The sequence below is a fragment of the Actinosynnema sp. NPDC004786 genome (assembly GCF_053601135.1).
Genome location: NZ_JBSGBG010000034.1, coordinates 57,672 through 102,875 on the forward strand (window position 1 = coordinate 57,672; position 45,204 = coordinate 102,875).

Below are 45,204 nucleotides of genomic sequence, written 5' to 3' on the forward strand. Positions count from 1 at the left end.
CGGGTGGTGCCGTCGCCCGCGTTCCAGCGGCCGGTGCTGGCCGTGGCGTCGTACATGTCGCCGCCGCCGCTGACCGACCAGCGCACGGGCCACTTCTTCGTGCCGTTCCCGCCGGACGGGTTCACCGCCGAGCAGACCACCCAGCGGCTGCGCACCAACTCCCGCGCCCAGCTGGCCACGATCGCGGTGCACGAGGCGTACCCCGGCCACCACTGGCACCTGTCGTGGCTGGCCGCGCAGGACCGGCCGGTGCGCAAGGTGTTCCGCACGCCGTACTTCTCCGAGGGCTGGGCGCTGTACGCGGAGAAGCTGCTCCGCGAGCACGGCTACTTCTCCGCCGAGGTCGTCGGCGACGCCGCCAAGGCCCGCGCGCAGGAGCTGTCGCACGTCGAGGCGCGCCTGTTCCGGGCGGCGCGGATGATCGTGGACACCGCGCTGCACTGCGGCGACATGAGCGTCGAGGAGGCCGAGGAGTTCATGAGCACGAAGGCGTCGCTGACGCCCGGCACGGCGGTCGGCGAGGTCAGCCGGTACTGCGCCTGGCCGACGCAGGCGCCGTCCTACCTGACCGGGGCGCTGGAGATCGAACGCATCCGCGCCGAGCACACCGGGTCGCTGCGCGAGTTCCACGACACCATCGCGGGCGCCGGCGCGCTGCCGCTCGGCCTGGCCCGCAAGGTGGCTCTCGGCAGGTGAGACACACCGCCACCGCGGCGGCGGCGGGCGGAACAGGCCAACCGCCGCGGCGGTTGGCGTACTGACGTACGGACATCGCTACAGGAGGAACGACACATGCCGAAGGCAGTGGTGGTGCGCGCAACCGGCGGGCCGGAAGCGCTGGAGTTCGGCGACGTGGACGCGAAGTCGCCGGGACCGGGCGAGTTGCTGGTGGACGTGGCCGCGGCCGGGGTGAACTTCATCGACTGCTACCACCGCGAGGGCCGCTACCCGCTGGAGACGCCGTTCGGGCTGGGCCTGGAGGGCGCCGGCCGGGTCGCCGCGGTCGGGCCGGACGTCACCGGCTGGGCCGTGGGCGACCGGGTGGCGTGGGCGCAGACCCTCGGCAGCTACGCGGAGCAGGCCGTGGTGCCCGTCCGGGACGCGGTGCCGGTGCCCGACGGCGTGGACGACGACACCGCGGGCGCGCTGCTGCTGCAAGGGCTCACCGCCCACTACCTGGTGACGTCCACCTACCCGGTGCAGGAGGGCGACGCGGTGCTCGTGCACGCCGCCGCGGGGGGCGTGGGACTGCTGCTGGTGCAGCTGGCCAAGGCGCGCGGCGCGCGGGTGATCGGCACGGTGTCCACCGAGGCCAAGGCGGCGCTGGCGCGGGAGGCGGGCGCGGACGAGGTGATCCGGTACGACCAGGTGGCCGACTTCGCGCCCGCGGTGCGGGAGCTGACCGGCGGCGAGGGCGTCGCGGTCGCCTACGACGGCGTGGGCAAGACCACCTTCGACGGCAGCCTGGCGAGCCTGCGGCGGCGCGGCACGCTGGCGTTGTTCGGCGCGTCCAGCGGCGCGGTGCCGCCGTTCGACCCGATGCGGCTCAACCAGGCGGGCTCGGTGTTCCTCACCCGGCCGTCGCTGGCCGCGCACGTGGCCACCCGCGAGGAGCTGGAGTGGCGGGCGGGCGAGCTGTTCGCGGCCGTCGCGGACGGCAAGCTCACCGTGCGGGTCGGCGGCCGCTACCCGCTGGCCGACGCCCGGCGGGCGCACGAGGACCTGGAAGGCCGCCGCACCACCGGCAAGCTGCTGCTCGTCCCGTGAGCGCACGGCCGGGAGGGCGCCGCCCTCCCGGCCGGACCGGGGTCAGCCCCCGACCTTGACCGCGTCCACGACGAAGATCAGCGTCTCGCCGGGCTTGATCTCGCCCTGCCCGTTCGGGTAGCCCTTGTCGGACGGCACGACCAGCAGCCGGCGACCGCCCTCCTTCAGGCCGATCAGGCCCTCGTTCCAGCCCTGGATCACGCTGGCCTGGCCGATGTTGCGCAGCACGAACGGCTGCCCGCTGTCCCACGACGCCTCACGGGTCCGCTGGTCGCGGAACGTCGCCAGCACGTAGTGCAGCTCGGCGGTGGAGCCGGGCGTGATCTCCGCGCCCGTGCCCGGAATCAGGTCCTCGACGACCAGCCCGTCCTGCGGCGTGCAGCCGGTCGGGACGGTGATCGTCGGCTTCTCCCCCGCCGCGCCCGTCACCTGGTACTGCGTCACCTCGCACGGCGGGCCGCTCGGCTCGGGCAGGTCGGCCTCTGTGGGCTGCTCGGCCTCGGGCTGGGCGGCGGTGGCGGACGGGGTGTTGGTCAGGGTGGACGGCCGGTCGCTAGCGGTGCACGCGGTCAGCGCCAGACCGGCGGACAACAGGGAGACGAGAGCCAGGGCCGTACGGCCGACAGTACGCATGGTTGCCGAGCTTAAGGTTCAGCACCGCGCGACGCGCCGCGGCCCCACCGGCAGGCCCAACGGCGGTCACCGTGCGCTGCTGTCGATCTACGAAGTAATCCGCAATTGTGCACTAATTACCGCTACCGCCGTTGCGTACTCGCGCGTACAGTGACTGCGCGCACTTGATCGTGTACCGAAAGCATTCGGCCGTTCGAGTGCCCACCAAGGAGGTGACATCGTGTCCGCGGAGCCGAAGGGCGTCCGCAGCAACCTGTTACAGGAATTGTTCTGGACCCGAACCGGTCTGCTCCTGCTGACCCTCGTGGTCACCTCGGGGATCAGCCTGGCCATTTCCAGCACAATGGATCAAGGTGCCCTGCGCACGTTCCTGGTGTCGGTCGGGACCGGCACGTTGATCTCGGCCGTGGTCGGGTTCGGGCAGACGTTGATCACGAGTTCGGCGGCGCAGCGGGCGCTGGTGACGCCGGTCGTCGAGGAGAGCCGCAAGGCGTTGCGCGACCTCGCCGCCGAGTACCGTGCCCTGGACCGCGAGTTCTTCCCCACCCACGTGTTCGAGCCGACCGCCCGCCCCGACCCGGTGTTCAACCAGGTGATGATGCAGGACCTGGAGCGCACCCGGCTGTACGTGTTCCGCGGCTTCTCCGGCCGGTACGCGGCGGGCCGGTTGCTGCTGTCGCAGTCGGAGTGCGAGCTCAGGGCCGTGCTGGCCGACCCGCGCGACGACGACGCGATCAGCGGGCGCGCCCGCTACCTGCTGCGCCACGAGGGCTCCGACGGCGACTACGACTCGATCGCGGCCGGGCTGCGCGAGGAGATCTCGATCGGCCTGGTGGGGCTGTTCGCGGCCCGCGGCCGGTGCTCGCGGATCGACCTGACGATCGTGTCCGACCCGCCGCTGGACCGGCTGGAGCTGTTCGACGACAGCGCGTGGCTCACCCTCTACAGCAACACCAGCGCGGGCGTGGTGCGCCTGTACCCGCGCACGGTGCGGTTCTCGGAGGGCTCCTTCGTCTACGGGATGGAACGCGCCGAGTTCCTGCGCATCAGCAATTCCAAGGCAGGGCTGCACGTCGTCATCACCCCGCGCACCGGTCGGGCGGACTTCCGCGCCCTGTTCGAGGAGATCACCGGCGCACCGCTCACCGAGGAGCGGTTCCGGGAACTCGAGGAGAAGTTCCACCGATTCCGCAAAGAATTCTCCGCCTTCGCCCAGTTGGGGAGCTGATAAGTCGTGCTGACCGAGTCCACCGGGTTCTCCGCGCTCGCGGAACTCGCCACGCTCATCGCCGTGGCCGACCCCCCTGTCGTCGACCACTGGGGACACGTCGAGAGGCGTTTCCGGGAGTGGGCGGGCCGGCCCGGGCTGCGGGAGAGGCTGCGCGGGCACCTGCGCGCCCTCTCCCCGCAGGAGGAGATGCGCATGGTGGCCAGATCGAGGGAGACGACGACCCACTACGCGTGGTGCCTGCGGGACGAGCCCGCGGAGCCGTTCACGTTCTGGCTGCACGAGTACAAGCCGCAGCGGGACTGGCGCCAGGGCTACGCCGACTCCATCCACAACCACCGCTACCACTTCTGCACCATCATCCTGTCGGGCGGCTACCTGCACGAGCGGTTCACCGCGCGGGTGGCCGACGACGGTCGGGCGATCCTGTCGACCACCCTGCTGCGCAGCGCCGAGGCCCACGAGGGTGCCTCGGGCACGATGCTCGCGCACGAGTTCCACCGCATCCCGAAGGCCGCGGACGACACCATGACGTTCCTGGTCAAGTCGCGGGCGGTCAGCCCGTGGAGCCTCAGCTACGACCCCGACACCCGCACCAGCCACCGGCACGTGCCGGTCGAGGCGAGGTTGGAGGAGCTGACGAACACGCTGTAACCGGCGCCGAGGACCGCCGCGCCCGCCTACCATCGGCCCACCCGGCACGGGAGGGTCCGATGAGCACTGTCACGGCGCGAGCGATCTCCGAGGTGGAGACCGAGGTCTGGCGGCTGTGCCGCGACCTCGCCGCGAAACTGCAGTTCCACGGCTGGCACCACGTCAGCTTCGTGCGCGACAAGGCCGTCCACTTCGCCCGGCGCAACGGCTCCGACGTGGCGCTGGTCGAGGTGGCCGCCCTGGTCCACGACGTGAACTACATGGTCCGGCGCAACTCGCTGCCGGTGGACGGCAAGCGGTTGCGGTTGGACATCCTGGCGCGCGCGGGCGTGCCGGACGACGTCGCGGCGCGAGTGGACGCCGTCGTCGAGGAGGCCGAGATGCGCACCCGCCACCGCGACATCTCGCCGGAGGCGCAGGCCCTGTCCGACGCGGACACGCTGTTCAAGGCCCTGCCGGTGACGCCGGTGGTGCTCGCGCCGAAGTACCTGGAGGAGAACGGCATCACGCTCAAGGAGCTGGCGCACAAGATCGTCGGCGAGCAGGCGGGCAAGCACGACGAGGGCTACTACTTCTACGACCCCGAGGCCGCCGCCACCTACTCCCGGTGGGCCACGGCGAACCTGGAGCTGTGGCAGTGCATCGTGGAGTCGCTGGACGACCCCGTGGTGAACGAACTGCTGTCGGCGGTGTCCTAGGCGGGCTTGTCCCAGACGACGAGGTCGAACACCACCTGCTTGTAGTCCTCGACCGACACCACGACGAGGCCGGCCCAGCGCCCCTCCGACGTCTGCACGCAGAAGGCCGAGCCTTCCTGCACCACCTCGGACTCGACGGCACCGTTCAACCCCGTCGCGGCCCGGCAGTCCGCGAGGGACGGCCGGGCCGTTTCGACTTTGACGATCTTGTCCGCGAACAGCCCCGAGATGTACTGCATGTCCGCCTTGGGCGAGTCGTACTTGGTCACCCCGCCGTTGTCGCCCCGGGAGTCGAAGTCGATGTAGTAGCCGGCAGTGAGTTCCACCCGGCCGGACCGGAACTCGGTGCCCGTCGATCCGGCCGGCACGGCGGCGGTGGTCGTCGTCTGCCCCGCCCCGGCGCCCGTCGTGGCGGCCGGGGTGTCGGAGGCGCCCGGCGACTCGCTCGTGGTCGTCGTGGTGGTGCCGGGCTGGGCGGTGCCCGCGGCGGGTCGCAGTTCGAGCCCGCCGAGCAGGCCGCCCGTGGCCGCGCCCACCACGGTCAGCAGCACCGGGACCACGAAGTGCTTGGTCAGCTGCTGGTCCGGCCGGCGGCCCCACCGGTAGAGCAGCCACACGCCGACCAGGGTGACCACGCCCGCCGCGATCAGGGACAACGGCACCTGGTCCTGGATGCCGCCGATCACCGACAGGAGCAGCGCCGCGACACCGGCCATGCCGCCGAAGACCTGCCAGCGGTCCACTGTCGCCTTGTCGAAGGACCCTCGACCGGGTGACGGCCCATCCCCCTGCACAGACATGCCGGTCAGGCTAGCTATCCGCAAATATGCGGAAAGTGCATCAAGTGCGGACCGCCGACCCGGCACGCGCATGAGACGTGGGTGGGCGCGGGCTCTACGCGAGGCCGCGCGTTACGACCTGCCGTGGACGGCGGTCTTCAGGCCGTGCTCGAGGTCGGACACGAAACTCCGCCAAGAGGGCACCTCCCGGATGGGGCCGTCGGGGTCCAGGCGCTCGAGCAGCTGGCGTCGATGCTGCGGGAAGCGCTCCTGGAACTTCGCCAGCTTCCTGCCGGTCAACCCCGAGGCGACACCCAGCACGTCCTTCAGGAGCTTCTTCGGGTCCGGCACGGACTCGACCCGGGAGGGACCGGGGAGGTCGAGCCTCGCCCGTCCCCGGGGATTGCCGGCCACCGTTCGGATCTCGCCCTCGTCGGTGAGGAGCCAGGCTTCCGTCATCCTGATCGGGATGACCGAGGCGAACAGCAGATCCGGGGCGGCATCGCGGAAGGCGGTCGCGATCTCCCGCAGCCTGGCCTCGCGCCCGTCCCGGTCGGCGTCCCGGTGCACGATCACGAGGTCGTACTTCCCGCCGATCGACAGTGACGTTCGCAGCTTCTCGGTCACCGATTTGCCGGGCGGGTTGGGGAGCCTCCCGAGATCGGGGTCCGTGATGGCGACCTCGATGCCGAGACGCGCCGCGCACATCTCCACCTGCGGCACGATTCCGCTGTCGCTCGTCCCCTCACCGAGGAAGAGAACGCTGAGGATCACCCGATCTCCATGCTCGTCTGCACCCCGGGCGGCGTGGTCAGGTAGGGCAGGACGTCGAGCTTCGTGACCGGTGTCTCGTCACCGTGCCTGGCCCGCCACGTGTTTTCCATCGGGCGCAGGCGCAGCGCGTGCGCCGGTGAGCCGTCGGCAGCCGTGCGGATGGCCGTGTCGGCGAACAGCAGGTCGTTCGGGTTGACGAGTTGCACGATCCCGGGTGAATGGGTGTTCACCACGACCTGGCGGAACGGGTTGTCCACTCCCGGTTCGACCGTGGGGTCGACCGCGAGATCTTCGACGAGACGGACCATCGCAGCCAGGTTGGCGGGATGGATTCCGTTCTCCGGCTCCTCCATGCAGATCAGTCCGACCACGGTCGGGTCTTCCAGGAGCACGCAGAGGGCGAGGAACCTCAGCGTGCCCTCCGACAGGCTCCGGGCGGGGAGTTCGAGACCGCTGGCTTCGCGGAGTTGGATCGTCAGCAATTCCCGTGCGTCGTCCTCCTGGACGCGCAGGCTGCGGACCCTCACGCCCGCGAGGTCGGCGAGCCGGCCGGTGACCCGGGCGTACACGCTTTCCGGATCCGTCGAGTCGTCGCTGAGCGCGACCCTGAACAAGGTGCCGGGCAGGTGACGCCCGTTGGCGTCCATGGCCCGCGGGTCGACGTAGCGGTCCGACGTCCGCAGCGCCGAGGGTTCGAGCGCGAGCCTGCGCCACGACTGCATCTCGCGACGGGCAGCGAGGATCGTCGGGTCGTCGGCGCTCGTCACGGTGCTGACCACGGTGGCCGGGGCGCGATAAGCCGCCGACGGCTTGGGTTGCCCGCGACTGCCGCCGTCCTGGTGGATGCGGATGACCGGCTGACCGCTTTCCATGATCGTGGAGATGAACGCCTTGCCGCTGCGGTGCCCCTTGAGGATCGACCTGCGGAATCGTCCGGCGTCGTGCGGGAACCTGAGGCGTTTGGGCGCGTCACCGAGGTTGATGTGCCGAAGGGACTCTTCGAGCAACATCAGGCGTCCGATTTTCTCCGACCCACTGGGCGCTTGGTAGCCGAGGGACAACTCGTAGCGCAGGAAGGTGATGGTGGGTTCGGCCGGTCGACCGAAGTCGTCCTCGACCTCGCTCGGCACGATCATCTCGGCCGCGAACCGGAGCCTCGGGTTGGCCGCCCCGTATCCGTTCCAGAACAGATCACGCGGGTCGCCTGTCCGCTCACCGTGGAGACCACGCACCGATTGAGCGGCATCGAGCAGCGAACGGTCCGCCAACAGACTCAGGAAGTGAATGGCGTCGAAGATGTTGGACTTACCGGTGCCGTTTTCCCCCGCGATGCACGTGAACGGTCCGAATTCGATTTTCGTGCCAACCAGGTTCTTGAACCCGTCGACCTCGAGCCTGGTGAGCATCTGCGGCCCTCCTGTGGTGGACTCGGCACATCCTCGCAATCGGTGGCACTTCGTGGCGGCACCCGGTGACACGCGCGTGTCGCACTCGGAGTCCGGAATCCGAGGACGCCGGCGTGCCGATCGCGGCGGGCCGGCGAACGGACGGCTGCCACGCCCGCGGGTCAGCCGAGTGGACCGGGTCGCGGGGCGTGGCGGGGCGCGAGCGTCAGAACGGCCAGCCCAGCACCGGCAGGCCGATGACGGCGTCCACGGCCAGGCCGCAGAACACGAGCATCAGGTACAGGTTCGACAGGTGGAAGAACTTCATGGTGTTCGTCGACCCGCCCCGCCGCACGACCGAGTGCAGCCGGTGCGCGAACACCACGAACCACGCGCCCGAGGCCGCCGCCACGACGACGTAGATCCACGACGTCACGGGGGCCAGCAGCAGCGTGCACGCGACCGTGACCCACGAGTAGATGACGATCTGCCGCGTCACCTGCTGCGCCGTCGCCACCACCGGCAGCATCGGCACGCCCGCCCGCGCGTAGTCCTCCTTGAACTTCATCGCGAGCGCCCACGTGTGCGGCGGCGTCCAGAAGAAGATCACGCCGAACATCACCAGCGCGGGCCACGCCACCGTGCCGGTCACCGAGGACCAGCCGATGATCACCGGCATGCAGCCGGCCATGCCGCCCCAGATGATGTTCTGCGAGGTCCGGCGCTTGAGCACCAGGGTGTAGACGAAGATGTAGAACAGGATCGTGGCCACCGCGAACACGGCCGAGATCAGGTTCGTGGTCAGCCACAGGAACCCGAACGACACCACGCCCAGCACGATGCCGAAGATCAGCGCGTTGCGCGGCGGGATGGCGTCCTTGGCCAGCGGCCGGGCGCTGGTGCGCTTCATCACCGAGTCGATGTCGGCGTCGACGTAGCAGTTCAGCGCGTTGGCGGAGCCCGCGGCCAGGGTGCCGCCCGCCAGGGTGCACGCGATCAGCCACAGCGGCGGCAGGCCGCGGGCGGCCAGGAGCATCGCCGGGATGGTGGTGATCAGCAGCAGCTCGATCACCCGGGGCTTGGTCAGCGCCACGTACGCGCCGACCACCTGCCGGGGCGACCGCGCCGGAGCCTCGGTGACGGCACTCATGGCGTCGCGCTCCTCAACAGGTCGGGGGATGCGCTGATGGTAACCACGCGTTCGCCGAGCAGCCCGTTCGGGTACTCCCTGGACGTCCGCGCCACACCTGTGCGTACACCCACAGAGCGTGAGTGGCACGTGTGTCCGCTGGTCGGACTAGGCTGGCCGGTGGACCTTGGTAGCCGCGGATCGGGCCTGACGGGATCGATTAAGTTCGACACCCGGCCGTCACAACCGCCGCCTAGTGAGTTTGGAGCTGGAAGTCAGTGTCCGTCACCGATGACATCGCCCGGTTGACCGAAGCCCACCTGCCCGAGGACTGGACCGACCTGGACAAGCGCGCGGTCGACACGGCGCGCGTCCTGGCCGCGGACGCCGTGCAGAAGGTCGGCAACGGCCACCCCGGCACCGCGATGAGCCTCGCGCCGCTCGCCTACACGCTGTTCCAGCGGGTCATGCGGCACGACCCGGCCGACGCCGACTGGATCGGCCGCGACCGGTTCGTGCTCAGCGCCGGCCACTCCAGCCTGACGCTCTACATCCAGCTCTTCCTCAACGGCTACGGCCTGGAGCTGGACGACCTCAAGGCGCTGCGGACCTGGGGCTCCAAGACCCCCGGCCACCCCGAGCACCGGCACACCAACGGCGTGGAGATCACCACCGGCCCGCTGGGCCAGGGCCTCGCCTCCGCCGTCGGCATGGCGATGGGCGCGCGCCGCGAGCGCGGCCTGTTCGACCCGGACGCCCCCGCCGGGGAGAGCCCGTTCGACCACCACATCTTCGTGATCGCCTCCGACGGCGACATCGAGGAGGGCGTCACGTCCGAGGCGTCGTCGCTGGCCGGCACCCAGAAGCTGGGCAACCTCACGGTCGTCTACGACGACAACAAGATCTCCATCGAGGACGACACCACGATCGCGCTGTCCGAGGACACCGCGAAGCGCTACGAGGCGTACGGCTGGCACGTGCAGGTCGTCGAGGGCGGCGAGAACGTCGTCGGCATCCTGCGGGCGCTGGAGAACGCCAAGGCGGAGACCGAGCGCCCGTCGTTCATCCTGCTGCGCACGGTCATCGGCTACCCGGCGCCCAACAAGCAGAACACCGGCGCGGCGCACGGCGCGGCCCTGGGCGCGGACGAGGTCGCCGAGGTCAAGCGCATCCTGGGCTTCGACCCGGAGCAGACCTTCGAGGTCGCCGACGAGGTGCTGGAGCACACCCGCGCGGTGATCAAGCGCGGCGAGGCCGCCAAGTCGGAGTGGCAGCGCTCGTTCGACGCGTGGGCCGAGGCGAACCCGGAGCGCAAGGCGCTGCTGGACCGCCTGGTCGCGGGCGAGCTGCCCGAGGGCTGGGCCGACGCGCTGCCGTCGTGGGACCCGGACCCGAAGGGCGTCGCGACCCGCAAGGCGTCCGGCGAGGTGCTGAACTCGCTGCGCGACGTGCTGCCGGAGCTGTGGGGCGGCTCGGCCGACCTCGCCGAGTCGAACAACACCACGATGAAGGGCGTCGACTCGTTCGGCCCGGAGTCGATCTCCACCAAGATGTGGAACGCCAACCCGTACGGCCGCACGCTGCACTTCGGCGTCCGCGAGCACGCCATGGGCTCGATCCTCAACGGCATCGCGCTGCACGGCCCGACCCGCCCGTACGGCGGCACGTTCCTGGTGTTCAGCGACTACATGCGGCCGGCGGTCCGGCTCGCCGCGCTGATGAAGTCCCCGGTGGTCTACGTGTGGACGCACGACTCCATCGGCCTCGGCGAGGACGGCCCGACGCACCAGCCGATCGAGCACCTGGCCGCGCTGCGCGCCATCCCGGGCCTGAGCGTGGTGCGCCCCGGCGACGCCAACGAGACCGCCGCGGCGTGGCGGGCGATCGTCTCCCAGCGCGGCATCGGCCCCATCGGCATCGCCCTGACCAGGCAGAACCTGCCGGTGCTGGAGGGCACCAAGGAGAAGGCGACCGAGGGCGTGGCGCGCGGCGGCTACGTGCTGGAGGGCGAGGGCGAGCCGGAGCTGATCCTCATCGCGACCGGCTCCGAGCTGCAGATCGCGGTCGAGGCCCGCAAGGTCCTCGAAACCGAGGGCGTGGCGGTCCGCGTGGTGTCCATGCCGAGCGTCGAGTGGTTCGACTCGCAGGACAAGGGCTACCAGGAGCAGGTGCTGCCGTCGTCGGTGAAGGCGCGCGTGGTGGTCGAGGCGGGCATCGCCCAGCCGTGGCACCGGTTCGCGGGCGACGCGGGCGAGATCGTCTCCATCGAGCACTTCGGCGCGTCGGCGGACTACCAGACGCTGTTCCGCGAGTTCGGGTTCACGACGGAGAACGTCGTCGCGGCGGCCCGCCGCTCGCTGGCCCGGACCAAGTAGAGACTCCAGGGAGTTGACGAGATGAGCACCAATCCGCTGGCCGCGCTCAGCGACGCGGGCGTGTCGATCTGGCTGGACGACCTGTCCCGAGAGCGGCTGAACACCGGCAACCTGGCCGGGCTGATCGCAGACCACCACGTGGTCGGCGTGACCACGAACCCGACGATCTTCGCCACGGCCCTGTCCAACGGCTCGGTCTACGACGAGCAGGTCCGCGAGCTGGCCGCGCGCGGCGCGGACACCGACGCCGCCGTGCGGGAGATCACCACCACGGACGTGCGCAACGCGTGCGACCTGTTCCGCGACCTCTACACCGCCACCGACGGCGTGGACGGCCGCGTGTCGATCGAGGTGGACCCGCGGCTGGCCAACGACACCGAGGCCACCGTGGCCGAGGCGCTGGACCTGGCCAAGGCCGTGGACCGGCCGAACCTGCTGGTGAAGATCCCGGCCACGCTGGAGGGCCTGCCCGCGATCACCCGCGTGCTCGCCGAGGGCGTCAGCGTGAACGTGACGCTGATCTTCTCCGTCGAGCGCTACCGCCAGGTGATGGAGGCGTTCCTCGCGGGCCTGGAGCAGGCCAAGGCGAACGGCCACGACCTGCGCGGCATCCACTCCGTGGCGTCGTTCTTCGTGTCCCGGGTGGACACCGAGATCGACAAGCGGCTGGACGCGCTGGGCACCCCGGCGGCGGCCGGGCTGCGCGGCGAGGCGGCCATCGCGAACGCGGTGCTGGCCTACGCGGCGTTCCAGGAGACGTTCCAGGGCCCCCGCTGGGAGGCGCTCGCCGCCGACGGCGCCCGCGCGCAGCGCCCGCTGTGGGCGTCCACCGGCGTGAAGGACCCGCAGTACTCCGACACCCGGTACGTGGACCAGCTCGTGGTGGCCGACACGGTCAACACGATGCCGGAGAAGACCCTGCACGCGGTCGCCGATCACGGCAAGATCGAGGGCGACACGGTGACCGGGCGCGCGGCGCGGGCGCAGGAGGTCTTCGACGGGCTGGTCGAGGTCGGCATCGACCTCGACGACGTGTTCGTCACGCTGGAGACCGAGGGCGTCGACAAGTTCAAGAAGTCGTGGGCCGAACTGCTCGACACGGTGACCGGACAGCTGACCCAGGCCAAGGGCTGAGGACGAGGACGAGGACGCACAAGATGACCGAGGTGATCTCCGTGGAGATCGTCCGCACGCCGAACCAGGAGCAGGTCGAGACCGTCGTCGGCGACCTGGTCCGCGATTCGGCGCCGAGCAGGCTCACGGCAGGCGACGCGACCCTGTGGGGCGCGGAGGCGGAGCCGGAGGCGTCGATCCGCCTGGCGTGGACGACGTTGCACGAGACGTCCCGCCCGCTGGTCGCGGAGATCACCGCGCTGCGCGACGAGCTGCTCGCCGAAGGCGTGGACCGGGTGGTCCTCGCCGGCATGGGCGGCTCGTCGCTCGCGCCCGAGGTGATCACGGGCACCGCCGGCGTGCCGCTGGTGGTGCTCGACACGACCGACCCCGGCCAGGTGGCCGAGGCCCTGTCGGGCGACCTGCGGCGCACGGTCGTGGTGGTGTCGTCCAAGTCGGGCGGCACCGTCGAGACCGACAGCCACCGGCGGATCTTCGAGGCCGCGTTCGCCGCCGCGGACATCGACGCGGCGTCCCGGATCGTCGTGGTGACCGACCCCGGCTCGCCGCTGGAGCAGGCGTCGCGCGAGGCGGGCTACCGCAAGGTGTTCCTCGCCGACCCGCACGTGGGCGGCCGCTACTCGGCGCTGACCGCGTTCGGCCTGGTCCCCTCCGGCCTGGCCGGGGCGGACATCGGCAAGCTGCTGGACGAGGCGGCCGCGGCCGCGCCGCTGGTGTCGGCCGACTCGCCGGACAACCCGGCGGTGGTGCTGGCCGCGACGTTCGCCGTGGCGCACGCGCACGGCGCGGAGAAGGTCGTGCTCGCCGACACCGGCTCCGGCATCGTGGGCTTCGGCGACTGGGCGGAGCAGCTCATCGCCGAGTCGACCGGCAAGAACGGCACCGGCCTGCTGCCCGTCGTGGTCGAGGACGCGGGCGCGCCCGGTTTCGTGGACGCGGGCTCCGACGCCACGACCGTCGCGATCGGACCGGCCACCGGCTCGTCCACGCTCGCGGTCGAGGGCTCGCTCGGCGCGCAGTTCCTGGTGTGGGAGTACGCGACCGCGCTCGTGGGCCGCGTGCTGGAGATCAACCCGTTCGACCAGCCCGACGTCGAGGCGGCGAAGAAGGCGGCCCGGTCCCTGTTGGACTCCCCCGCCGCGTCGTCGGCCGAACCGGCCTTCGTGGACGGTCCGGTCGAGGTCCACCCGAGCGAGGGCTGGCTGCCGGCGGACGTGAAGACGGTCGCCGAGGCGCTGCGCGCGCTGGTGGCCGCCGCGCCCGAGCACGGCTACCTGTCCGTGCAGGCGTACCTGGACCGGATCGACGACGCGTCGTTCGCCCTCGTCCGCCCGGAGTTGGCCCGCCGTTCACACCTGCAGACCACGTTCGGGTGGGGACCGCGGTTCCTGCACTCGACCGGCCAGTACCACAAGGGCGGCCACCAGAACGGCGTGTTCCTGCAGCTGACCGGGGCGTCCGGGACGGGCTTGGAGGTGCCGGGCCGGCCCTACGACCTCGGCACGTTGCAGTTGGCCCAGGCGCTGGGCGACGGCCAGGTGCTCGCCGAGCGCGGCCGCCCGGTGCTGCGGCTGCACCTGACCGACCGCGTCGCCGGGCTCGCGCAGCTCGTCGAGGCAATCCAGGAGGACGGTTCGTGATCGGACTCACGAGGTCACAATCCAGCACGGCGGTGTGCGCGCACCCGGCCGACGAGCGGGGCCAGGAGGTCCGATGAGCGCTCCCACCAGGCGCAACCCGCTGCGCGACCCCCGCGACAAGCGGCTGCCCCGCATCGCCGGGCCGTCCGGCCTGGTGATCTTCGGCGTGACCGGCGACCTGTCGCGCAAGAAGCTCATGCCCGCCATCTACGACCTGGCCAACCGCGGCCTGCTGCCGCCGGGCTTCGCGCTCGTCGGCTTCGCCCGCCGCGACTGGGCCGACCAGGACTTCATGCAGGTCGTGCACGACGCGGTGAAGGAGCACGCGCGCACGCCGTTCCGGCAGGCCGTGTGGGACCAGCTCGCCGAGGGCATCCGGTTCGTGCAGGGCACGTTCGACGACGACAGCGCGTTCGACGCGCTCGCCGCGACCCTGTCCGACCTGGACCGCGACCGCGGCACGGGCGGCAACCACGCGTTCTACCTGTCGGTGCCGCCCAGCGCGTTCACCACCGTGGTCAACCAGCTCAAGCGCGCCGGCCTGGCCACCCCGCCCACCGACAAGCCCGACCAGTGGCGGCGGGTGGTCATCGAGAAGCCGTTCGGCCACGACCTGACCAGCGCCAAGCAGCTCAACAAGACGGTGAACGACGTCTTCCCCGAGGAGTCGGTGTTCCGCATCGACCACTACCTCGGCAAGGAGACGGTGCAGAACATCCTGGCGCTGCGCTTCGCGAACCAGCTCTACGAGCCCATCTGGAACGCCAACTACGTCGACCACGTGCAGATCACCATGGCCGAGGACATCGGCCTGGGCGGTCGCGCGGGCTACTACGACGGCATCGGCGCGGCCCGCGACGTGATCCAGAACCACCTGCTCCAGCTGCTCGCGCTGACCGCGATGGAGGAGCCGGTGTCGTTCCGGCCGAGCGACCTGCGCGCGGAGAAGGTCAAGGTGCTCTCCGCGACCAAGGCGATCGGGCCGTTCGACGAGACCACCGCCCGCGGCCAGTACACCGGCGGCTGGCAGGGCGGCCAGAAGGTGCCCGGCCTGCTGGAGGAGGGCGGCTTCGCCAAGGACTCGGTCACCGAGACCTACGCGGCCATCACGTGCGAGGTGAACACCCGGCGGTGGGCGGGCGTGCCGTTCTACCTGCGCACCGGCAAGCGCCTGGGCCGCCGCGTCACCGAGGTGGCCGTGGTGTTCAAGCGCGCGCCGCACCTGCCGTTCGACGACACCGCCACCGAGGAGCTGGGGCAGAACGCCCTGGTCGTGCGGGTGCAGCCGGACGAGGGCGTGACCATGCGGTTCGGGTCCAAGGTGCCGGGCAACTCGATGGAGGTCCGGGACGTCACGATGGACTTCGGCTACGGCCACGCGTTCACCGAGTCGTCCCCCGAGGCCTACGAGCGGCTGCTGCTGGACGTGCTGCTCGGCGAGCCGTCGCTGTTCCCGAAGAACGACGAGGTGGAGCTGTCCTGGCAGATCCTCGACCCGGTCCTGAGGCACTGGGCCGCCACCGGCGCGCCCGAGAAGTACAAGGCAGGCACCTGGGGACCGGCGTCGGCGGACGAGATGCTGGCCCGCACCGGCAGGCACTGGAGGCGTCCGTGATCATCGACCTGCCCTCGACCACCACGTCGCAGGTCAACAGCAAGCTCGTGCAGCTGCGCGAGGAGGGCGGCGCGGTCACCCTCGGCCGGGTGCTGACCCTGGTCATCGTCACCGACGACGGCACCAAGACCGAGGACGCGGTGGACGCGGCCAACGACGCCAGCCGCGAGCACCCGTGCCGGGTGATCGTGGTGGCGCGCGGCGCGCGCAAGGCCGCGCCCCGGCTCGACGCGCAGATCCGCGTCGGCGGCGACGCGGGCGCGTCCGAGGTCATCGTGCTGCGCCTGTACGGCGAGCTGGCCAACGAGGGCGCTTCGTGCGTCGTGCCGCTGCTGCTGCCGGACACCCCGGTGGTGGCGTGGTGGCCGAACGAGGCGCCCGCCGTGCCCGCGGAGGACCCGATCGGGCAGCTCGCGCAGCGGCGGATCACCGACGCGGCGGCGGAGAAGAACCCGATCCGGGCGCTGGAGCAGCGCCGGACCGGCTACACGCCGGGCGACACGGACCTGGCGTGGACGCGGTTGACGCTGTGGCGGGCGATGCTCGCGTCGGCGTTCGACCTGCCGCCGCACGAGAAGGTCACCGAGGCCGAGGTGAGCGGGGAGAGCGACTCGCCGTCGACCGACCTGCTGGCCGCGTGGCTCGCCGGGTGCCTGAAGGTGCCGGTGAAGCGGGTCAAGGCCGCGCGCGGCGAGGGCATCGTGGACGTGCGGCTGGAGCGCCGGTCCGGTGTGGTGGAGCTGTCGCGCCCGGACGGGAAGGTCGGCACGCTGACCCAGCCCGGCCAGCCGGAGCGCCGGGTCGCGCTGCAGCGCCGCCAGGTGCGGGACTGCCTGGCCGAGGAGCTGCGCCGGCTCGACCCGGACGAGGTGTACGAGGCGGCGTTGCGGTCGCTGGGCAAGGTCGTGCGCGGTCGGACCGCGCCGAAGGCTGCCGCGGCGCGCAAGCCCGCACGGGCCGCGTCCGGCGCGGCGAAGGCGAAGGCCGACGGCGGTCGGGCCGACGGCGCGGTGGCCGTGAAGGCGGACGCCAAGCCGGCCACCGGGGCGGCCGCGGACGGCCGGGTGGACGAGAAGCCCGCGAAAGCGGCCGTGAAGGGCGCGGCCAAGGCGTCCTCGGGGTCCAAGGCGTCCGGCTCCTCGGGGTCCTCGGGGTCCTCGGGCAAGTCGTCGGCCAAGGCGTCGACGAAGGCCGCCCCGAAGGCGTCGACCAGGGCGAAGGCGGGTTCGTGAGCCGTCCGGAGGTGGTGGTGCACCGGGACGGCGGGCTGCTGGCCGCCGCCACGGCCGCCCGCCTGGTCACCGCGCTGGTCGACGCGCAGGCCGCGCGCGGGTGGGCGTCGCTGGTGCTGACCGGCGGCCGGACCGGCGCCGCGGTGCTGGAGCACCTGCGCGCCACGCCCGCGCGGGACGCGGTGGACTGGGAGCGGATCGACCTGTACTGGGGCGACGAGCGGTTCCTGCCCGCCGGGCACCCGGACCGCAACGAGACCCAGGCGCGGGAGGCATTGCTGGACCACGTGCCGGTGCCGGCGTCCCGCGTGCACGTCGTGGAGCCGTCCGACGGGCGGTTCGGCGACGACCCGGAGGCCGCCGCCGAGGCGTACGCCGAGGTGCTCGCCGCCGCCGCGCGCCCGGAGGACGGCGGCGCCGTGCCGACGTTCGACGTGTGCCTGCTCGGTGTCGGCGAGGAGGGGCACGTGGCGTCGGTCTTCCCCGAGTCGCCGGCCGTGCGCGAGCAGGACCGCGGCGTCGTCGCCGTGCGCGACTGCCCGAAGCCGCCGCCGACCCGGGTGAGCCTCACCCTGCCCGCGATCCGCGCCGCGCGGGAGGTGTGGCTGATGACGACCGGCGCCGCGAAGGCCGAAGCCGTCGCCCTGGGCCTGTCCGGCGCCGCCGAAGCCCAGCTGCCCGCCGCCGGCGCGCGTGGCCGGCAGCGCACCCTGTGGCTGCTCGACTCGGCCGCCGCCGCGCGGGTGCCGGACGCGCCCCGCGCCTGAACCGTTCCCGACCGCTGCCGCCGTCGCCCCGCCGGGCGCGGCGGCAGCCGTGTCCCGGCGTGATGTCGCGCACTCGCGGCCCGATTCCCCCCACGTTGTCCGCTGAGCGGACGTTCGCGCTCGCAATTTTGTGCGGCGCGGGACGTCCCGATCGGGTAATCACAGCATCTCGAAGGGTGATCGGGTCGAGCGAGCACGTCGGGGGCGGGAAGGCGGGTCATGCCAAGCGCGATGACAGCGCAGTACGGTGAGGACCGGCGGGTAGCTGACACAGGAGGTCGAACCCTGGCCGGCAACGCTGTCCAAGGGCTGCCGAGCGGTCGGGTCAACGGCGTTCCGACCGAACGGGTGCGGCGTGCTGCCTTCCTGGGCCGGCTCCGGGGCGTGCTGGAGCGGTTGCCGGTGCGGCACCGGCAGTGGGCGTTCGACACGGCGGCGGTCGGCATCGCCGCGCTCGACGTGTGGCTGCGGGTCGTGCCCGAGGCGGAGCGGTACAACTACGTGCTGTCGGCGATCTCCGTGGCCGCCGTGGCGTTCCGCCGCCGCTTCCCGTTCCTGGTGGTGCTGATCACCGTGCCGGGGTTCCTGGCGGGGTGGGCGCAGTTGGCGGCCATGATCGCGCTCGGCACGCTCGCGAGGCAGAGGCTGGGGTCGACGCAGACCTACGTCGGGGCCGGCCTGGTCTGGCTGAGCCGGTTCTTCCCGTGGCCGCCGGAGGAGTTCCTGGCGACGGACTGGAAGACGCACGTGCACAACGCGATCTACGGGTGCATCGTCGCCGGGATGCCGATCGCCATCGGGTTGTTGGCGCACGCGCGGGAGGAGTTGTCGGCGCGGATCGGCGAGCTGGCGGCGAGCCGGGAGCGGGAGCGGCTGCTGCACGCGCACGCCGTGCGGGCCGACGAGCGGGCCAGGCTGGCGCGGGAGATGCACGACGTCGTGTCGCACCAGGTGAGCCTGATCGCGATGCAGGCGGGGGCCCTCCGCGTCGCGGCGGCCGACCCGGACGCGCGGCAGGTGGCCGGGACGATCCGGATGCTGAGCACGAGGACGTTGGACGAGCTGCGGCAGCTGGTGAGCGTGCTGCGGACGACCAGCGGCGACGACTCGCCCCAGCCGCGGATCGAGGACCTGCCGCAACTCGTCGGCAGCGCGGGCGTGCCGGCGACGCTGACCGTGCGCGGGGCGGTGGACGATCTGCCCGCCCCGGTGTCCGGTGCGGTGTACCGGACGGTGCAGGAGGCGTTGACGAACGTGCGGAAGCACGCTTGGGGTGCGGCGACGTCGGTGCTGGTGGTGGCCGATGCCGATGAGCTGCTGGTGGAGGTGCGCAACGAGGCCCCGGAGGGACCGGTGGCCGGGGGGACGTTGCCCAGCGGTGGTCACGGGTTGGTGGGGTTGCGGGAGCGGGCGGCGTTGCTGGAGGGGGAACTGGAAGCGGGTCCGACGGACAGCGGCGGTTTCGTGGTCAAGGTGCGGTTTCCCCTGGTCAGGACGCTGGACACGTAGCCGGCCGAGTCGCCCGTCCGAGTGGTCTTGAGGGCGCTATCAAAAATAACGCCGTTTCCTCAGCCGCAAAACGTCGGTTGAAACAACGAGGACCGCCGACCAACCCCGCCCCTGCCCACTCCCACCCCGCGCTCCGCCCCCGCCCCTCCCGCTCCGCTCCCCCGCCCGCTCCGCTCCCCGCCCCCTCCCGCTGCACTCCCCCGTCCCGCTCGACCCCACACCCCGCCACCACACCGGCCCCCACCCGACCCTCCGCCCCGAACACCACACCAACCCACGGCCCCGGCTTCCCGGCCGCCGCCAACCCACTGCCCGGCTTCCCGGCAGCCGCCTCACCGCCCCCGCCTCACCGCCCCCAACCGCCACCGCCCGCCCAACGGCCGGTGCACGCCCGGCCCACACCCCGATTCCGCCGCCTCCGATCCGCTCCCCCACGCCGCGCTACGGCAACGCCGCGCCCGCCTTCGGCGGCACCGTCACCGGACACCGCCGGGCACGGGCCGGATGATGCGCTGCGTGCTCTCGGGATCCACGGGCGGCTCGGCGGGTGGCAGGCCGTCGTCGTCCGGGTGCGGGGTCAGGTAGCCGAGCAGGAACGCCGCGGCCGCCGCGACGACGATGAACGCGATCTCGATGGCCGGCGACGGGGCGACGACCCGCAGCACGGACAGCGAGATGACCGCGACGAGCCCGGTGCCGACGCCGGCCGGCAGGAAGCGCATCGCCCGCTGCCACCGGCGCGCGGGCAGGCGGCGGCGCGCGAGGGCGATCAGCGCGCCCGTCCACGCCGACACCGTCAGCCCGAATGCGGCGAGCCCGAACAGTCCATACACCGACCACAGCGACCCGCGCACGTCGCCGGTGACGCCGATCGAGGCGATCACGTCGCGGTTGGTGTCGAGCACCTCCACCTCGGTCGGGAGCAGGCCGGTGGCCTGGCCGCCGAGCTGCCCCAGGTCGAGCACGAACCCGCGGGTGACGCTCTGCTTGGCCGGCACGTCGAACGGCACGACGGTGTCGTAGGAGAAGAACGTGAGCGCCAACGCCGTGCCGGACAGCCGGATCGCCTTGACGTGCCGCACGGTGTCCGTTCCGTTGTGGACGGTCACGGAGATGGTGGCGGCGCGCGACGGGTCGAGCAGCAGCTCGTCCTCACCGAGGGGTGTGCCGTCCACCGTGGCGTCGATGGTGACCGCCTCCCCGGTGGCGTGGGCGGGGGCGACGCCGAGGAAGATCCCGCACAGGAGCAGTAGACCGACGCTGCTCATAATGCGTCTCACAAGGGCACCTCATCGGTGGGTAGCGGGGATGGGTATGCGATCGGCAGGAACACTAGCTCTACTGGGTGCCCTGGCATACGGCGTGGCGGCGCTCGTGGCGGCGCCGGTGTCGGCGCAGCCGCAGGGCGTCGCGACCGCGAGCCCGGACTCCGGCGCGCCGGGGAGCACGTTCACCCTGAGCTGGTCGGGGGTGTACCTGGACCCGCGCTGCTCGAACGACGCGGTGCAGATCATCTGGGACGGCGGCCGGGTCATCGGCAACGGCAGGCACGCGGGTCGCGGCGCGGGGTCGGGCACGGCGACGGTTCCGGGGGACGCGGGGCTGGGCGCGCACCGGGTGACGGCACGCCCGGTGTGCGCGTCGACGTCGCAGCCGTCGGTCGGTTTCACGGTGACGCCGCGGCAGCCGACCACGACCACCACCGCGCCTCCGGTCACGACGACGACCGCGGCCCCGGTGACGACGACCCCTGCGGCGACGACCACGACCACCACCCCGTCGACCACCACCACCACGACCACGACGACCACCACGACGACGACCACGGGCAGTTCCGCGCCGGTCACGACGACGCAGCTGTTCGACGGTGACGGCGCGTTGACGTTGGACAAGGACAACATCCAGCCGGGTGACCCCCTGACGGCGACGGGCACGGGGTGCGATCCGGGTTCGTCGGTGCGGCTCAGCTCGTTGGGCGAGGACGTCGGCACGGCGAAAGCGGACCATTCGGGCACGTTCAGCACGCGGGTGGAGTTCACCGTGATCCAGCCGGGTCGGCACGTGATCCGGGCGGACTGCGGGGTGGTGCTGGTGGGCAGCGTGGACGTGGCGTTGACCAGCTCGACGGGTGGCACGACGTCCACGCTCGTGGCGCTGGTGTTCTTCGTGCTGGTGGGTGCGGTCGTGGTGCGACGCCAGTTCGCGGGCGTGTTCGGCAAGCGCACCTGAGAACCCGCATCCCGGCAAGCGCACCTGAGCACGCGCACCCGAGCACGCGCATCCCGGCAAGCGCATCCGGAAAGTGCACCTGAGCAGGCGCGTCCGGGAAAGGCGCGTCCGAGCAGGTGCGGGCACCTGGGCAGGTGCAGCAAGCACCCCACCGACCGCGGAGACGCGGACGGCCCCCTCGGCGGTTGCCGAGGGGGCCGTCCGGGCACTGCTCGCCGGAACCCGGCTAGGGCTCTTCGCGCTGCTTGCGCAGCTTGGTGAGCGCCTCCTCGAGGATCGCCTCACCGTCTGCGTCGGAGCGGCGCTCCTTCACGTACGCCAGGTGCGTCTTGTACGGCTCGTTGCGCGGCGGAGCAGGTGGCGCCTGCTCGTCACGCCCGGCCGGCAGACCGCACCGGGGGCAGTCCCAGTTCTCCGGGATCTCGGCTTCGACCGCGAACGACGGCCGAGACTCGTGCGCGTTCGCGCACCAGTACGACACCCGACGTCGGGGCGCGGACTCGCCGCGCTCCGATTCGCCCATCGGGCCTGCGCCGACGCGGGTACCGCGAATCGCGTTACCACCAGCCATCGACCCTCACACCCCCACCACGTGGTTTCCCTGTGTCAGCTGACCTTCATCAGCAGCCCGACGCCCACGATGGCGATCACCCAGACCGCGCCGACGAACAACGTCAGCCGGTCGAGGTTCTTCTCGACCACGCTGGAACCGGACAGGCTGGACTGCATGCCGCCGCCGAACAACGAGGACAGACCGCCGCCGCGCCCGCGGTGCAACAGCACGAGCAGGATGAGCAGCAGGCTGGAGACGATCAACAGGATCTGCAGGAACAGGATCATTTCTTCCTCGCTGTCAGGCAGGTGACGCCACAGAGTACCCGGTCGACTGCCGACCGTGGACCACCGCGGGTAAGGTGCGTGTCAATACATCAGGGTAGAGGTCCGCCCGCGGCGAGCGCGCACAGCTTCGCGAACTCGTCCGCGTCCAGGCTCGCTCCACCCACCAGAGCACCGTCGACGTCCTTCTGGGCGATCAGTTCGGCGATGTTGCCGGACTTGACCGAGCCGCCGTAAAGCACTCGAACGGCCGAAGCGACGTCCTCGCCGTACAGCTCGGCGAGCTTCACCCGGATGGCGGCGCACACCTCCTGCGCGTCGGCCGACGAAGCGACCTTGCCGGTGCCGATGGCCCACACCGGTTCGTACGCCACCACGACGTCGCGCACCTGGTCGGCGGTCAGGCCCTCCAGGCCGGCGACGAGCTGCGCGGTGCAGTGCTCGACGTGGCCGCCCGCCTCGCGGACGTCCACCTGCTCGCCGAGGCAGAAGATGGGCGTGATGCCGTGCTTGAGCGCCGCCTTGACCTTGCGGTTGACGGTGGCGTCGTCCTCGTGGTGGTACTCGCGCCGCTCGGAGTGGCCCACGGTGACGTAGGAGCAGCCGAGCTTGGCGAGCATCGGGCCGGACACGTCGCCGGTGTAGGCGCCGGAGTCGTGCGGCGAGAGGTCCTGCGCGCCGTACTTGAGCAGCAGCTTGTCGCCGTCGACGAGGGTCTGGATGGACCGGATGTCGACGAACGGCGGCAGCACCGCCACCTCGACCTTGGCGAAGTACTTCTCCGGCAGGGAGAAGGCGATCTTCTGCACCAGGGCGATGGCCTCGAGGTGGTTGAGGTTCATCTTCCAGTTGCCCGCGATGAGGGGCCGGCGCTGGGCCATCAGGCGGCACCCCCGCTCGGCAGGTCTTCGTCCAGCACGGACACGCCGGGCAGTTCCTTGCCCTCGAGGTATTCCAGGGACGCGCCGCCGCCGGTGGAGATGTGCGAGAACCCGTCCTCGGGGAGGCCGAGGGCGCGCACGGCCGCGGCCGAGTCGCCGCCGCCGACCACGGTGAACGCGTCGCTCTTGACGAGCGCCTCGGCCACCGCGCGGGTGCCGCCGGAGAACGCCTCGAACTCGAACACGCCCATGGGGCCGTTCCAGAACACGGTCCGCGCGTCGGCGAGCTTGCTCGCGAACAGCTCGCGCGTCTTCGGCCCGATGTCCAGGCCCTCCCGGTCGGCCGGGATGGCGTCGGTGGGCACGACCTCGTGCTCCGCGTCGGCCGCGAAGTCGACGGCGGCGAGCACGTCGACCGGGAGCACCAGCTCGACGCCGCGCTTCTCGGCCTCGGCGAGGAAGCCGGCGACCTGCTCCAGCTGGTCCTCCTGGAGCAGCGAGCGGCCGACCTCGTGGCCCTGGGCCTTGAGGAAGGTGTAGGCCATGCCGCCGCCGATGAGGAGGCGGTCGACCTTGGTGAGCAGGTTCGCGATGACGCCGAGCTTGTCGGAGACCTTCGCGCCGCCGAGGACGACGACGTAGGGGCGCTGGGTGTCGTCGGTGAGCTTGCGCAGCACCTCGACCTCGGCCAGCACGAGGCCGCCCGCGTAGTGCGGGAGCTTCCGGGCCACGTCGTAGACGGACGCCTGCTTGCGGTGCACGACGCCGAAGCCGTCGGAGACGAACGCGTCGGCCTTGGCGGCCAGCTCGTCGGCGAGGGCGGCGCGTTCGGCGTCGTCCTTGCTGGTCTCGCGGGCGTCGAAGCGGATGTTCTCCAGCAGCACGACGGTGCCGTCGCCGGCGGTCTCGGTGCCCAGCCGGACGTCCTGGCCGAGCAGCTCGCCGAGGCGCTTGGCGACGGGGGCGAGGGAGAACTTGGGGTCGGGCTCGCCCTTGGGGCGGCCCAGGTGGGCGGCGACCAGGACGCGGGCGCCCGCGTCCACGAGCGCCTTGATGGTGGGCACCGAGGCGCGGACGCGGCCGTCGTCGGTGATGCGGTCGCCGTCGAGGGGGACGTTCAGGTCGGCGCGCACGAGGACGCGCCGACCCGAGACTCCCTCGCCGAGGAGATCGTCGAGAGTCTTCACAGCGAGTGGTCCGCCTGTTCGGTCAGAGCTTGCTGGCGACGAGGTTGACCAGGTCGGCGAGGCGGTTGGAGTAGCCCCACTCGTTGTCGTACCAGCCGACGACCTTGACCTGGTTGCCGATGACCTTGGTCAGCGGCGCGTCGTAGATGCAGGACGCCGGGTCGGTGACGATGTCGGCCGACACGATCGGGTCGGTGCTGTAGCGCAGGTAGCCCTTGAGCGGGCCGTCGGCGGCGGCCTTGTAGGCGGCGTTGACCTCGTCCACGGTGACCTCGCGGCCGACGGTGACGGTGAGGTCGGTGGCCGAGCCGGTGGGCACGGGCACGCGGAGGGCGTAGCCGTCGAGCTTGCCCTTCAGCTCGGGCAGGACCAGGCCGATGGCCTTGGCGGCGCCGGTGCTGGTGGGCACGATGTTCAGCGCGGCGGCACGGGCGCGGCGCAGGTCCTTGTGCGGCGCGTCCTGGAGGTTCTGGTCCTGGGTGTAGGCGTGGATCGTGGTCATGAGACCGCGCTCGATGGTGAAGCTGTCGTGCAGCACCTTGGCCAGCGGGGCCAGGCAGTTGGTGGTGCACGAGGCGTTCGAGATGACGGTCTGCGAGCCGTCGTACTGGTCGTCGTTCGCGCCCAGCACCACGGTGAGGTCCTCGCCCTTGGCCGGGGCGGAGATGATGACCTTCTTGGCGCCGCCCTCGTCGACGTGCTTGCGGGCGGCGGCCGCGTCGGTGAAGAAGCCGGTCGACTCGACGACGACGTCGACGCCCAGGTCCTTCCAGGGCAGCTTGCCCGGGTCGCGCTCGGCCAGCGCCTTGATGACCTTGCCGTCGACCGCGATGCCCTCGTCGGTCACGGTCACCTCGCCGTCGAGGCGGCCGAGGATGGAGTCGTACTTGAGCAGGTGGGCCATGGTGTTGACGTCACCGAGGTCGTTGAAGGCGACGATCTCGATGTCGTGCCCGCTGGCCTGAACGGCGCGCCAGAAGTTGCGACCGATGCGGCCGAAACCATTGACACCTACGCGAACCGTCACGGTGAGTCTCCTCGGTACTCGACTGGCGTTGTCCGCCAGGGGCGTGCAGTCATGGGCTGACCAGGCAGCCGAGAGCCAGCCTAGCCTCCGGCTTGCGTGCCTGGTCACGTGGACCACCAGGATCTCTTTATCGAACAAGAAAATCCAGCTCGACCGGCTTGTTACCTCGCGGTAACACGGTGGCGGGGACTTCGGTACCCCGCGGTGCGGGTCCGCCGTGCCTCGGCGCGCGCCTTGCCCGTCCTCAGCCTAGGACGGTCGCCGGCCGGGCGCAGGGTGTGCGCAGCGTGACGGGGGCGGGTGCGCCGAGCGTTGAACTCGGGGGTCCTGAACGTAGGACTCACGCGACGCGACGTAGGACTCACGCGCGTTCTGGAGGGAGGACACGCGAGGTGGTTCGTCACACTTGGGTGAAGTGGTGAACACTCCGTCACTCGGTCGGGTTACGCTGCGCGGCATTTTCCGAACTTCCCGTGGCGGTGATCTGTGGCTGTAGTGGCCGACGAACCCTCTCGCGTGGACGCACCACCCCGTCGGGAACGCACCGCCAGGGCGGACATCCAGGGCATGCGCGCGCTGGCCGTGGGCCTGGTCGTCTGCTACCACCTGCGGCCCGACTGGCTGCCCGGTGGTTTCGTCGGCGTGGACGTCTTCTTCGTGATCTCCGGGTTCCTGATCATCGGTGCGCTCACCGCGGAGGTGCGGCGCACCGGTCGGGTGCGGCTGCTCGACTTCTACGCGCGGCGGATCCGCCGGCTCCTGCCGGCCGCCACGGTCGTGCTGCTGGCGATCACGGTCGCGGTGTTCGCGCTGCTGCCGGCGTCGCGGTGGCCCGCCGTGCTGCGCGAGGTGGTGTTCTCGGCGGTCAACGCGCAGAACTGGCTGCTCGCCGTGCTGTCGAACGACTACGGGCACGCCACCGTCGGCGCGTCGCCGGTGCAGCACTTCTGGTCGCTGGCCGTGGAGGAGCAGTTCTACCTGGTCATCCCGCTGGTGCTGCTGGTCGCGGCCGGGTCGGCGGCACGGCGCGGCGCGGGCCCGGTGCGCTGGGCGGTGGTCGCGGTCGCCGCGGTCACGGTCGCGTCGTTCGCGTTCTCGGTCTGGTACACCCCGGTCGACCCCGGCGCGGCGTACTTCATCACGCCGACCCGGATGTGGCAGCTGGGCGTGGGCGGCCTGGCCGCGATGGTGCTGCCCCGGCTGCGGCCGGGCCGGGGCGCGCGGCTGCTGCTCGGGTGGGGCGGCCTGGCCGTGATCCTGGCGAGCGCGGTGCGGCTCGGCACCGACCTGCCGTTCCCCGGCTGGCTCGCGGCGCTGCCGACGCTCGGCGCGGTCGCCGTGCTGGTCGCCCGGGACGAGTCGGTGGCCCGCGTGCTGGGCGTGCGCCCGCTGACCTACGTCGGCGACATCTCCTACAGCCTGTACCTGTGGCACTGGCCCGTGATCGTGTTCCTGCTGGAGCTGACCGCGCGGCAGGCGCTGACGCTGCGCCAGGTCGCGGTGGCCGCCGTGCTGAGCCTGGTGCTGGCGGCGCTGTCCAAGCACTTCGTCGAGGACCCGTTCCGGCGGGAGCGGGAGCGCCGCCGCCGGCGCGCGACGTACGGGCTGGGCGCGGCCATGGTCGCGGTGACGGTGGCGGTCGCCGGGGGCGGCTGGGCGTCGGCCGAGTCGACGCTGGCCGCGCTGCGCGGCCAGTCGGTCATCGACGCCGACCACCCCGGCGCGCTCGCGCTCGACCGGGACGACCCCCGCCCGGCGCCGTCCGGGGTCTCGCTCGTGCCCGCGCCCGCCGTGGCGGAGGAGGACTGGCCGCGCAACGAGTGCGCCACCCGCGACTTCGGCGACGGGGTCACGTCGTGCGAGTTCGGCGCGGCCGACGCGACGAAGACCGCGGTCATCGTGGGCGACTCGCACGCCTTCCAGTTCAGCACCGCCCTGGCCGAGTTCACCCGGCGCGAGGGCGGGGACCGGTGGCGGGTGCACGTCATGGTGCGCAACGGCTGCCCGTTCTCGTCGGTGCCCCCGACCGAGTCGGGGACGCCGTTGACCGTCTGCTCCGACGAGAACCTGAAGAAGCTCGACCACATCCGCGCGATGAAGCCGGACCTGGTGGTCGCGGCGGCCATGTCGCCGGAGTCCTACCTCCAGGACCTCAAGTGGACGTGGGACCCGAAGGCCATGGTCGAGGGCTACCGGACGGTGCTGAGCGCGCTGTCGGACGCGGACATCCCGGTCGCGGTGATCCGCGAGCTGCCCCGGCCCGCGATGCTGGTCGGGCCCTGCCTGGAGCGCAACCCCGACGAGCCCGGCCGGTGCGACACGCCCCGCGACGAGGCCATCGGGTCGGCCTCGGACCCGCTGGCCGAGGCCGCGACCGGGTTGCGGGGCGTGCGGGTGGTCGACCTGACCGACTCGATCTGCCGGTCCGACGTGTGCCCCGGCGTGGTCGGCAACGTCGTCGTCTACCGCAACAACCACCTGACCGACACCTACGTCCGGTCGATGGTCGCCCCGTTCGTGACCGCCCTGGGCCTGCGCTAGCGGCGCCGGCCGCCGGGCGGGTCCGGGGTCACACCTCGGCGTCGAGCATGTCCGCGGTCACGGCGGACTCGGTGTCGGGCATGCCCAGCTCCTTGGCCCGCTTGTCGGCCATCGCCAGCAGGCGGCGGATGCGGCCCGCGACGGCGTCCTTCGTCATCTGCGGTTCGGAGAGCTGGCCCAGCTCCTCCAGCGACGCCTGCCGGTGCGCGAGCCGCAGCGCGCCGGCCGCGGCCAGGTGGTCGGGCGCCTCGGGGCCGAGGATCTCCAGGGCGCGCTGCACCCGCGCCGCCGCGGCCACCGCGGCGCGGGCCGAGCGGCGGAGGTTCGCGTCGTCGAAGTTCGCCAGCCGGTTCGCCGTCGCCCGCACCTCGCGGCGCATCCGGCGCTCCTCCCAGGCCAGCACGCTGTCGTGCGCGCCGAGCCTGGTCAGCATCGCGCCGATCGCGTCGCCGTCCCTGATCACCACGCGCTCCGCGCCGCGCACCTCGCGCGACTTCGAGCCGATGCCCATCCGCCGGGCCGCGCCGACCAGCGCCAACGCCGCCTCGGGGCCGGGGCAGGTCACCTCCATGGACGACGACCGGCCCGGTTCGGTCAGCGAGCCGTGCGCCAGGAACGCGCCGCGCCACGCCGCCTCGGCGTCGCACACCCCGCCGGACACGACCGGCGCGGGCAGGCCGCGCACCGGGCGTCCGCGCGGGTCGAGCAGGCCCGTCTGCCGGGCCAGCCCCTCGCCGTCCTTGACCACGCGCACCACGAACCGGGTGCCCTTGCGCAGGCCGCTGGAGGTGATGGTGAACACGTCGGACTGGTGCCCGTACAGCTCGTGGATCTCCCGGCGCAGCCGCCGCGCCGTGGAGCCCAGGTCCAGCTCCGCCTCGACGACCACGCGGCCGCCGACGATGTGCAGGCCGCCCGCGAACCGCAGCAGGGACGCGACCTCCGCGCGGCGGCAGCAGGTCTTGGCGACGGCCAGCCTGCTCAGCTCGTCCTTCACCGCCGACGTCATCGCCACGGCGCCTCGCCTCCCCTGCTCGTCCGGTCTTCCTGGAGGGTTGTACTCGACGCCCCGCCGGTCCCGTCACCAGGGCCGGCCAACGCGCGCGTGATGCCCAGCGCCAGCGCCGCCGGGTCGTGGCGGTCCGGCGCGCCCGCCACCGCGATGGGCGCGAGGTGCGCGGTGGCCCCGAGAGCTGCGGCGGCCCGGCGCAGCCGGTCCGGGACGGGCACCGCGTCGACGTCCGCGATCACCGCGTCCACGCGCAAACGCGGCGCGTGCTCGCACAGCACGTCCAGGTGCAGCTCCGGTGAGAAGCCGTCGGTTTCGCCCGGTTGGGGGACGAGGTTGAGCACCACGACCTTGCGCGCCGAGGTGCGCACCAGCGCGTCGTGCAGCTCCGGCACGAGCAGGTGCGGCAGCACGCTGGTGAACCACGACCCGGGCCCGAGCAGCACGACGTCGGCGGACAGCACCGCCTCGACCGCCTGGGCGCAGCCGCGCGGCGCCTCCCCCGGGCCGCCGGGCCCGTACAGGCGGATCCGCTGCACCCGGCCCGGCGTGGTGGCGATCGCCACCTGGCCGCGGATGCGGCGCACCACGTCGGCGTCGTCGTCCAGCCCGGTCACGTCGGCCTCGATCGACAGCGGCTCCGGGCACATCGGCAGCACCCGGCCGCGCACGCCGAGCAGCCGGCCCGCCTCCTCCAGCACCGCGACCGGGTCGCCGAGCTGTTCCAGCAGCCCGGCCAGCACGAGGTTGCCCACCGCGTGCCCGGCGAGCGCGCCCGTGCCGCCGAACCGGTGCTGGAACAGCGTCGACCACATCGCGCTGGACGGGTCGTCGCCCGCCAGCGCCACCATCGCCTTGCGCAGGTCGCCGGGCGGCAGCAGGCCCAGCTCGCGGCGCAGCCGCCCCGAGGAGCCGCCGTCGTCGGCGACCGTCACCACCGCCGTGACGTCGTCGGTCAGCCGCCGCAGGGCGGTGAGGGTGGCGTGCAGCCCGTGCCCGCCGCCCAGCGCTACCGCTCTCAGGCTCACTCGCGTCCCAGGTCCCGGTGCACGACCTTGACGGCCATGCCGTCCTCGCTGGCCAGCCGGCCCGCCAGCTCCTCGGAGATGGCGACGCTGCGGTGCTTGCCGCCGGTGCAGCCCACCGCGAGCGTCAGGTACCGCTTGCCCTCGCGCCGGTAGCCGGCGCCGATGAGCCGCAGCAGCTCGTGGTAGCGGTCGAGGAACTCGTCCGCGCCCTCCTGGGTGAGCACGTAGTTGCGCACGTCGCCGTCCAGGCCGGTCTGCTCGCGCAGCTCCGGGATCCAGAACGGGTTGGGCAGGAACCGCACGTCCATGACCAGGTCGGCGTCCATCGGCAGGCCGTACTTGTAGCCGAACGACAGCACCGTGACCCGGGTCCGGGTCGCCGACTCGGTGCCGAACGTGTCCTCGATCTTGGCCCGGAGCTGGTGCACCGACAGCGCCGAGGTGTCCAGCACCAGGTCGGCTTCCTCGCGCAGCGGGGTGAGCAGCATCCGCTCGGCCTCGATGCCGTCGGCGAGCCGGCCGTCCGCCTGGAGCGGGTGACCCCGTCGCACCGACTCGAACCGGCGGATCAGCACGTCGTCGGTGGCCTCCAGGAACAGCACCTTCGGCTTGTAGCCGCGCGCGTCCAGGTCCTTGATCACCGAGGCCAGGTCCTCGGTGAACGCGCGGCTGCGCACGTCCATCACCACGGCGACCCGGGTGATGGCGCCCCTGGCCTGCGCGCCCAGCTCCACCATGGTCGCGATCAGCTCGGGCGGCAGGTTGTCCACCACGAACCACCCGAGGTCCTCCAGGCACTTCGCGGCCGTGCTGCGGCCCGCTCCCGACAGGCCGGTCACCACCGCGACTTCGATGCCGGACTTCTCGCCGGCCGGTGCGCTCACTTGTACTCCCGTCGGTGTTCGACCACCGGCCCTGCCGCCGGTGGCCCGATCTTCGACTCCGCCGGCGGCGGCCCGGCGCGGTCCGCGCCCAGCGTCGCGCGCACGGCCTCCGCGGTGCGCCGGCCCACCCCCGGCACGCCGCTGATCTCCTCGACGCTCGCCTCGCGCAGCTTCTTCAGTGAGCCGAAGTGCTTCAGCAGCGCGGCCTTGCGCGTCTGCCCCAGGCCGGGCACGTCGTCCAGCGCGGACGTCGTCATCCGCTTGGACCGCTTCTGCCGGTGGTAGGCGATGGCGAACCGGTGCGCCTCGTCGCGCACGCGTTGCAGCAGGTAGAGGGCCTCGCTGGTGCGGGGCAGGATCACCGGGTCGGGCTCGCCGGGCACCCAGACCTCCTCCAACCGCTTCGCCAGGCCGACCACCGCGACGTCGGTGATGCCGAGTTCCGCCAAGACGTCGGAGGCTACCTGCGCCTGCGCCGCGCCGCCGTCCACGACCAGCAGGTTCGGCGCGTAGGCGAACTTGCGCGGCCGGCCGGTCTCCGGGTCGATGCCGGGGGTCGGGCCGCCGTCGTCCTTGTTGTCCCGCAGGTACGCCTGGAACCGGCGGCGGACCACCTCCGCGATCGAGCCGACGTCGCCCTGCTCGGCGCCCTCGCGCACGGCGAACCGCCGGTACTCGGACTTGCGCGCCAGGCCGTCCTCGAACACCACCAGCGACGCCACCACGTCCGTGCCCTGCACGTGGCTGATGTCGGTGCACTCGATGCGCAGCGGCGCGGTGTCGAGCCCCAGCGCCTCCTGCAGCTCCTGCAACGCGGCCGACCGGGCCGTCAGGTCACCCGCGCGGCGCAGCTTGTGCTGCTGGAACGCCTCCTTGGCGTTGCGCTCCACGGTCTCCATGAGGGCCCGCTTGTCGCCGCGCTGCGGCACCCGCAGCACGACCTTGCCGCCGCGCAGGCCCGACAGCCACTTCTCGACCGCCTCGGCGTCGTCGGGCAGCTCCGGCACCAGCACCTCGCGCGGCACCGGCGCCGACTCCACGCCGCTGACCCGCGCCGACTCGACCTGCTCGCCGTAGAACTGGGTGACGAACTGGTCCACCAGGCCGGTCACGCCGATCTCGTCCACCTTGTCGACCACCCAGCCGCGCTGGCCGCGCACCCGGCCGCCGCGCACGTGGAAGACCTGGACCGACACCTCCAGCTCGTCCTGCGCGAACGCGACCACGTCGGCATCCGTGCCGTCGCCGAGCACCACGGCCTGCTTCTCCAGGGCGCGCTTGAGGGCGGCCTGGTCGTCGCGCAGGCGGGCAGCCTTCTCGAACTCCAGCTCCTCGGCGGCGGCGGTCATCTCGCGTTCCAGCCGGCGCACCATCGAGTCGGTCCTGCCGGCCAGGAAGTCGCAGAAGTCCTCGACGATGGCGCGGTGCTCGTCCGCGCTGACCCGGCCGACGCACGGCGCGGAGCACTTGTCGATGTAGCCGAGCAGGCACGGCCTGCCGATCTGGCCGTGCCGCTTGAACACGCCGGCCGAGCAGGTGCGGGCCGGGAAGACGCGCAGGAGCAGGTCCAGCGTCTCCCGGATCGCCCACGCGTGCGCGTACGGGCCGAAGTAGCGCACGCCCTTGCGGCGCGGGCCGCGGTAGACGTGCAGCCGCGGGAACTCCTCGTTCATCGTCACGGCGAGGACCGGGTAGGACTTGTCGTCGCGGTAGCGGACGTTGAACCGCGGGTCGAACTCCTTGATCCAGTTGTACTCGAGCTGGAGGGCCTCCACCTCGGTGCCGACCACGGTCCACTCGACGCTCGCGGCCGTGGTCACCATCTGCCGGGTGCGCGGGTGCAGGCCGGCGATGTCGGCGAAGTACGAGTTCAGGCGCTGCCGCAGGCTCTTGGCCTTGCCGACGTACACCACCCGGCCCGCGGCGTCGCGGAACTTGTACACGCCGGGTGCTTCGGGGATGGTGCCTGTCGCGGGGCGATAGGTCGACGGATCGGCCACACGCAAAGGGTACGTGGAGGGACCGACAAGCCGGCCGAGACCGACCCCGCGCCGGGTCGGCCCGATCTGCTAGCGGCGGCCCGCCCGGTCGGGCAGCCGGGTCGGGCAGCTCGGTCAGGCGGCCCCGTCTGCCACTGGCGGCCCCGCCCGGGGTCAGGCGGCCGGGTCTGCCCGCGGCGGCCACGGCCGGGGGCGGCCCCGTCAGACGGCCGGACCTGCCGGCGGCGGCCCCGCCCGGTCGGGCGGCCGGATCGGGCAGTGGCCCCGGCCGGGGGCGGCCCGGCCGGGCGGCCCCGTCAGGCCGGCACGACCTGGCCGGCCTCGACCTTCACCGGCACCTCCGTCAGGCCCCGGGTGGCCGGTCCCTTGGTGACGGCGCCGTCGGCGGCGTTGAACGTGCTGCCGTGGTTCGGGCAGGTGATCACGCCGTTCTCCGGCGGCGAGACGGCCGTCCCCTGGTGGGGGCACGTGGCGTCGTACGCCTTGACGGTGTCGCCGGTGCGGACCAGCACGAGCGGCTTGCTGTCGGCCGGGTTGCCGGCGATCAGGCCGCCGCCGTCGGGCACGTCGGCCAGCGCGGCGATGATCGGCGGGCCGGCCGGGGTGGTCGCGCCGCCCGCCGCGGTGCCGCCGGCGGTGCCGGTCGTGCCGGTGGTGGGGGTCGAGCCGCTGCTGCACGCGGCGAGGCCGCCCGGCACCGCGAGCGCGACCAGCACGCCGCACAGCACCGAGCGGCGGGACAGCCCCGCGTTCTCCGTGACGCTCACAACAGGTCCTCCGCTGTTCGTGGTGGGTGGTCGTTCGGCCACACAGGCAATACGACACCACGTGAAGCGGGGTTCAACACACCATCGGTTGAGACGACTTCTTCAGGAAAGCACCACGTCGGCGCCGGACACGGCGACCGCCACCTCGGCCAGCCCGCGCGGCGACGGGCCGTCCAGCACCGCGCCCGAGGAGGCGTCGAACGCGCTGCGGTGCGTCGGGCAGGTGATCACGCCCTTGGCGGGCGGGTTCACCGTCGTGCCCTGGTGCGGACAGGTCGGGTCGAACGCCCGCACCTCCGACTCCGACGGCCTGACCAGCAACAACCGGCCGTCGGGACCGACGTCGACGAGCGCGCCGGAGCCGACCGGCACGTCGGCGAGCCCGGCGATCCGGTCACCCGGTCGGGCGGAGCCGACGCCGGGTCGCCGCGTCGGCGCGCCCGCGCCGCAGGCCGTCAGGGGCGCGCCGGCGGTGAGGGCGAGCAGTCCGCACAGCAGCGTCCGTCGGTCCACCCGCCCATCTTCGCCTACTGGTCCCGGGCGACCGCCGTCCGGGCCAGCGCCAGCACCGCGGTGAACGGCGGGAACCAGTGCCGCGAGTGCGACGGCGGGTTCGCCCACCGCAGCGACCCGTACCGGGTCATCGTGGGCGGCAGCGCGATGCGCTGCGGCGAGCGGACGAACTGGACCTCGGCGGGCGCCTTCAGGTGCGTGGGCAGCAGGGCGACCAGCTCGGCGAGGAAGATCCAGTGCTCCCGCGGGCCCGGGATGACGGTGACGGGTCCGGCGAGCATCCTGGCCTTGAGGTCGGCCAGGACGCGCGAACCGATGCGGGCGGGCATGGCCAGGGCGGTGGTGGCGGGGCCCAGCGGCAGGAACACGCCCTGCTCGGTGACGGACACCTTCCAGCCCAGCAACCGGTAACCCGCGATCGCCTCGCCGAGTGCCTGCTGGTGCGCGCGGTCGCGCGGCCCGTACCGCGGGCCGTTGTCTGCGGTGGTTGCGGCGGTGATGCTCATCGGCGGAGGTCCCTCCCCGGTCGGGTGGAGCGGGCGTTGTGCGCGGGCCGCGCGGGGGTCGTCCCGGCACTGGCACACCACGCAGCGTCCGACCGGTCGGGGCTTTTCACCACACCGTTGTCGGGTCGGATCCATGCACCGGGCGGATGCCGCCCATCCGGCACGCGACGTCGCACGGCCGCAAATCGGCGGTCCACCGCGCCTTATGCACGAAATGCATGGACTCCTGATCACATCTCCCTACACTGGTGAGCACGCTCAGTGACGGGAGCGAGCCATGGAACGGAAAGCTCGGAGAGCAGCCAGTACCAGGCGCGCATGCCCGTTGTGCGGGGCGTTGATCGCCGCCGACAACACCGACCGGCTCTGCCAGCGCTGTCGCCGCAACGCTCGGACCGAGCTGTACGGACCACCCGACGTCCCCGGGGAGTTCTGGGACCACGAGGCGATGGCTGCCGCGTTCGCCGACCGGAACATGGGTGCCCTCCTCGCCGCCTACCGGCACCACCCCCAGCACGTCAGTCGCGTCACCCAAGACCGCATGGCGTCCTGGCTGGGGATCTCCCAGGCGCAGCTCTCGCGGTACGAGACCGGGGAGAACCCGATCGACCGGATCGACCGCCTGCGCCACTTCGCGCGCGTGCTCGCCATCCCGGCCGACCGGCTGTGGTTCGACCGCGTCGGAATCCCAAGCCAGGCGGACGCCGCTCGCGGCGCCCCGCCCGATGTGCTCGCCGCGGCGTGGGACGCGTCGAGCATTGCCAGATCGGTTGAGGAGACGGCGAGGAACGACTTGGCGATCAGCAGACGAGCGGCGCTCACCGGAGCCGCCGCGGTGGCGATGGGTCCCGCACTGGTCGAACCGTTGCAGCGGTGGCTGCACCCCTTGCAGCCCCTGTCCAAGTGGTCGTCCAGCGCGGCGATCAGCCAGGAGGAGCTGGCGGCGTTGCAGCACGTCGCCGACGGGCTGCGCGGGTGGGGCGGCCGGGGCGGGTACGGGCTCGCGCGCAAGGCGGTGCTCGGCCAGTTGGAGGAGCTGGCCGAACGGCTGTCCCGCGCGCCGGCCGGCCCCACCACGGAACGGGCCTTCTTCATCGGGGCCGAGCTGTCCAAGGTCGCGGCCAGCATGTCGTGGGACGCGGGCATGCACGACGCGGCCCAGCGGTACTACGTGCTCGGGGTGCGCATGGCGAAGGCGGGCCGCAACGACCCGTTCGCCGCGCTGTGCCTGGCCGCGATGGCCAGGCAGATGTTCGACCTGGGCCGGCCCGAGGACGGTTTAGAACTGGTGCAACTGGGCCAGTACGGCACCAGGCGCACCGCGACGCCGACGTTGCAGGCCCTGCTGCTCACCCGCGAGGCGTGGGCGTACGCCCAGATGGGTCGGGTGCGGGAGTTCCACCGGGCGGTCGGGCAGGCGCAGGACAGCTTCGCGCAGCGGCGGCCGGGGTCGGACCCGTGGTGGCTCGACTCGTTCGACGAGGCGGAGCTGGAAGGGGTCATCGGGGCCCGCATGCGGGACCTGGCCGGGCACGACCCGCGGCAGGCGCCGCTGGCCGAGGCGCACATCCGGCGGGCGCTGGACCTGCGCGACCCGGCCCGGGTGCGCAACCGGGCGTTCGACGTCATCGGGCTGGCCCGCACGAAGATGGTCGCGGGCGAGCCCGAGGAGGCGTGCGGGCTGATCCAGCAGGTGCTGCCGACGGCGGCGGGCCTGGCGTCCGGGCGGGTGGTGCGCAAGCTCCAGGACTTCGCCAAGGAGGCGGAGCGGCACCGCGACCTGGCGGTCGTGCGCGACACCCGTGAGGCGATCCGCGGGGTGCGGACGGCCTAGTGATGCGGGTGGGAGTCACCGGGCACAGCAAGCTGGCGCCCGACTGCGTCGACGCCGTGCGCGAGGCCATCCGCGCGGCGTTGGAGGCCGAGGCGGCGGGCGGGTCATCCCTGGTCGGGGTGACCTGCCTGGCGCCGGGCGCGGACCAGCTGTTCGCGCGGGTGGTGCTGGAGCTGGGCGGCCGGGTCGAGGTCGTGCTGCCCGCCATGGATTACCGGGAGCGGCTGAAACCGGAGAAGCGGGCCGACTACGACGAGCTGCTCGCCAAGGCGGACGTGGTCAGCGTGCTGCCCAACGAGCTGTCGGGGCGGCACGCGTACGTGATGGCGAACGAGCGGATGCTCGCGTCCGTGGAGCTGCTCGTCGCGGTGTGGGACGGGCAGCCGCCGGACGGGCGCGGCGGCACGGCCGACGTCGTGGAGACGGCCCGCGCGTCGGGCGTGCCCGTGGTGGTCGTGTGGCCGGAAGGGGCGCGGCGCGGGTGAACGCGGCCGGCCGTCGTCCGCGGCGGCCGGCAGACTGCGGCCCCATGCTGGAGACCTCGGCCCGCCTGCTCAGGCTGCTGTCGCTGTTGCAGGGCCGCCGCGACTGGACCGGCGCGGACCTCGCGCGGCGGCTCGGCGTGGACGTGCGGACCGTGCGGCGGGACGTGGACAAGCTGCGCACCCTCGGCTACCCGGTCAACGCCGCGCCGGGCGTGTCGGGCGGCTACCAGCTCGGCGCGGGCGCGGAGCTGCCGCCGCTGCTGCTGGACGACGACGAGGCGGTGGCGGTCGCGGTCGGGCTGCGGACCGCCGCCAACGGCAGCGTGGCGGGCATCGAGGAGACGTCCGTGCGGGCGTTGGCGAAGCTGGAGCAGGTGCTGCCGTCCCGGCTGCGCCGCCGGGTGAACGCGCTGCAGGCGCACACCGTCGCGCTGCCGACCCGGGGCGCCCGGGTGGACGCGGGCACGTTGACCGCGATCGCGGGCGCGTGCCGCGACCACCAGCGGCTGCGGTTCGGGTACGCCGGGCGGGACGGCGCGACCCGCCGCCACGTCGAGCCGCTGGGCCTGGCCCACACCGGGCGGCGGTGGTACCTGGTGGCGTGGGACGTGGACAAGGCGGACTGGCGCACGTTCCGGGTGGACCGGATCGGGGACGAGCCGGCGCCGGGCGCGCGGTTCACGCCGCGCGAGCCGCCGGCGGACGACCTGGCGTCGTACGTGGCACGGCAGCTGTCGGTGGCGGCCTACCAGCACGAAGCCCGGCTGATCATGCACGCGCCGCACGACGTGGTCGCGGCCCGCACCTCCTACACGTCGGTGCAGCTGGAGCGGATCGACGGGCAGCGGACCCGGTTGACGGTCGGCACGCCCGCGCTGGAGGACGTCGGGCCGTGGATCGCGATGATCGGCGTCGACTTCGAGGTCGAGGGCCCGGAGGAGCTGAAGCAGCACCTCCGGGCCGCGGCCGAGCGCCTGCTGCGGGCCGCCGGGCCGTGATCAGCCGCGGGTGCGGGCCAGGCGGTACGCGGCGGAGCCGATCAGCTCCAGCGAGATCTGCAGCCGGTCCGGGCTCACGTTCTGCGCGATCGTGTCCTCGGGGGTGTGGTAGAGCGGTTCCAGCTCGTGCGGGCCGCCCTCGCCGCGCCAGCTGAAGTTCGCCGCGGCGATCCCGCGCTCGTGGAACGGCACGTGGTCGCTGCTGCCGCGCGGCACCGGGCCGTGCACCTGCGACCCGTAGCCGAGGCGGGCGGCCGCGGCGGCGACCTGGGCGGTGGTGGCGTTGTCGCCGCCGTCCACCGACAGCAGCCAGTAGGCGGTCGCCGGGCCGTGGCTGGTGGCGACCATGTCGTTCTGGAACACGCCCGCGATGCGCGCCGCGTCCGCGTCGGTCAGCTGGTTCACGTAGTGCCGGGAGCCGAGCAGGCCCTGCTCCTCCGAACCCCACAGGGCGAACCGGAGCGCCTTGTGGGTCGGCAGGTGGCGCAGCACGCGGGCCAGTTCGAGGGCCAGCACGGTGCCGCTGCCGTCGTCGTTCGCGCCGGGCGAGCCGGGCACGCTGTCGTAGTGCGCGGTCACCATGACCACGCCGTCGTCGCGGCCGGGGAACGTCGCCGGCCGGTCGGCGATCACGTTGTACGAGGTCAGGCCCGCGTGGTGGGTGGTGGACACGGTGACGGTGACGGGGCCGGCCGCGCGCAACCGCTCCACGTGCACCTGGGCGATGCCGAGCACGGGCACGGCGACGTTCGCGGTCAGCGTCGGGGAGTACGCGCCGGTCTTGCCCGCCGGCGGCACGGACACGCGGCCGACCAGCACGGCCGCCGCGCCCCGCTGCGCGGCGTCCAGCACCGCGGTCGAGCCGGCGGGGACGTTGACCAGCAGCGCGACCTTCCCCGTCAGGTCCTCGGGGAGGGACGCGCCGGTGTCGAGGTCCACGACCGGGCCGGTGGCCGTGACGCCGAGCGCGCCGAAGCGGGACGCGCCCGCGTGCCACGTGTCGCGGCCGACGGTCAGCGTGGACAGGTACTTGTCCGGCACGGCGAACGGCTGCAACGTCACCCGGTAGCGCAGGTCGCGCAGCACGGAGGCGAGGTAGTCGCGGGCCCGCTGCTCGGACTCCGTGCCGCCGATGCGCTGGCCGATGCGCTCGCTGAGCACGCGGAGGTGCTCCATCGCCTTGCGCGCCCGCACCCGGCCCACCACCGGGTAGTCGCCGAGGGACAGGTCGGGCAGGTCGGACGCGCCGGGCCGCTGCGCCCGTGCCGCCGGGTTGAGGCCGAGCGTCACCGCGCCCGCCACGGCCGCGGCACCGGTCAAAAGTGAGCGTCTGCGCATTTCGGACCCCCCAAGCTCGTAGATCACCCGAACCTAGGCAGGGGTCACGCGCCCGACAAGAGTGCCGTTGGAGGACACCGGTCCCCCAACGGCACCACGACGATCGGCGGGTACCGCAACGTCGAACTCACAGGTCCCGAACGTTCGACTCACGCGTTCCGAACGTAGGACACACGCGTTCCGAACGTAGGACACACGCGTTCCGAACGTAGGACACGCGTGGTCTGGACGTAGGACACGCGTGGTCCGGAGGTGGGACTCGCGGGTCAGGTGGTGGCGGAGCGGTGCAGGTCGCGCAGCGCGCGGACGGCCGCCACGGCGTGGTCGCGGTCCACCGCCTGCACGGCCATGATCGCCACGTACTCGTCGTCCGGCAGCTCCAGCCGCGCCCAGGACGCGCCGTCCGGGAACGACACGTGCAGCACCTGCGACCAGGCGAAGCGGCGCGCGGTCACCACGTTGCGCACCTCGACGCCCTCCGCGTCGGCCCGCACCCGCGGCCGGGCCAGCAGCAGCATCCCGCACGCCAGCAGCACGCCCAGGCAGATCATCGCCACCTGGTCCGACGTCCGGAAGATCACGCCGGTCGGGGTGTCGCCCAGCAGCAGCCCGACCACGGTGAACACCGCGACCAGGAACACCGCGCTCACCACGGCCACCACCCGGATCCTCTTCGGGCGGAACTCGACCACGTCGGCAGTCACGGCGGCCCTCACGTGCCCGCTCGCAGCCCGCGCAGCACGAGAGCCGTGTCCAGCGCCGCCACGCACGCCTCGAAACCCTTGTCCTCCACCGAGTCCGGGAACCCGGCGCGGGCCAACGCCTGGTCCTCGTCGTTGGTGGTGAGCACACCGTTGCCGACCGGCGTCGACGAGTCCAGCGCGACCCTGGTCAACCCCTCGGTCACCGCGTCGCACACGTACTCGAAGTGCGGCGTGCCGCCCCGGATCACCACGCCCAGCGCCACCACGGCGTCGTGCGTGCGCGCCAGTTCCTGCGCCACGACCGGCAGCTCCACCGCGCCCGCCACCCGGACCACGGTCGGGGACGCCACACCGGCCTTCGCCGCCGCGTCCAGCGCCCGCTCGACCAGGTTGTCGGTGATCCTCGCGTGCCAGCGCGTGGCCACCACGCCCAACGTCAGCCCCGCCGCGTCGGGGACGACGCCCTCGGGTCGCCCTTCGCCGCTCATTCCGCTCCTTCCGTGGTGGACACCACCGCGCCGCCCTCGGCGAGCGCCTCGTACTGCTCGAGCTGGTGCAGCTCGTGCCCCATCCGGTCCCGCTTCGTGCGCAGGTAGCGCAGGTTCTCCGGGTTCGGCGAGATCGGCAGCGGCACGCGCGACAGCACGGTCAGCCCGTAGCCCTCCAACCCCACCCGCTTGGCCGGGTTGTTGGTCAGCAGCCGCATCGACTTGATGCCCAGCGAGCTGAGGATCTGCGCGCCCGTGCCGTAGTCGCGCGCGTCGGCGGGCAGCCCCAGCCCGAGGTTCGCGTCCACCGTGTCCGCGCCCCGGTCCTGCAACTGGTACGCCTGCAGCTTGTGCATCAGGCCGATGCCGCGGCCCTCGTGCCCGCGCATGTAGAGCACGACGCCGCGGCCCTGCGCGGCCACCGCCTCCAGCGCCGCGTCGAGCTGCGGGCCGCAGTCGCAGCGCAGCGAGCCGAACACGTCCCCGGTCAGGCACTCCGAGTGCACCCGGACCAGCACGTCCTCGCCGTCGCCGAGGTCGCCGTAGACCATCGCGATGTGCTCGATGCCGTCGAGCTTGCTGTCGTAGCCGACCGCGGTGAACGTGCCGTGCGCGGTCGGGATGCGCGCCTCGGCGACCCGCACCACCTGCGTCTCCACCCGCCGCCGGTAGGCGATCAGGTCGGCGATGGTGATGAGCGCCAGGTCGTGGTCGGAGGCGAACACCTCCAGCTCGTCGCGGCGCGCCATGTCGCCCTCGTCCTTCTGCGACACGATCTCGCAGAGCACGCCCACCGGCGCGAGCCCGGCCAACCGGGCCAGGTCGACCGCGGCCTCGGTGTGGCCGGGCCGGCGCAGCACGCCGCCGTCGCGGGCGCGCAGCGGCACCACGTGACCGGGCCGGTTGAAGTCCTTCGGACCCGCGTCCGGGTCGGCCAGCAGCCGGATCGTGCGCGCCCGGTCCGCCGCCGAGATGCCGGTGGAGACGCCCTCGCGGGCGTCCACGGTCACCGTGTACGCGGTGCCGCGCTGGTCCTGGTTCGTGTGGTACATCGGCGGCAGGTCCAGCCGGTCGCAGTCGCTCTCGGTCAGCGACACGCACACGTACCCGGACGTGTAGCGCACCATGAACGCCAGCAGCTCCGGCGTCGCCTTCTCCGCGGCGAAGATCAGGTCGCCCTCGTTCTCGCGGTCCTCGTCGTCCACGACGACGACCGGCCGGCCCGCGGCGATGTCCGCGAGGGCCCGCTCGATGTCGGCGAAGTCCTTCACCGGGCCTCCTCGGCGCGCAGGTGGGGCAGCGCGAGCCGCTCGACGTACTTCGCGAGCACGTCCACCTCCAGGTTGACGTGGTCGCCCGGCGCACGCCGGCCGAGGGTGGTGAGTTCCAGGGTGGTCGGGATCAGGCTCACGCTGAACTCGGTCTCCGAGACCGACACCACGGTCAGCGACACGCCGTCCACCGTGATCGAGCCCTTCTCCACCACGTACCGGGCCAGGCCGGGCGGCAATCCGATGTGGACGACCTCCCAGTGCTCGGCCTTCTCCCGGGCCAGCACCACGCCGGTGCCGTCCACGTGGCCCTGCACGATGTGGCCGCCCAGCCGCTGACCGACGGCGGCGGCGCGCTCCAGGTTGACCGGGTCGCCCTCGGCGACCTTGGCCAGGCTGCTGCGGGTCAGCGTCTCGCGCATCACGTCCGCGGTGAACGCGCCGTCGGCGACGTCCACCACGGTGAGGCACACACCGTTGACCGCGATCGAATCGCCGTGCTTCGCGTCGCTGGTCACCAGCGGGCCCGCGATGGTGACGCGGGCCGCGTCCGGCAGGTCGGCGACCGCGACGACCTCCCCCAACTCCTCGACGATCCCGGTGAACACCGTTCCTCCTTAGCGTGCGGCGCCGGGTGGCACCACTGCGGAAACCCGCACGTCCGGCCCGCACATACTGACCTGCTCGACGACCAGTCCGACCGCTTCGGTGACGGTCGACACCCCCGCGTCCCGCAGGGCGGACGGGCCGTCGCCCAGGAACTTCGGCGCGAGGTAGGCGAGCACCCGGTCGACGCGGCGCGCTCCCGCGAACGCACCCGCCAGGGTAGGCCCGCCCTCCAGCAGCACGTCGACCACGCCTCGCGCGGCCAACACGCCGAGCACCACGTCCGGGTCGTGCGTGCGCACGTGCAAGGTCTCCGCTTCGTCGTCCAGGACACGGGCACCCGCCGGGAGGTCGCCGAGACCGACGACGACCCGCAGCGGCTGCCTGCCCCCATCCTGCCCCGCGCGCGGCCCCCGCGCGGTCAGTACCGGGTCATCGGTGCGGACGGTCCCCGCGCCGACCACCACCGCGTCCACCTTGGCCCGCAGCGCGTGCACCTCGGCCCGCGACTCGGCCGAGCTGATCCACCGGCTCGTGCCGTCCCCCGCCGCGACCCGCCCGTCGAGGCTCGCCGCGTACTTCCAGGTCACGTGCGGCCGCCCGGTCCGCGCGTAGTGCAGCCACGCCCGCAACGGCCCCCGCGAGACCTCCTCGGCCAGCACGCCCGACCCGACCGCGACACCGCCGCGCCGCAGCACCTCGGCCCCGCCCGCCGCCTTCGGGTTCGGGTCCGCGACCGCGTGCACCACGCGCGCCACCCCCGCCGCGAGCAACGCCTCCGCGCACGGCGGCGTCCGCCCGTGGTGGCTGCACGGCTCCAACGTGACGACCGCCGTGCCGCCGCGGGCCCGCTCACCGGCCTGGGCCAACGCCACCACCTCGGCGTGCGGCCCGCCGGGCGGCCGGGTCGCGCCCTCGCCCACCACGTGCCCGTCGGCGTCCAGCACCACGCACCCCACCGGCGGGTTCGGGCTCGTCGTGCCGCGCACGCGCTCGCTCGCCGCGACGGCCAGCGCCATCGCCTCGTCCACGTTCACCGGACGCGCGCCGCCTGCTCGCGCAGCCGCTCCACCGCCGCGCCGGGATCCGCCGCGTCGTACACGGCCGACCCGGCCACGAAGCAGTCCACCCCGGCCTCCGCCGCCTGCTCGATGGTGTCCGCGTTGATCCCGCCGTCGATCTCCACCACCAACCGCAGGTGCCCGGTGTCCACCAGCCGCCGCGCCGTGCGGACCTTGTCCAGCACCTCGGCCATGAACGACTGCCCGCCGAACCCCGGCTCCACCGACATCACCAGCAACGTGTCGTAGTGCTTCAGCACGTCCACGTACGGCTCCAGCGGCGTGCCCGGCTTCACCGACAACCCGGCCTTCGCCCCCGCCCCGCGCAGGTCCTTCGCCAACCGCACCGGATCCGCCGCCGCCTCCACGTGCACCGTCACGTTGTACGCCCCGGCCTCCGCGTACCCCACGGCCCACCGGTCCGGGTCCTCGATCATCAGGTGGCAGTCCAGCGGCAGGTCGGTCGCCTTGCGCAGCGCCTTCACCACCGGCAGGCCGATGGTCAGGTTGGGCACGAAGTGCGCGTCCATGACGTCCACGTGCAGCCAGTCCGCCGTCGGCACGGCGGCGGCCTCGTCGGCGAGACGGGCGAAATCGGCGGACAGGATGCTCGGGGCGATCATCGGGTGGTGGACCACGGCTGGTGAGTCTAGGCTTCCACGATTGCCCGGACCTGCCCGGGAGTCATATTTCACCCCGGCACGCAAACGGCCCTTTCCGACTACTCACGCGGGTAGTTCCCTAGCCGTGTGGTGGCCATTACGTTCATCACCCGGGGGGCAGCAACTGGGGAGCACTGGGGATGAATGCCGAATTCCGTCACAAGATCGCACTGATCACCGGGGCCTGCTCACCGCTCGGCTCCGAGGTGGTCGAGTCACTGGCCAGGCAGGGCGCGCTGGTCGCGGCCGTCGACAGCGACGGCGCGAGACTCGCCGACCTGGTCGAACGCCTCCACGGCCAGGGCCTGCGGATCGCGGGCCGGCAGATGGACGTCACCTCGAGCGCCGCCGTGGACGCCCTCGTCGACCAGCTGGAACGGGAGTTCGGCCCGATCGACGCCCTGGTGGCCATGGCCGGCGCACTGCGCCCGGGCCCGGCGCTGTCCATCACCGACGAGGACTGGGCGCACAGCTTCGCCGTCAACGTCGACGGCGTCTTCAACGTCTGCCGCGCCGTCGCCGGCCGGATGGTCGAACGGGGCCGGGGCACGATCGCCATGGTGCCCGCCCACGCCGTCGCCGTCCCGCGCTCGGGAATCGCCGCCTACGCCGCCTCCCGGGCCGCCGCCATCGCCTACACCGAGTGCCTGGCCGTCGAAGTCGCCGCCCGAGGCGTCCACTGCGCCGTCGTGGCCCCGACCGACGTCCGCCGCGTCGCCGACGAAGTCAAGTTCCTCCTCGCCGACACCACCACCAACCCCATCGAAGACGCCCTCGGCGCCTGACCACAACACCAACCCCAGCACCGCCGCCACCACCACAACCAACCCTCACCAGCCACAACGGACCCGCCACACCACCACCGAGGCTCGATTTGACATGGGTTCGAGTGCCTTAGGCTGGTCGGAGCCGGCAGGCCCGGCGGGACGCTTTTCCCCGCCGGGCCTGCCGGCTACGGCCTGCCTGGGGTGCTCGTACGGGCCCCATGTCAAATAGCAGCCGACCCACCCCCCGCACACCCCCCCCCCC

The 45,204-nt window shown here is 72.6% G+C and carries 43 protein-coding genes (1 of these 43 cut by a window edge); 18 read left to right on the forward strand and 25 right to left on the reverse strand.

All coding sequences use genetic code 11. The features are described 5' to 3' along the window. Together ACWEFJ_RS26665 and ACWEFJ_RS26670 are read left to right on the forward strand one after the other, a co-directional pair. A protein-coding gene (locus ACWEFJ_RS26665; RefSeq protein ID WP_378084394.1) for a DUF885 domain-containing protein crosses the window boundary here: on the forward strand, positions 1 to 696 show its 3' portion. The gene continues 927 nt to the left of window position 1, outside the view; the window shows 696 of its 1,623 coding nt (coding positions 928–1,623); its start codon lies beyond the left edge, outside the window; it ends in the stop codon at positions 694 to 696. Between the two features lie 96 nt (positions 697 to 792). Further along, positions 793 to 1,767: a quinone oxidoreductase family protein gene (locus ACWEFJ_RS26670; protein WP_378084396.1), complete on the forward strand. Its 975-nt coding sequence runs from the start codon at positions 793 to 795 to the stop codon at positions 1,765 to 1,767. A gap of 42 nt (positions 1,768 to 1,809) precedes the next feature. Here the strand turns inward: ACWEFJ_RS26670 and ACWEFJ_RS26675 are convergent, their stop codons facing one another. Further along, positions 1,810 to 2,400, reverse strand: a complete 591-nt coding sequence (locus ACWEFJ_RS26675; protein ID WP_378084397.1) for an FKBP-type peptidyl-prolyl cis-trans isomerase — start codon at positions 2,398 to 2,400, stop codon at positions 1,810 to 1,812. Positions 2,401 to 2,620: 220 nt separating this feature from the next. Here ACWEFJ_RS26675 and ACWEFJ_RS26680 point away from each other — a divergent pair, with 220 nt between their 5' ends. The 3 genes from ACWEFJ_RS26680 to ACWEFJ_RS26690 are packed head-to-tail and all read left to right on the forward strand — an operon-like array spanning position 2,621 to position 4,980. Next, the gene (locus tag ACWEFJ_RS26680) at positions 2,621 to 3,628 is read left to right on the forward strand and encodes a hypothetical protein (protein ID WP_378084399.1); all 1,008 of its coding nucleotides are present in this window, start codon (positions 2,621 to 2,623) and stop codon (positions 3,626 to 3,628) included. Between the two features lie 6 nt (positions 3,629 to 3,634). Further along, positions 3,635 to 4,282, forward strand: coding sequence for a hypothetical protein (locus ACWEFJ_RS26685; RefSeq protein ID WP_378084401.1), 648 nt, complete (start codon positions 3,635 to 3,637; stop codon positions 4,280 to 4,282). Positions 4,283 to 4,341: 59 nt separating this feature from the next. After that, the gene (locus ACWEFJ_RS26690; RefSeq protein ID WP_378084403.1) at positions 4,342 to 4,980 is read left to right on the forward strand and encodes an HD domain-containing protein; all 639 of its coding nucleotides are present in this window, start codon (positions 4,342 to 4,344) and stop codon (positions 4,978 to 4,980) included. On the opposite strand, the gene ACWEFJ_RS26695 is transcribed toward ACWEFJ_RS26690, so the two are convergent. From ACWEFJ_RS26695 to ACWEFJ_RS26710, 4 genes are all read right to left on the reverse strand, one after another. Further along, positions 4,977 to 5,780: a hypothetical protein gene (locus ACWEFJ_RS26695; protein WP_449715406.1), complete on the reverse strand. Its 804-nt coding sequence runs from the start codon at positions 5,778 to 5,780 to the stop codon at positions 4,977 to 4,979. The genes ACWEFJ_RS26690 and ACWEFJ_RS26695 overlap by 4 nt on opposite strands. A 111-nt stretch (positions 5,781 to 5,891) precedes the next feature. Further along, positions 5,892 to 6,533: a hypothetical protein gene (locus ACWEFJ_RS26700; protein WP_449715407.1), complete on the reverse strand. Its 642-nt coding sequence runs from the start codon at positions 6,531 to 6,533 to the stop codon at positions 5,892 to 5,894. Then, a complete protein-coding gene (locus ACWEFJ_RS26705) occupies positions 6,530 to 7,939 on the reverse strand; it encodes an AAA family ATPase (RefSeq protein WP_378084408.1) in 1,410 nt (469 codons plus the stop codon). Before ACWEFJ_RS26705 ends, ACWEFJ_RS26700 begins: the two co-directional genes overlap by 4 nt. A gap of 205 nt (positions 7,940 to 8,144) precedes the next feature. After that, on the reverse strand, positions 8,145 to 9,068 hold the full coding sequence (locus ACWEFJ_RS26710) for a heme o synthase (RefSeq protein ID WP_378084409.1): 924 nt from the start codon (positions 9,066 to 9,068) through the stop codon (positions 8,145 to 8,147). Positions 9,069 to 9,325: 257 nt separating this feature from the next. Between ACWEFJ_RS26710 and tkt the strand changes: the two genes are divergently transcribed. From tkt to ACWEFJ_RS26745, 7 genes are all read left to right on the forward strand, one after another. Continuing rightward, complete coding sequence (gene tkt, locus ACWEFJ_RS26715) at positions 9,326 to 11,422, forward strand: transketolase (RefSeq protein ID WP_449715408.1); 2,097 nt, start codon at positions 9,326 to 9,328, stop codon at positions 11,420 to 11,422. 21 nt (positions 11,423 to 11,443) lie between these two features. After that, the gene (gene tal, locus ACWEFJ_RS26720; protein WP_378084412.1) at positions 11,444 to 12,556 is read left to right on the forward strand and encodes a transaldolase; all 1,113 of its coding nucleotides are present in this window, start codon (positions 11,444 to 11,446) and stop codon (positions 12,554 to 12,556) included. Positions 12,557 to 12,579: 23 nt separating this feature from the next. Beyond that, positions 12,580 to 14,196 carry a glucose-6-phosphate isomerase gene (locus ACWEFJ_RS26725; RefSeq protein WP_378084413.1) on the forward strand — a complete coding sequence of 539 codons (1,617 nt, stop codon included), beginning with the start codon at positions 12,580 to 12,582 and terminating at the stop codon, positions 14,194 to 14,196. Positions 14,197 to 14,269: 73 nt separating this feature from the next. Then, positions 14,270 to 15,811, forward strand: coding sequence for a glucose-6-phosphate dehydrogenase (gene zwf, locus ACWEFJ_RS26730; protein WP_378084415.1), 1,542 nt, complete (start codon positions 14,270 to 14,272; stop codon positions 15,809 to 15,811). Continuing rightward, on the forward strand, positions 15,808 to 17,043 hold the full coding sequence (opcA, locus tag ACWEFJ_RS26735; protein ID WP_449715409.1) for a glucose-6-phosphate dehydrogenase assembly protein OpcA: 1,236 nt from the start codon (positions 15,808 to 15,810) through the stop codon (positions 17,041 to 17,043). The genes zwf and opcA overlap by 4 nt, the downstream gene beginning before the upstream one ends. After that, positions 17,040 to 17,810, forward strand: a complete 771-nt coding sequence (gene pgl / locus ACWEFJ_RS26740; protein WP_378084419.1) for a 6-phosphogluconolactonase — start codon at positions 17,040 to 17,042, stop codon at positions 17,808 to 17,810. The genes opcA and pgl overlap by 4 nt, the downstream gene beginning before the upstream one ends. Positions 17,811 to 18,041: 231 nt before the next feature. Further along, the gene (locus ACWEFJ_RS26745) at positions 18,042 to 19,319 is read left to right on the forward strand and encodes a sensor histidine kinase (protein ID WP_378084420.1); all 1,278 of its coding nucleotides are present in this window, start codon (positions 18,042 to 18,044) and stop codon (positions 19,317 to 19,319) included. Between the two features lie 476 nt (positions 19,320 to 19,795). Here ACWEFJ_RS26745 and ACWEFJ_RS26750 read toward each other — a convergent pair whose 3' ends face one another. Further along, the gene (locus ACWEFJ_RS26750) at positions 19,796 to 20,587 is read right to left on the reverse strand and encodes a hypothetical protein (RefSeq protein WP_449715410.1); all 792 of its coding nucleotides are present in this window, start codon (positions 20,585 to 20,587) and stop codon (positions 19,796 to 19,798) included. A gap of 94 nt (positions 20,588 to 20,681) precedes the next feature. Here ACWEFJ_RS26750 and ACWEFJ_RS26755 point away from each other — a divergent pair, with 94 nt between their 5' ends. Further along, on the forward strand, positions 20,682 to 21,548 hold the full coding sequence (locus tag ACWEFJ_RS26755) for a hypothetical protein (RefSeq protein ID WP_449715411.1): 867 nt from the start codon (positions 20,682 to 20,684) through the stop codon (positions 21,546 to 21,548). A 226-nt stretch (positions 21,549 to 21,774) separates the two neighbouring features. On the opposite strand, the gene ACWEFJ_RS26760 is transcribed toward ACWEFJ_RS26755, so the two are convergent. From ACWEFJ_RS26760 to gap, 5 genes are all read right to left on the reverse strand, one after another. After that, positions 21,775 to 22,119, reverse strand: coding sequence for an RNA polymerase-binding protein RbpA (locus ACWEFJ_RS26760; RefSeq protein ID WP_015103628.1), 345 nt, complete (start codon positions 22,117 to 22,119; stop codon positions 21,775 to 21,777). 35 nt (positions 22,120 to 22,154) lie between these two features. Continuing rightward, positions 22,155 to 22,388 carry a preprotein translocase subunit SecG gene (gene secG / locus ACWEFJ_RS26765; RefSeq protein WP_378084424.1) on the reverse strand — a complete coding sequence of 78 codons (234 nt, stop codon included), beginning with the start codon at positions 22,386 to 22,388 and terminating at the stop codon, positions 22,155 to 22,157. Between the two features lie 89 nt (positions 22,389 to 22,477). Next, positions 22,478 to 23,266, reverse strand: coding sequence for a triose-phosphate isomerase (tpiA, locus tag ACWEFJ_RS26770; RefSeq protein ID WP_378084426.1), 789 nt, complete (start codon positions 23,264 to 23,266; stop codon positions 22,478 to 22,480). Beyond that, positions 23,266 to 24,453, reverse strand: a complete 1,188-nt coding sequence (locus tag ACWEFJ_RS26775) for a phosphoglycerate kinase (protein WP_378084428.1) — start codon at positions 24,451 to 24,453, stop codon at positions 23,266 to 23,268. The genes tpiA and ACWEFJ_RS26775 overlap by 1 nt, the downstream gene beginning before the upstream one ends. Positions 24,454 to 24,475: 22 nt before the next feature. Further along, positions 24,476 to 25,480, reverse strand: coding sequence for a type I glyceraldehyde-3-phosphate dehydrogenase (gap, locus tag ACWEFJ_RS26780; RefSeq protein ID WP_378084430.1), 1,005 nt, complete (start codon positions 25,478 to 25,480; stop codon positions 24,476 to 24,478). 516 nt (positions 25,481 to 25,996) lie between these two features. Between gap and ACWEFJ_RS26785 the strand changes: the two genes are divergently transcribed. Then, positions 25,997 to 28,021 (forward strand): acyltransferase family protein, encoded by a 2,025-nt coding sequence (locus ACWEFJ_RS26785; RefSeq protein ID WP_449715412.1) that lies wholly within the window; start codon positions 25,997 to 25,999, stop codon positions 28,019 to 28,021. Positions 28,022 to 28,049: 28 nt separating this feature from the next. On the opposite strand, the gene whiA is transcribed toward ACWEFJ_RS26785, so the two are convergent. The 7 genes from whiA to ACWEFJ_RS26820 form a co-directional block, all read right to left on the reverse strand. Beyond that, positions 28,050 to 29,036 carry a DNA-binding protein WhiA gene (whiA, locus tag ACWEFJ_RS26790; RefSeq protein ID WP_378084433.1) on the reverse strand — a complete coding sequence of 329 codons (987 nt, stop codon included), beginning with the start codon at positions 29,034 to 29,036 and terminating at the stop codon, positions 28,050 to 28,052. Continuing rightward, positions 29,027 to 30,052, reverse strand: coding sequence for a gluconeogenesis factor YvcK family protein (locus ACWEFJ_RS26795; RefSeq protein ID WP_378084466.1), 1,026 nt, complete (start codon positions 30,050 to 30,052; stop codon positions 29,027 to 29,029). Before ACWEFJ_RS26795 ends, whiA begins: the two co-directional genes overlap by 10 nt. 2 nt (positions 30,053 to 30,054) lie before the next feature. Next, on the reverse strand, positions 30,055 to 30,912 hold the full coding sequence (gene rapZ / locus ACWEFJ_RS26800; RefSeq protein ID WP_378084467.1) for an RNase adapter RapZ: 858 nt from the start codon (positions 30,910 to 30,912) through the stop codon (positions 30,055 to 30,057). Positions 30,913 to 30,938: 26 nt separating this feature from the next. Beyond that, the gene (gene uvrC, locus ACWEFJ_RS26805; protein ID WP_449715413.1) at positions 30,939 to 32,942 is read right to left on the reverse strand and encodes an excinuclease ABC subunit UvrC; all 2,004 of its coding nucleotides are present in this window, start codon (positions 32,940 to 32,942) and stop codon (positions 30,939 to 30,941) included. Positions 32,943 to 33,238: 296 nt separating this feature from the next. Continuing rightward, complete coding sequence (locus ACWEFJ_RS26810; protein WP_378084437.1) at positions 33,239 to 33,709, reverse strand: Rieske (2Fe-2S) protein; 471 nt, start codon at positions 33,707 to 33,709, stop codon at positions 33,239 to 33,241. 102 nt (positions 33,710 to 33,811) lie between these two features. Beyond that, complete coding sequence (locus tag ACWEFJ_RS26815; protein WP_449715414.1) at positions 33,812 to 34,222, reverse strand: Rieske (2Fe-2S) protein; 411 nt, start codon at positions 34,220 to 34,222, stop codon at positions 33,812 to 33,814. A 14-nt stretch (positions 34,223 to 34,236) separates the two neighbouring features. Continuing rightward, positions 34,237 to 34,728 carry a hypothetical protein gene (locus ACWEFJ_RS26820; protein ID WP_378084441.1) on the reverse strand — a complete coding sequence of 164 codons (492 nt, stop codon included), beginning with the start codon at positions 34,726 to 34,728 and terminating at the stop codon, positions 34,237 to 34,239. Positions 34,729 to 35,065: 337 nt separating this feature from the next. On the opposite strand from ACWEFJ_RS26820, the gene ACWEFJ_RS26825 reads away from it, so the two are divergent. From ACWEFJ_RS26825 to ACWEFJ_RS26835, 3 genes are read left to right on the forward strand one after another with little or no spacing between them, the layout of a single operon-like run. Next, entirely contained in the window at positions 35,066 to 36,562 is a 1,497-nt protein-coding gene (locus tag ACWEFJ_RS26825) for a helix-turn-helix domain-containing protein (protein ID WP_449715415.1), read from the forward strand. 2 nt (positions 36,563 to 36,564) lie between these two features. Next, the gene (locus tag ACWEFJ_RS26830) at positions 36,565 to 37,047 is read left to right on the forward strand and encodes a hypothetical protein (protein ID WP_378084445.1); all 483 of its coding nucleotides are present in this window, start codon (positions 36,565 to 36,567) and stop codon (positions 37,045 to 37,047) included. A 44-nt stretch (positions 37,048 to 37,091) separates the two neighbouring features. After that, complete coding sequence (locus ACWEFJ_RS26835; protein ID WP_378084447.1) at positions 37,092 to 38,045, forward strand: helix-turn-helix transcriptional regulator; 954 nt, start codon at positions 37,092 to 37,094, stop codon at positions 38,043 to 38,045. Here the strand turns inward: ACWEFJ_RS26835 and ACWEFJ_RS26840 are convergent, their stop codons facing one another. The 7 genes from ACWEFJ_RS26840 to rpe form a co-directional block, all read right to left on the reverse strand. Continuing rightward, on the reverse strand, positions 38,046 to 39,365 hold the full coding sequence (locus tag ACWEFJ_RS26840) for a M28 family peptidase (RefSeq protein WP_449715416.1): 1,320 nt from the start codon (positions 39,363 to 39,365) through the stop codon (positions 38,046 to 38,048). Positions 39,366 to 39,649: 284 nt separating this feature from the next. Next, entirely contained in the window at positions 39,650 to 40,087 is a 438-nt protein-coding gene (locus tag ACWEFJ_RS26845; protein WP_378084453.1) for a PH domain-containing protein, read from the reverse strand. Between the two features lie 8 nt (positions 40,088 to 40,095). Continuing rightward, entirely contained in the window at positions 40,096 to 40,575 is a 480-nt protein-coding gene (ribH, locus tag ACWEFJ_RS26850) for a 6,7-dimethyl-8-ribityllumazine synthase (protein ID WP_378084455.1), read from the reverse strand. Beyond that, entirely contained in the window at positions 40,572 to 41,846 is a 1,275-nt protein-coding gene (locus ACWEFJ_RS26855; RefSeq protein ID WP_378084457.1) for a bifunctional 3,4-dihydroxy-2-butanone-4-phosphate synthase/GTP cyclohydrolase II, read from the reverse strand. The genes ribH and ACWEFJ_RS26855 overlap by 4 nt, the downstream gene beginning before the upstream one ends. Beyond that, complete coding sequence (locus tag ACWEFJ_RS26860) at positions 41,843 to 42,454, reverse strand: riboflavin synthase (RefSeq protein WP_378084459.1); 612 nt, start codon at positions 42,452 to 42,454, stop codon at positions 41,843 to 41,845. Before ACWEFJ_RS26860 ends, ACWEFJ_RS26855 begins: the two co-directional genes overlap by 4 nt. 9 nt (positions 42,455 to 42,463) lie before the next feature. Continuing rightward, positions 42,464 to 43,471, reverse strand: a complete 1,008-nt coding sequence (gene ribD, locus ACWEFJ_RS26865; RefSeq protein WP_378084468.1) for a bifunctional diaminohydroxyphosphoribosylaminopyrimidine deaminase/5-amino-6-(5-phosphoribosylamino)uracil reductase RibD — start codon at positions 43,469 to 43,471, stop codon at positions 42,464 to 42,466. 14 nt (positions 43,472 to 43,485) lie between these two features. Next, positions 43,486 to 44,136 (reverse strand): ribulose-phosphate 3-epimerase, encoded by a 651-nt coding sequence (gene rpe, locus ACWEFJ_RS26870; protein ID WP_378084469.1) that lies wholly within the window; start codon positions 44,134 to 44,136, stop codon positions 43,486 to 43,488. Between the two features lie 179 nt (positions 44,137 to 44,315). On the opposite strand from rpe, the gene ACWEFJ_RS26875 reads away from it, so the two are divergent. Continuing rightward, a complete protein-coding gene (locus tag ACWEFJ_RS26875; RefSeq protein ID WP_378084461.1) occupies positions 44,316 to 44,960 on the forward strand; it encodes an SDR family NAD(P)-dependent oxidoreductase in 645 nt (214 codons plus the stop codon). Positions 44,961 to 45,204: the final 244 nt, after the last annotated feature.

What these genes read in the sequence shown, in the direction of transcription:
- ACWEFJ_RS26670 (WP_378084396.1), top strand. Translation starts at nt 793, where the DNA reads ATGCCGAAGGCAGTGGTGGTGCGCGCAACCGGCGGGCCGGAAGCGCTG.
- ACWEFJ_RS26675 (WP_378084397.1), bottom strand. Translation starts at nt 2,400, where the DNA reads ATGCGTACTGTCGGCCGTACGGCCCTGGCTCTCGTCTCCCTGTTGTCC.
- ACWEFJ_RS26690 (WP_378084403.1), top strand. Translation starts at nt 4,342, where the DNA reads ATGAGCACTGTCACGGCGCGAGCGATCTCCGAGGTGGAGACCGAGGTC.
- ACWEFJ_RS26695 (WP_449715406.1), bottom strand. Translation starts at nt 5,780, where the DNA reads ATGTCTGTGCAGGGGGATGGGCCGTCACCCGGTCGAGGGTCCTTCGAC.
- ACWEFJ_RS26705 (WP_378084408.1), bottom strand. Translation starts at nt 7,939, where the DNA reads ATGCTCACCAGGCTCGAGGTCGACGGGTTCAAGAACCTGGTTGGCACG.
- ACWEFJ_RS26710 (WP_378084409.1), bottom strand. Translation starts at nt 9,068, where the DNA reads ATGAGTGCCGTCACCGAGGCTCCGGCGCGGTCGCCCCGGCAGGTGGTC.
- tal (WP_378084412.1), top strand. Translation starts at nt 11,444, where the DNA reads ATGAGCACCAATCCGCTGGCCGCGCTCAGCGACGCGGGCGTGTCGATC.
- ACWEFJ_RS26725 (WP_378084413.1), top strand. Translation starts at nt 12,580, where the DNA reads ATGACCGAGGTGATCTCCGTGGAGATCGTCCGCACGCCGAACCAGGAG.
- zwf (WP_378084415.1), top strand. Translation starts at nt 14,270, where the DNA reads ATGAGCGCTCCCACCAGGCGCAACCCGCTGCGCGACCCCCGCGACAAG.
- ACWEFJ_RS26745 (WP_378084420.1), top strand. Translation starts at nt 18,042, where the DNA reads ATGACAGCGCAGTACGGTGAGGACCGGCGGGTAGCTGACACAGGAGGT.
- ACWEFJ_RS26750 (WP_449715410.1), bottom strand. Translation starts at nt 20,587, where the DNA reads ATGAGCAGCGTCGGTCTACTGCTCCTGTGCGGGATCTTCCTCGGCGTC.
- ACWEFJ_RS26760 (WP_015103628.1), bottom strand. Translation starts at nt 22,119, where the DNA reads ATGGCTGGTGGTAACGCGATTCGCGGTACCCGCGTCGGCGCAGGCCCG.
- secG (WP_378084424.1), bottom strand. Translation starts at nt 22,388, where the DNA reads ATGATCCTGTTCCTGCAGATCCTGTTGATCGTCTCCAGCCTGCTGCTC.
- tpiA (WP_378084426.1), bottom strand. Translation starts at nt 23,266, where the DNA reads ATGGCCCAGCGCCGGCCCCTCATCGCGGGCAACTGGAAGATGAACCTC.
- ACWEFJ_RS26820 (WP_378084441.1), bottom strand. Translation starts at nt 34,728, where the DNA reads ATGAGCATCACCGCCGCAACCACCGCAGACAACGGCCCGCGGTACGGG.
- ACWEFJ_RS26830 (WP_378084445.1), top strand. Translation starts at nt 36,565, where the DNA reads ATGCGGGTGGGAGTCACCGGGCACAGCAAGCTGGCGCCCGACTGCGTC.
- ACWEFJ_RS26835 (WP_378084447.1), top strand. Translation starts at nt 37,092, where the DNA reads ATGCTGGAGACCTCGGCCCGCCTGCTCAGGCTGCTGTCGCTGTTGCAG.
- ribH (WP_378084455.1), bottom strand. Translation starts at nt 40,575, where the DNA reads ATGAGCGGCGAAGGGCGACCCGAGGGCGTCGTCCCCGACGCGGCGGGG.
- ribD (WP_378084468.1), bottom strand. Translation starts at nt 43,471, where the DNA reads ATGGCGCTGGCCGTCGCGGCGAGCGAGCGCGTGCGCGGCACGACGAGC.
- rpe (WP_378084469.1), bottom strand. Translation starts at nt 44,136, where the DNA reads ATGATCGCCCCGAGCATCCTGTCCGCCGATTTCGCCCGTCTCGCCGAC.
- ACWEFJ_RS26875 (WP_378084461.1), top strand. Translation starts at nt 44,316, where the DNA reads ATGAATGCCGAATTCCGTCACAAGATCGCACTGATCACCGGGGCCTGC.